This window comes from Rhodococcus sp. NPDC003382, assembly GCF_053589135.1.
In genome coordinates this window covers 1-48,052 of sequence record NZ_JBSFRH010000049.1, presented here as the reverse complement: position 1 = coordinate 48,052, position 48,052 = coordinate 1, and the positions used below count along the sequence as shown (strand labels likewise).

General features: G+C 68.7%; 44 protein-coding genes. 26 read left to right on the top strand and 18 right to left on the bottom strand.

Annotation, left to right across the window (positions count from 1 at the left end; all coding sequences use genetic code 11):
* Positions 1-106: 106 nt before the first annotated feature.
* Complete coding sequence (locus tag ACWDUD_RS25455) at positions 107-529, bottom strand: organic hydroperoxide resistance protein (protein ID WP_450111112.1); 423 nt, start codon at positions 527-529, stop codon at positions 107-109.
* Positions 526-984 (bottom strand): MarR family winged helix-turn-helix transcriptional regulator, encoded by a 459-nt coding sequence (locus tag ACWDUD_RS25450; RefSeq protein WP_307845964.1) that lies wholly within the window; start codon positions 982-984, stop codon positions 526-528. The genes ACWDUD_RS25455 and ACWDUD_RS25450 overlap by 4 nt, the downstream gene beginning before the upstream one ends.
* A 151-nt stretch (positions 985-1,135) precedes the next feature.
* Here ACWDUD_RS25450 and ACWDUD_RS25445 point away from each other — a divergent pair, with 151 nt between their 5' ends.
* Both ACWDUD_RS25445 and ACWDUD_RS25440 read left to right on the top strand, forming a co-directional pair.
* The gene (locus ACWDUD_RS25445; RefSeq protein WP_450111111.1) at positions 1,136-3,550 is read left to right on the top strand and encodes an ATP-dependent Clp protease ATP-binding subunit; all 2,415 of its coding nucleotides are present in this window, start codon (positions 1,136-1,138) and stop codon (positions 3,548-3,550) included.
* 67 nt (positions 3,551-3,617) lie between these two features.
* The gene (locus tag ACWDUD_RS25440; RefSeq protein ID WP_197250067.1) at positions 3,618-4,571 is read left to right on the top strand and encodes an alpha/beta hydrolase; all 954 of its coding nucleotides are present in this window, start codon (positions 3,618-3,620) and stop codon (positions 4,569-4,571) included.
* A gap of 114 nt (positions 4,572-4,685) precedes the next feature.
* Here the strand turns inward: ACWDUD_RS25440 and ACWDUD_RS25435 are convergent, their stop codons facing one another.
* The 3 genes from ACWDUD_RS25435 to ACWDUD_RS25425 form a co-directional block, all read right to left on the bottom strand.
* Positions 4,686-5,747 carry an NAD(P)H-dependent amine dehydrogenase family protein gene (locus ACWDUD_RS25435; protein ID WP_374068481.1) on the bottom strand — a complete coding sequence of 354 codons (1,062 nt, stop codon included), beginning with the start codon at positions 5,745-5,747 and terminating at the stop codon, positions 4,686-4,688.
* 264 nt (positions 5,748-6,011) lie between these two features.
* Entirely contained in the window at positions 6,012-7,325 is a 1,314-nt protein-coding gene (locus tag ACWDUD_RS25430) for a M23 family metallopeptidase (RefSeq protein WP_450111110.1), read from the bottom strand.
* Between the two features lie 254 nt (positions 7,326-7,579).
* Positions 7,580-8,707, bottom strand: a complete 1,128-nt coding sequence (locus ACWDUD_RS25425; protein ID WP_450111109.1) for a cytochrome P450 — start codon at positions 8,705-8,707, stop codon at positions 7,580-7,582.
* Between the two features lie 168 nt (positions 8,708-8,875).
* Here ACWDUD_RS25425 and ACWDUD_RS25420 point away from each other — a divergent pair, with 168 nt between their 5' ends.
* From ACWDUD_RS25420 to ACWDUD_RS25400, 5 genes are all read left to right on the top strand, one after another.
* Positions 8,876-9,406 carry a TetR/AcrR family transcriptional regulator gene (locus ACWDUD_RS25420; protein WP_450111108.1) on the top strand — a complete coding sequence of 177 codons (531 nt, stop codon included), beginning with the start codon at positions 8,876-8,878 and terminating at the stop codon, positions 9,404-9,406.
* Positions 9,407-9,704: 298 nt separating this feature from the next.
* On the top strand, positions 9,705-10,316 hold the full coding sequence (locus tag ACWDUD_RS25415) for an acetate uptake transporter (RefSeq protein WP_450111107.1): 612 nt from the start codon (positions 9,705-9,707) through the stop codon (positions 10,314-10,316).
* A gap of 204 nt (positions 10,317-10,520) precedes the next feature.
* Positions 10,521-11,606: a 3-deoxy-7-phosphoheptulonate synthase gene (locus ACWDUD_RS25410; protein ID WP_450111106.1), complete on the top strand. Its 1,086-nt coding sequence runs from the start codon at positions 10,521-10,523 to the stop codon at positions 11,604-11,606.
* Between the two features lie 75 nt (positions 11,607-11,681).
* Entirely contained in the window at positions 11,682-12,479 is a 798-nt protein-coding gene (locus ACWDUD_RS25405; RefSeq protein ID WP_450111105.1) for a MerR family transcriptional regulator, read from the top strand.
* Positions 12,476-13,321, top strand: a complete 846-nt coding sequence (locus tag ACWDUD_RS25400; protein WP_450111104.1) for a hypothetical protein — start codon at positions 12,476-12,478, stop codon at positions 13,319-13,321. Before ACWDUD_RS25405 ends, ACWDUD_RS25400 begins: the two co-directional genes overlap by 4 nt.
* Positions 13,322-13,391: 70 nt before the next feature.
* Here the strand turns inward: ACWDUD_RS25400 and ACWDUD_RS25395 are convergent, their stop codons facing one another.
* Positions 13,392-14,675, bottom strand: a complete 1,284-nt coding sequence (locus ACWDUD_RS25395) for a competence/damage-inducible protein A (protein ID WP_450111103.1) — start codon at positions 14,673-14,675, stop codon at positions 13,392-13,394.
* Between the two features lie 169 nt (positions 14,676-14,844).
* On the opposite strand from ACWDUD_RS25395, the gene ACWDUD_RS25390 reads away from it, so the two are divergent.
* From ACWDUD_RS25390 to ACWDUD_RS25380, 3 genes are all read left to right on the top strand, one after another.
* Positions 14,845-15,243: a VOC family protein gene (locus ACWDUD_RS25390; protein WP_450111102.1), complete on the top strand. Its 399-nt coding sequence runs from the start codon at positions 14,845-14,847 to the stop codon at positions 15,241-15,243.
* A 177-nt stretch (positions 15,244-15,420) separates the two neighbouring features.
* Positions 15,421-16,464, top strand: coding sequence for a zinc-binding dehydrogenase (locus tag ACWDUD_RS25385; RefSeq protein WP_450111101.1), 1,044 nt, complete (start codon positions 15,421-15,423; stop codon positions 16,462-16,464).
* A 30-nt stretch (positions 16,465-16,494) separates the two neighbouring features.
* The gene (locus tag ACWDUD_RS25380) at positions 16,495-16,920 is read left to right on the top strand and encodes a VOC family protein (protein WP_450111100.1); all 426 of its coding nucleotides are present in this window, start codon (positions 16,495-16,497) and stop codon (positions 16,918-16,920) included.
* Between the two features lie 24 nt (positions 16,921-16,944).
* Here ACWDUD_RS25380 and ACWDUD_RS25375 read toward each other — a convergent pair whose 3' ends face one another.
* Together ACWDUD_RS25375 and ACWDUD_RS25370 are read right to left on the bottom strand one after the other, a co-directional pair.
* Entirely contained in the window at positions 16,945-17,940 is a 996-nt protein-coding gene (locus ACWDUD_RS25375) for an AraC family transcriptional regulator (protein WP_450111099.1), read from the bottom strand.
* A gap of 1 nt (position 17,941) precedes the next feature.
* Positions 17,942-19,135, bottom strand: coding sequence for a pyridoxal phosphate-dependent aminotransferase (locus ACWDUD_RS25370; protein WP_450111098.1), 1,194 nt, complete (start codon positions 19,133-19,135; stop codon positions 17,942-17,944).
* 119 nt (positions 19,136-19,254) lie between these two features.
* Between ACWDUD_RS25370 and ACWDUD_RS25365 the strand changes: the two genes are divergently transcribed.
* Positions 19,255-19,911, top strand: a complete 657-nt coding sequence (locus ACWDUD_RS25365) for a carboxymuconolactone decarboxylase family protein (RefSeq protein ID WP_450111097.1) — start codon at positions 19,255-19,257, stop codon at positions 19,909-19,911.
* Here ACWDUD_RS25365 and ACWDUD_RS25360 read toward each other — a convergent pair.
* Together ACWDUD_RS25360 and ACWDUD_RS25355 are read right to left on the bottom strand one after the other, a co-directional pair.
* Positions 19,833-20,249, bottom strand: a complete 417-nt coding sequence (locus ACWDUD_RS25360) for a VOC family protein (protein ID WP_450111096.1) — start codon at positions 20,247-20,249, stop codon at positions 19,833-19,835. The two genes, ACWDUD_RS25365 and ACWDUD_RS25360, sit on opposite strands and share 79 nt — an antisense overlap.
* A 20-nt stretch (positions 20,250-20,269) precedes the next feature.
* Positions 20,270-21,193, bottom strand: a complete 924-nt coding sequence (locus ACWDUD_RS25355) for a sigma-70 family RNA polymerase sigma factor (RefSeq protein WP_450111095.1) — start codon at positions 21,191-21,193, stop codon at positions 20,270-20,272.
* Between the two features lie 78 nt (positions 21,194-21,271).
* Between ACWDUD_RS25355 and ACWDUD_RS25350 the strand changes: the two genes are divergently transcribed.
* The 3 genes from ACWDUD_RS25350 (at position 21,272) to ACWDUD_RS25340 (ending at position 25,467) form a co-directional block, all read left to right on the top strand.
* The gene (locus tag ACWDUD_RS25350; protein ID WP_450111094.1) at positions 21,272-21,556 is read left to right on the top strand and encodes an ArsR/SmtB family transcription factor; all 285 of its coding nucleotides are present in this window, start codon (positions 21,272-21,274) and stop codon (positions 21,554-21,556) included.
* Positions 21,553-21,939: a VOC family protein gene (locus ACWDUD_RS25345; RefSeq protein WP_197250050.1), complete on the top strand. Its 387-nt coding sequence runs from the start codon at positions 21,553-21,555 to the stop codon at positions 21,937-21,939. The genes ACWDUD_RS25350 and ACWDUD_RS25345 overlap by 4 nt, the downstream gene beginning before the upstream one ends.
* Before the next feature lie 228 nt (positions 21,940-22,167).
* On the top strand, positions 22,168-25,467 hold the full coding sequence (locus ACWDUD_RS25340; protein WP_450111093.1) for a protein kinase domain-containing protein: 3,300 nt from the start codon (positions 22,168-22,170) through the stop codon (positions 25,465-25,467).
* A 644-nt stretch (positions 25,468-26,111) separates the two neighbouring features.
* Here the strand turns inward: ACWDUD_RS25340 and ACWDUD_RS25335 are convergent.
* Both ACWDUD_RS25335 and ACWDUD_RS25330 read right to left on the bottom strand, forming a co-directional pair.
* Entirely contained in the window at positions 26,112-27,884 is a 1,773-nt protein-coding gene (locus ACWDUD_RS25335; RefSeq protein ID WP_450111092.1) for a GMC family oxidoreductase N-terminal domain-containing protein, read from the bottom strand.
* Between the two features lies 1 nt (position 27,885).
* A complete protein-coding gene (locus ACWDUD_RS25330; RefSeq protein ID WP_450111091.1) occupies positions 27,886-28,566 on the bottom strand; it encodes a hypothetical protein in 681 nt (226 codons plus the stop codon).
* 353 nt (positions 28,567-28,919) lie between these two features.
* Here ACWDUD_RS25330 and ACWDUD_RS25325 point away from each other — a divergent pair, with 353 nt between their 5' ends.
* Genes ACWDUD_RS25325 through ACWDUD_RS25300 form a run of 6 tightly spaced genes read left to right on the top strand, consistent with a single transcriptional unit; the run spans position 28,920 to position 35,340 of the window.
* A complete protein-coding gene (locus ACWDUD_RS25325) occupies positions 28,920-30,011 on the top strand; it encodes an ABC transporter substrate-binding protein (protein ID WP_450111090.1) in 1,092 nt (363 codons plus the stop codon).
* Positions 30,008-30,832 carry an ABC transporter ATP-binding protein gene (locus ACWDUD_RS25320; RefSeq protein WP_197250038.1) on the top strand — a complete coding sequence of 275 codons (825 nt, stop codon included), beginning with the start codon at positions 30,008-30,010 and terminating at the stop codon, positions 30,830-30,832. Before ACWDUD_RS25325 ends, ACWDUD_RS25320 begins: the two co-directional genes overlap by 4 nt.
* Entirely contained in the window at positions 30,825-31,697 is an 873-nt protein-coding gene (locus ACWDUD_RS25315) for an ABC transporter permease (protein ID WP_197250037.1), read from the top strand. The genes ACWDUD_RS25320 and ACWDUD_RS25315 overlap by 8 nt, the downstream gene beginning before the upstream one ends.
* A gap of 28 nt (positions 31,698-31,725) precedes the next feature.
* Positions 31,726-33,078: an LLM class flavin-dependent oxidoreductase gene (locus ACWDUD_RS25310; RefSeq protein WP_248676250.1), complete on the top strand. Its 1,353-nt coding sequence runs from the start codon at positions 31,726-31,728 to the stop codon at positions 33,076-33,078.
* Positions 33,075-34,346: an MFS transporter gene (locus ACWDUD_RS25305; RefSeq protein WP_450111089.1), complete on the top strand. Its 1,272-nt coding sequence runs from the start codon at positions 33,075-33,077 to the stop codon at positions 34,344-34,346. The genes ACWDUD_RS25310 and ACWDUD_RS25305 overlap by 4 nt, the downstream gene beginning before the upstream one ends.
* Before the next feature lie 7 nt (positions 34,347-34,353).
* The gene (locus ACWDUD_RS25300) at positions 34,354-35,340 is read left to right on the top strand and encodes an LLM class F420-dependent oxidoreductase (RefSeq protein WP_450111088.1); all 987 of its coding nucleotides are present in this window, start codon (positions 34,354-34,356) and stop codon (positions 35,338-35,340) included.
* A gap of 22 nt (positions 35,341-35,362) precedes the next feature.
* Here the strand turns inward: ACWDUD_RS25300 and ACWDUD_RS25295 are convergent, their stop codons facing one another.
* Positions 35,363-35,926, bottom strand: coding sequence for a GNAT family N-acetyltransferase (locus ACWDUD_RS25295; protein WP_450111087.1), 564 nt, complete (start codon positions 35,924-35,926; stop codon positions 35,363-35,365).
* 1 nt (position 35,927) lies between these two features.
* A complete protein-coding gene (locus ACWDUD_RS25290; RefSeq protein ID WP_197250033.1) occupies positions 35,928-36,596 on the bottom strand; it encodes a DUF3239 domain-containing protein in 669 nt (222 codons plus the stop codon).
* A gap of 272 nt (positions 36,597-36,868) precedes the next feature.
* Here ACWDUD_RS25290 and ACWDUD_RS25285 point away from each other — a divergent pair, with 272 nt between their 5' ends.
* From ACWDUD_RS25285 to ACWDUD_RS25275, 3 genes are read left to right on the top strand one after another with little or no spacing between them, the layout of a single operon-like run.
* Positions 36,869-38,236, top strand: coding sequence for a CitMHS family transporter (locus ACWDUD_RS25285; RefSeq protein ID WP_450111113.1), 1,368 nt, complete (start codon positions 36,869-36,871; stop codon positions 38,234-38,236).
* Between the two features lie 48 nt (positions 38,237-38,284).
* Positions 38,285-39,952, top strand: a complete 1,668-nt coding sequence (locus ACWDUD_RS25280) for an ATP-binding protein (RefSeq protein WP_450111086.1) — start codon at positions 38,285-38,287, stop codon at positions 39,950-39,952.
* Positions 39,934-40,596 carry a response regulator gene (locus tag ACWDUD_RS25275; RefSeq protein WP_450111085.1) on the top strand — a complete coding sequence of 221 codons (663 nt, stop codon included), beginning with the start codon at positions 39,934-39,936 and terminating at the stop codon, positions 40,594-40,596. The genes ACWDUD_RS25280 and ACWDUD_RS25275 overlap by 19 nt, the downstream gene beginning before the upstream one ends.
* A 12-nt stretch (positions 40,597-40,608) precedes the next feature.
* On the opposite strand, the gene ACWDUD_RS25270 is transcribed toward ACWDUD_RS25275, so the two are convergent.
* The 3 genes from ACWDUD_RS25270 to ACWDUD_RS25260 form a co-directional block, all read right to left on the bottom strand.
* Entirely contained in the window at positions 40,609-42,267 is a 1,659-nt protein-coding gene (locus tag ACWDUD_RS25270) for a DNA repair helicase XPB (RefSeq protein WP_197250030.1), read from the bottom strand.
* Positions 42,268-42,393: 126 nt separating this feature from the next.
* Positions 42,394-42,579 carry a hypothetical protein gene (locus ACWDUD_RS25265; RefSeq protein WP_197250094.1) on the bottom strand — a complete coding sequence of 62 codons (186 nt, stop codon included), beginning with the start codon at positions 42,577-42,579 and terminating at the stop codon, positions 42,394-42,396.
* 22 nt (positions 42,580-42,601) lie between these two features.
* Positions 42,602-42,778 carry a hypothetical protein gene (locus ACWDUD_RS25260; RefSeq protein ID WP_197250093.1) on the bottom strand — a complete coding sequence of 59 codons (177 nt, stop codon included), beginning with the start codon at positions 42,776-42,778 and terminating at the stop codon, positions 42,602-42,604.
* Between the two features lie 364 nt (positions 42,779-43,142).
* Here ACWDUD_RS25260 and ACWDUD_RS25255 point away from each other — a divergent pair, with 364 nt between their 5' ends.
* Together ACWDUD_RS25255 and ACWDUD_RS25250 are read left to right on the top strand one after the other, a co-directional pair.
* Positions 43,143-44,729: a GMC oxidoreductase gene (locus tag ACWDUD_RS25255; RefSeq protein ID WP_450111084.1), complete on the top strand. Its 1,587-nt coding sequence runs from the start codon at positions 43,143-43,145 to the stop codon at positions 44,727-44,729.
* Positions 44,726-45,208 (top strand): hypothetical protein, encoded by a 483-nt coding sequence (locus tag ACWDUD_RS25250; RefSeq protein ID WP_248676255.1) that lies wholly within the window; start codon positions 44,726-44,728, stop codon positions 45,206-45,208. Before ACWDUD_RS25255 ends, ACWDUD_RS25250 begins: the two co-directional genes overlap by 4 nt.
* A gap of 183 nt (positions 45,209-45,391) precedes the next feature.
* Here the strand turns inward: ACWDUD_RS25250 and ACWDUD_RS25245 are convergent, their stop codons facing one another.
* The gene (locus tag ACWDUD_RS25245; RefSeq protein WP_450111083.1) at positions 45,392-47,677 is read right to left on the bottom strand and encodes a helicase-associated domain-containing protein; all 2,286 of its coding nucleotides are present in this window, start codon (positions 47,675-47,677) and stop codon (positions 45,392-45,394) included.
* 59 nt (positions 47,678-47,736) lie between these two features.
* Between ACWDUD_RS25245 and ACWDUD_RS25240 the strand changes: the two genes are divergently transcribed.
* Positions 47,737-47,925, top strand: coding sequence for a hypothetical protein (locus tag ACWDUD_RS25240; RefSeq protein ID WP_197252485.1), 189 nt, complete (start codon positions 47,737-47,739; stop codon positions 47,923-47,925).
* Positions 47,926-48,052: the final 127 nt, after the last annotated feature.

Here is a 48,052-nt window from a genome sequence, read left to right as displayed (position 1 = left end):
AACTATTTTAAGACAAACTCAAAACCCCCCCCACCCCCCGGGCCCCGGGCGCCGAGCCCGGACGCCCCGCCCCCCCCCCCCAACACACCCCCACACCGCGGGGAGGTCAGTCCTCCGACACCTCGAGAGCGACCTCGATGTTGCCGCGGGTTGCGTTGGAGTACGGGCACACCTGGTGCGCCTTCTCGGTCAGCGCGAGTGCCTGCTCGCGCGGCACGTTCGGGAGGGTGACCTCGAGCGTGACGGTCAGCTCGAAGCCGCCGTCGTCGTTCGGGCCGATGCCCACGCGCGCTCCCACGGCCGAGTCGGTGATGTCTGCCTTCTCCTGCCGCGCGATGAGCTGCAGCGCCGAGTGGAAGCACGCGGCGTAACCGGCGGCGAAGAGCTGCTCGGGATTGGTGCCGTCGCCGGAGCCGCCCATTTCGGTCGGCATGGCGAGCTGCAGGTCGAGGCGGCCGTCGGCGGTGCGGACGTTGCCGTTGCGGCCGGCGCCGGTGGAGAGGGCTTCGGCGGTGTAGAGGACGTTCATGTCGTGCTCCCTGTCGTTGTCGATGTTGCGGTGTGGAGCGCCGCGGTCATTCGGTGGAGCGTGTCGCGCAGGGCGACCAGTTCGGCGATGTCGAGCCCCGATGCCCGGGCGATGCATTCCGGGATGTCCTGCGCGGCCGAGCGCATCTCGGTGCCGGCGTCGGTCAGGTGCACGACGACGCGGCGTTCGTCGGTGCTCTGCCGGCGTCGTTCGATCAGCCCGGCGGCTTCGAGCCGCTTGAGGAGCGGCGAGAGTGTCCCCGTATCGAGATCGAGCGCATCGCACAGGTCCTGGACCCCGCGACCGTCGCGTTCCCACAGCGCCAGCATCACCAGGTACTGCGGATAGGTGATGCCGAGCCGGTCGAGGTGCGGCCGGTAGACGGCGGTGGTGGCCCGCGAGGCGGTGTAGAGGGCGAAGCAGACCTGCTGGTCGAGAGCGAATGCGTCGGACACGACCATGAATGTAGTGCACGGTTATGTTGTGCACAATATGAATGGGCGCAACCATCTGGGTGATGCAGCTCACGCATCTCCGGGAATTGATCGGGGATCCGGCACGTTAGTTGAGTTCGTAAGACTCAAGTCTCGAAAGAAAGGCTTCGGAATGCCGTCATTCTTCGGGCCTGGTGGCCCTGGCCGCATCGACATCTCCCGCTTCCTCGGCCGCGGCACGCAGGACCTCATGGCCGCTGCGGCACGCTTCGCCACCGAACGCGGCGACGCGGACCTCGATGCGCTGCACATTCTCCGCGTCATGGCGGAGCAGGACCCGGCCCGGACGCTCATGACCCGCGCCGGAGCCGATCCCACCGCGGTCGTCGCCGCCGTCGACGAACGCCTCCCGGCGCCGGGCGCCGGAGACGGTGCGACCGCGCCGGTGCTCAGCGGCACCGTCCGGACCGCGCTGCTCGAGGCGCACCAACTCGCACGCGCGCTCGGCTCGACCTACATCGATCCCGAGCACGTGTTCTTCGCGCTCGCCGCCGACCGCACCCGCGGCCCGGGCCGGCTGCTCGCGTCGCTGGGGGTGACCCCGCAGTCGCTGCAGGCCGCCCTGCAACCGGCCACCGCGCCGCCGCAGGCCGAGTCCACCACCCCGACCCTCGACAAGTTCGGCGTCGACCTGACCGCCCGTGCGCGGGACGGGCAGATCGACCCGGTCATCGGCCGGGCCGACGAGATCGAGCAGACCGTCGAGATCCTGTCCCGGCGCACCAAGAACAACCCGGTGCTCGTCGGTGAGGCCGGTGTCGGCAAGACCGCGATCGTCGAAGGACTCGCCCAGCGCATCGTCGACGGGGACGTGCCGGACAGCCTGCGCGACAAGCGCATCGTCCAGCTCGATCTGACCGCGATGGTCGCCGGGACCCGCTACCGCGGCGACTTCGAGGAACGCCTGACGAACGTGCTCGACGAGATCACCGCGCAGTCCGGTGAGCTGATCGTGTTCATCGACGAGATCCACACCGTCGTCGGTGCGGGCGGCGGCGGCAGCGAAGGCGCCATGGACGCGGGCAACATCCTCAAGCCGAAGCTCGCGCGCGGCGAGCTGCACGTCGTCGGCGCCACGACCCTCGACGAGTACCGCAAGCACATCGAGAAGGACCCTGCTCTCGAACGGCGGTTCCAGCCCGTCACCGTCGGTGAACCCACCCACGCGGATGCCGTCGCGATCCTGCGCGGCCTGCGTGACCGGTACGCCGAGTTCCACGGCGTCGTCTACACCGACGACGCGCTCGACGCCGCGGTGGACCTGTCCGTCCGGTACCTGCCGGACCGGCACCTGCCGGACAAGGCGATCGACCTGATCGACCAGGCCGGTGCCCGGCTGCGGCTGCGTACGCCGCGCGTCGACACCGTCGAGCTGCGGGACCGCCTCGCGGCGCTCGAGGCCGAGAAGGACGAGGCCGTCAAGGCGGAGCAGTACGAGCAGGCGTCGCGTCTGCGCGACGAGATCGCTTCCGTGCAGGCACGTCTCGGTCAGGCGGACCCGACGGCCGAGGCGCCCGAGGTGAACTCCGAGGTGATCGCCGAGATCGTCTCGCGGGCAACCGGAATCCCGGCGACCCGCATGACGCAGGCCGAGAAGGACCGGTTGCGTAATCTCGAGGACGAACTGCACAAGCGCGTCGTCGGGCAGGACGAAGCGGTGCGCGCGGTCGCGCGGGCCGTGCGACGCAGCCGCGCCGGCATGTCGGATCCGCACCGGCCCGTCGGCAGCTTCCTGTTCCTCGGGCCGACCGGCGTCGGCAAGACCGAACTGGCCAAGGCACTGGCCGAGGTGCTGTTCGGCGAGGAGAACAAGATGCTGCGCATCGACATGAGCGAGTTCGGCGAACGGCACACCGTCAGCCGCCTCGTCGGTGCCCCGCCCGGGTACGTCGGCTACGGCGAGGCCGGTCAGCTCACCGAGCAGGTGCGGCGCAACCCGTACTCGGTGGTCCTGCTCGACGAGATCGAGAAGGCACACCCGGACGTGTTCAACACGCTGCTGCAGGTGCTCGACGACGGCCGGCTCACCGACGGCCAGGGTCGCACGGTCGACTTCACCAACACCGTGGTGATCATGACCAGCAACCTGGGCTCGGACATCATCTCCAGCCGCGGCGGGGCGCTCGGCTTCACCACCGGTGACGCCGAAGCCGCCGAGAAGCCGCTGCGGGACCGGGTGATGGGTCGGCTGCGCGAATCGATGCGACCGGAATTCCTCAACCGCATCGACGAGATCGTGCTGTTCCGCAAGCTCGACACCGACCAGCTGCACCGCATCACGGATCTGCTGCTCGACGAGTCGCGGGCACGATTGCAGGCCAAGGGAATCGAGCTCGAGATCGCGGCCGACGCGGTCGACTGGATCGCCGAGCGCGGCCACCAGCCCGAGTTCGGGGCCCGGCCGTTGCGCCGCGCCATCCAGCGCGAGGTCGACGACCGCATCGCCGACCTGCTGCTCGACGACGAACTCGTCGAAGGCAGCGCTGTGACGGTCGCGGTGGAGGACGGCGAACTCGTCGTCCGGTAAGCACGTGGACAGGTGCCCCTCGCCCGAATCGGGCGAGGGGCACTTTCGCACGTTCTATATTCGCGGGATGGAGCAGATCCCCGTCTTGCCGCTGCCCGCCCGCACCCGGCTGTTCGGTGCCGTCCTGCGGGTCCTGGCCCGCGAGCCGTCCGACGGTCCGGAGATGGTCGCGTTGCGGGCACGCCGGGCCCGGCTGATCGCCTCCGCACCGGGACGGCTCGTCGTCGGGACGGACGCGGCGGGGGTGGTCGTGGCGGATCGGCACATCGACGACGGAATCCGGTTGCGCATCCACACCCCGGCCGGCACCGGACCGCGCCCGATCGTGGTGAACTACCACGGCGGCGGCTGGTGCATCGGATCGCCGGAGCAGTCCCGCTGGATGGCGGGCCGGGTCGCCGCGCAGGCCGGGGCGATCGTCGTGTGCCCGACCTACCGCCTCGCCCCCGAACACCCGTATCCGGCGGCGGTCGACGACGCGTGGACGGCATTGCAGTGGGTGCGGGCGAACGCGGCCGAACTGGGCGGGGATCCGGCCCGGATCGCGGTCATGGGCGACAGCGCGGGCGGGAACCTGGCCGCGGTCGCGGCCCTGCACGCCCGCGACACCGACGGCCCCGCGCTGCGTGCCCAGGTGCTCGTGTATCCGGCGGTGGAGATGTACGAGCGGTGGCCGTCCGAGGATGCCCACGCGGACGCGCCGCTGCTCACGTCGAAGCAGATGCGGACGTTCGGGCGGCTCTACCTCGGCGACGGCTACGGCACCGAGGACTGGCGGGCGTCCCCGATCCGCGCCGCCTCGCACGAATCACTGCCGCCGACGCTGATCCTCACCGCCGGGCACGATCCGTTGCGCGACCACGGATTCCGCTACGCGGACGCACTACGGGCGGCGGGGGTGGAGACCGAGCACCACCACTATCCCGACACGATCCACGGTTTCGTCGCCTTGCCCGGCGTCGCGCCCGCGGCGCACACCGCGGCCCGCGACGTCGTGGAGTTCCTGCGCCGAACCCTGTGACCCGTGCGTGTTTTCGGTAGCGGTGACTACCGAAAACGCGCACGGGGTGGGGCGCGCCGAGGGGGTCAGCGTGATTCCCCTCCGCGGTGGGTCAGGCAACCGGTTGTTCCCGTGTCACATCGGTGTGGACTCCGCAGAGTGGTCCAGCCAGATTCCTGCAGGTGCGCAGACCAGACCGATGTCCTTGAGGGTCGAGATCCCTGCCGGGGCGGCCACCACGTCGAAGGCCGCGTTGACTGCGGGCATCGCCGTCATCGTGTCCCATTCGTGGTTGCCCCACGTGTCGGGAGGGACGAACCGGATGCGGGTCTGCACTTCGGGCTCACCCTTGATGATGACGTGATAGTGGTTGTCGTCGAACTGCCAGTCCGTGTTGAGCTCTTTGGTGAGATACCACGCGACGTTGGATTGGACGACCGTCCTGCCTCCGATCGTGCCGTTCCAGCCGGCGCGTATCGCTGCGATGGTGTCCTTGTCGATGCGCAGCCAACCGAGATCGACATCTGTCGACGCCGTGGCGTGTTCGATGAAGAACTCCATGTCGTCCAGTCGGTAGCCCAGAGCGGTGGCCATGCGACGGACCGAGTCGCGGAAGGTGCTCAGCCACAGCTTCGACATTTCCACGGCCTCGGGCGTCGCTTCGGGCAGCGAGAAGCCGAGTGCCTGCCAGGTCTCGGCCGATTCGTAGACCGATACGTCGGCCGACTCGAAGATCGACACCCTTTCCACGTCTCGGCACACCGCGGTCATCGCCGTCACCATCGTGTTGATCCAGCCGGGGTTGACACCGGAGATGTAGAGCGAGCTGTTTCCGCGCTCGCAGGCGGCGGCCAGCTGTTTCTCCGTTTCTCCTTGGATCCCACCGACATTGAGAAACAGATTGGTGCTGATCACGTTGAGGCCGCTCTCCAGCAATCGCACGGCGTGATCGAGGTCGGCCATGAACGGCGTGTAGATCACCACGTCGGGATCCAGGGCGATCAGCGCGTCCACATCGGTCGTGGCGACGACTCCGGTGTCGGGGCGACCGCACAGGGAGCCGGCGTCCACCCCGTTCTTCTCGGGCGAGTAGGCGTAGACCCCGACCAATTCCAGCCGGGGGTCGTCGAGGATTCCGCGCAAACTGAGCTTGCCGACCTTTCCCGTGGTCCATTGGACAACTCGCAGTTTCGTCACTGGTTCCTCCATGCCGGCGCCGCCCCGGCTGGGCGGGTGGGGTGTTCAACGGTCGTGCCGGCCGTCGGTGAGCACCTCCGGCCGCACTGTGAGAACGCAATTCTCCTCACGGGGTGGCCGGACTGTAGCAGGAGAACGGTCATATTCTCAGGGAATCGGGCTCACCCGATGGAACAGGAGACCGGCGACATCACCGTCCATGTGCGGGACGCCTTTCGCACAGGCGGATCCGACGATCGAGGGTGCCCTGAAGGCAGGGCGATATCACCCGGCTTCGGGGAAGTCCACGATCGCCAGGTTCAGCGGCAACTCGTCGGTCCGCGACTCCGGTTCCGGCAGCTTGCCCTGCAGGAACGTGCCGCTCAGGTAGTCGTCCGCATCGGCGATCTGCTGTGGCGCGACCTGCCCGTCGTAGTCGAAGCCCTTGATCTCGTACGGCAGCGAATCCGCCTCGAGCAGGCTCGGACCGTCCATCAACTGGAAATGCAGGTGGGATGCGTTCGCGTTGCCGGTGTTGCCGAGCTTGCCGAGCACCTGGCCCTCGGTGACCTTGTCGCCGGGCTTCACCGTGACCGACCCGGAGATCATGTGGGCGTACATGGCGTACACGCCGTTGCCCAGGTCGAGCACGACGTGGTTGCCGTCGACGTTCTCGACGGTCAATTTCGCCGCCAGTTCCGGATTGCTCGCGGGCAGGACACCCGGGGCATTCGCCTCCATCCCGTCGAGGATCGAGACCACGGTGCCGTCGGCGACGGCGAGGATGTCGGTCCCGTAGTCGACGTAGCTCTCGTTGTTGGTCTTGTCGCCGGTGTAGAACTCGCCCTGCTCATTGGTGCGCTTCCAGTCGATCGCGAAGCGCTGGCTGTTGTTCAGCTTGCCGTTGACCGACATCAGCGAACTGCGGTGCGGGAAACCCGGTTCGCAGCATCCGTTGAGTGCGATCCAGTTGTCGCCACGGACCGGGGGAGCGATGACCGGCACGGTCTGTGTGGAGACGGCGATCGGCGTCGTCAGGTAGTCGATCGGTCCCGGGGTCCCGAATGCCGGTGAGGCAGCGCCGGTTCCGTAGAGGTGGTGCAGCAGGGCCTTCGGTGCCTGGTCGAGGGAGTCCAGGGTGAAGTCGACGAACAGGACCCGGCTTTCCTGCGGCGGGATCGCGTTGCTGTCCACGTAGCCTGCGGGCAGGTCGCGCAGTCGATTGCAGTCGCCGAAGACACAGGCCGGATCGACCAGCGCGGAACCGGAGAAACTGGCGATCACCTTCGTCGGATCCTCGCCGTCGACCACGTCGATCCTGTCCAGGCTCGCCGGCACCTTGGTGGCGTTGGTGAGCTGCAGGTCGTAGACCACGTGGTACTTGCCGTCCGTTCCGCGGAACGGCAGCGGCGGATTCCCGATCGTGTCGAGGGTGAGCGCGGTGAAGGCATCCGGCACGGTCACGCCGGCGACGGAACCGGCCGGAGGCGGCGCGGTGGTCGTCGAACCGGCGTCCGAATCCGACGAACATCCGGCCCCGACGAGTGCGACGGAGGCTGTGAGCGAGACGAGAAGCATGGGGACGCGGCGGATGGTCACGCTGGAACTCCGTTTCTTCGGTTTCGCAAGAAAGTACCAGGACATAACTGGCTTTTCGGACCTTCGGCCGTGGTGCCGCTGTAGCGGTCGAGAACCCGTCCCCGTAGACGCAGTCTTGTTCGCGTGATCAACCGGACGTCCACGCGTTCTCGGCGGGTTCGCTTTCAGGAAGAAGTTTCCGCTTTCAGGAAGAAGTTTCATTGCGTCACCCCGAGCGTCAGGGTTCGAAGACGTCGGACCAGCAGGCTGTGTTCCTATTCGGGTTCCTGGTCGTCGATGTTGAAGTCAGTGGTGGCGCCGAGGAGGTGTTCGAGCGCCATGTTGCCCTCGAGCCGAGCCAAGGCGGCTCCGACGCAATGGTGAATCCCCTTCCCGAAGGCCATGTGAGGGCGGTGAGTTGTCGAGCCGAGGTCGATGGCATTCGGGACGTCGAGGGTCGCATCGTCGCGATTCGCCGCCGCCCACGACAGATAGAGGTGTGAACCTGCGGGCAGCGCGACCCCACCCAGGGTGGTGTCGGAAACGACGTGCCGGTAGTGGCCACGGAAGGGTGACTCGAGTCGCAGTGCTTCTTCGACGAACCGCGGAAGGAGAGCGATATCGGCGCGCACCTCACGTTGGATGTCGGGGTGGGTTCCGAGAAGCCAGGCAGCGTTACCGATCAGGCTCACGGTGGATTCGATGCCCGCGGTGACGAGTTGGATGAGGATCATCACCGCTGTGTCGTGGTCGAGGTCCCCGGCGCCGACCGTGCGGGCGAGGTCTCCCATCACGTTGTGGCCGGGCTCTTCCATGGCTGCGCCGAATGCCTCCGAGAGATACACGCCGAGTTCGCCGACGGCCTGTGTCGCTGCTTCGAGTTGGTCGGCGGTGACCACGCCGTCGAGAAGAACGGTACTGGCCAGGGACCACCGCACGAGGTCGTCGGTGTCGTAGGCGGGAAAGCCCAGCAGTTCGGCGACCACACTGATCGGTAGACGCTGTGCGACCGCGCGAACCCAATCGATACGTCCTTGCTGGAGGCCTGCGGTCCACAGCGCGCTCAGCGTCTCGGAGATGAACGGCTCCAGGCGGCTGATCCGCCGGGCAGTCAGAGACGGCATCACCAGCGCCCGGTGAATGCGGTGCGTAGGTTCGTCGGCGGTGGCAAGTACATGCAGTGGCGACCCGAGTTCGGCGATGGGAAATTCGGTGACTGTGCCGTCGGGGTGCCACACCATCGTCGCAGTGAGGTTCGACGAGAACTCATCGTGTCGACTCACGGCTTCGGCGATCAGGTCCCACGATGTGACCAGAAAAAACGGCGAGTCACCGAGTCGATGGACCGGGTCCCGATCTCGGAGCTGCGCGAGGTAGCCGTACGGATCGTCGAGATCATGCATACGTCGAGGCTGCGTACCGGAGACGTCTGCTGACAACCCCTCGCCACCAAGTCGATACGTCTGGATTCACCGTTCGCGGTACGTGTCTCAACGCGGGCCTGTGACCTGCGCCGATCCGCCGAGAACGATCTGCTGATGTCTCATACTGAGACAGTGGGTTATGACTGGTTGATCGACGGGAAGCGCTCCGACGTCGCCCGAGACCGCCTGATCGCTTGCGCTGCAGAACTGATCGCCAGGCGTGGAGTGGCCGAGTTCGACATCAACGATCTCGCTCGGCACGCACACTGTTCGCGAGCGACCGTCTACCGGCACGCCGGCGGTCGCACGGCCGTCATCGAGTCCGTCCTGATGACCGCATCGGCTCACATCGTCACCGCCGTCCGCACCGCGACCGCAGGCCTTGACGGTCGCAACCGAGCAAGCGTTGCGATCTCGGTGGCACTACGAGAACTCCGACAGGACCGAGTGATTCGGCAGTTCCTACGCTCGGGTCACCTGATCACGATGGCACCCACCGCCATCATCTCGGATACGGTTGCCACGCTTGCAGCCGAACTCATCGGGATCGATCCATCCGACACCACCTCGACCGAATTCGCCGTCAGATCGTTCATGACGCTGCTCCTCTGGCCGGCTGATCCGGTCGAGGAGAATCGCCTCATCGACTCGATAGTGGCCGGGATCGACCGTCACTGAAATTGCCACCGGCGACCGCCACACCCGGATCTGTTTACGGCATCTGCGGATATCGTCCAACTCTGTTGCGCTACAACCGGTCACTCGCTTCGATTGCCCGCCGGCAGCGGATGCTCCGGCATTTCGGATATATGCAGCCGACTCGATCGGTTGCACCCGGGGAGGTTGCCGACAGGAAGTGGCATCCGATTGCCCCGCGCACACCGATGGCCGAGGCGCACACTTGTAGATATTCGAATCATCCGATGTGAGGCCCCGGGAGCCTGTGCCGGGTCCTTTCTCCGAAAGGAGCCGGCGGATGCCGTACACCGAAGACGACCCCAACGAAATCGCCGTCCCCATTCACAGAGGCGCTCACATCGCCGACCCCGGGCCTTTGGGTCTGGCGGCCTTTGCCCTCACCACGTTCATCCTGTCCTGCGCCAACTCCGGATTCATCTCGTCCGATGCGGAAGCTGCCGTCTTCGGGGTGGCGTTGTTCTACGGCGGTCTCACCCAGCTCGCCGCCGGAATGTGGGAATTCCTGAAGGGCAACGTCTTCGGGGCGACGGCCTTCAGCTCGTACGGCGCCTTCTGGCTGAGCTTCTGGTACCTGGTCACCTACGTCACCGAGGACATGGGCGACGAGAGGCACGTGGGGGTGGGAATCTTCCTGCTGGGCTGGACCATCTTCACCCTCTACATGTGGTTTGCCAGCACCCGGATCAGCATTGGCCTCTTCGTCACCTTCTCGGTGCTCCTCGTCGCTTTCGTATTCCTGACACTCGGAGCGCTACTGGAGGTGACCGGCCTGACGAGGGTCGGTGGCTACTTCGGCCTCGCCGCTGCCGTCGGCGCGTGGTACTGCTCCGCTGCCGGGGTACTCAGCACGACATTCGGGCGCGTAGTCCTGCCCACGGGTCCACGTTGACAGGGGTCCGATCCGACGGGTGCGGACGCGTCTGTTACCCTCGTCGTCATGCAGCGCGCATATTTTTGGTTTAGCAGGCCGGCCCGGGGTGGGTCGGTCGGCGTAACCGAGCGCTGACTTCACCACCTACGAGCCGGACAACGGACCGGCTCGCTGGAATCTCATCTTCTCGTGGGTCGGCCTGAGAACAGGAAACCGAACCCCATGAGCACCCAAATCGACCGCATCTCGACCTCGAATCTCGACGAGCAGCGCACCGTGCGGATCAGCCCCCTCGTGGCGCCGTCCGTCGTGCGCGCCGAGCATGCCCCCGACGAGGTCGCCGCCGCGACCGTGCGTTCGGGTCGCGCCGACACCGTCGGCATCCTCGACGGCACCGACGACCGCCTGCTCGTCGTCGTCGGACCGTGCTCCGTGCACGATCCGGCCGCCGCGATGGACTACGCCCGCCGTCTCGCCGCGAAGGCCGACGAACTGCGCGACGACCTGCACATCGTCATGCGCGTCTACTTCGAGAAGCCGCGCACCACGCTGGGCTGGAAGGGCCTGCTCAACGACCCGCACCTCGACGGCACGTACGACATCAACACCGGTCTGCGGATCGGCCGCAAGCTGCTGCTGGATGTGTCGAGCCTGGGTCTGCCCGTCGGCTGCGAGTTCCTCGACCCGATCCTCCCGCAGTACTACGCGGACCTGGTCACCTACGGCGCGATCGGTGCCCGCACCGCCGCCAGCCAGGTGCACCGCCAGCTGTGCTCGGCGCTGTCCATGCCCGTCGGCATCAAGAACTCCACCGAGGGCGACGTCCAGGTCGCGGTCGACGGCACGCGCGCCGCTGCCGCCAGCCACGTGTTCCCCGGCACCGACCTCGACGGCCAGGCCGCGCTGATCCAGACCGTCGGCAACCCCGACTGCCACGTCATCCTGCGCGGCGGCAGCAGCGGACCGAACTACGACGCCGAGACGGTCGCCGACACCCTCGCCCGGCTGCGCAAGGCGGGTCTGCCGGAGCGGGTCGTCGTCGACGCCAGCCACGGCAACAGCAGCAAGAACCACGAGAAGCAGGTCGACGTCGTCACCGACATCGCCGAGCGGATCGTCGCGGGGGAGAAGGGCATCGTCGGACTCATGCTCGAGAGCTTCATCGAGGCGGGTCGTCAGGACCTGACCCTCGGCAAGGCCGACGAGCTCGAGTACGGCAAGTCCATCACCGACGCGTGCATCGACTGGGCGACCACCGCCGACCAGCTCGATCGTCTCGCCGCCGCCGTGCGCGCACGTCGCGCCTGACGGCTCGCTCCACCCCACTCCCATGCCCACCGGGAGATTTGACCCTGACGCAACGTCAGGGTTGATGCTGGGGGCATGAGAATCAGCGAGCTCGCGCAGGCGGCCGAGACCACCGTCCGGACGGTTCGGCACTACCACCGGCTCGGGTTGCTGCCGGAACCGCCGAGGTCCTCCAACGGGTACCGCGTGTATTCGTTGGAGGACCTGGTCCGGCTCATGCGGATCCGCTGGCTCGCCAAATCCGGGGTGCCACTCGGATCCGTCGCCACGGTACTCGGTGCCGCCGACGACACCGACGACCTCGGAGCCGACCTCGAAGCGCTGCTCGCCGCCGTCGAGGAACAGCAGCGAGTCCTGCAGGTCAAACGCGATTCGCTCGCGGCGATGCTGGACCTGCACCGGCGCGGTGAACCGCTCTCGCCGCTGTCCGCGCCGCTCGCGCAGGCGTTCGCCGAACTCGTCGACGGCGAGACCGATCCGCGCGCGCGGGAGTTGTTCGTCCGGGAACGCGCCAGCTGGGAGATCCTCGTGCTGTCCGGGCAGACCCCGCAACCCTTCGTCGACGCCGCAACCGCAGCCCTGACCGACCCGGAACGCCGGCACGAGGTGGTCGCCCTGTATCGCCGGTTCGGTTCGCTCGCCGGCCGCGACCCTGCCACCGTGACCGAGGAGATCGAGGAGGTCGCCGACGCCCTGGCCGCCTTCTTCGACGACCTCGCCGACCTGGACGGGATGTTCGCCCAATGGGCGACGACCGCGGCCGCCGACATGGCCGACAGTCCCCACATGGCCGAGTTCCTGCCCGATCCCGCGCAGCGCGCCGTCGCAGTACGGGTCATCGAGACGATCGCCGCGCGGGCGGTGAAGTCGTGACCGCGCAGCGGATCCACCGCGGCGCGCTGGTGGTGGCGATCCTGACGGCGCTGACGAACGCGGTGCTCGCCGCCGTAGGCGTCCTCGCGCCCGGCGCCGCGTTCGTGCTGTGGCTCGCCGTTGAACTCCCACTGTTCGCCCTCGTCGGCATCCTCACCGTCGTGCGGGTCCGGGCGCTGCGTCGATCCGGTGCCTCATGGAACGCCGTGCTCGACGACCTTGCCGGCCCCGCTGCCGACCTGATCCGCGCGGAACTGCGCGCCTACCGATCGCTGTGGCTGTTCGCCCGGCGACGCCGCGACGGCCTGCACGACGGCGTCGTCGCGATCGACTACACCAAGGGCACGATGGGCATGCCCATCGCCTTCCTGATCGCGTGTGTCGTCGAGACCGTCGCCATCCACCTGCTCGTGCCGTGGCCGTGGTTGCGCACCACCCTGTTGCTCGTCTCGGTGTACGGATTCGTGCCGATGTGCGGCATCCTCGCCTCACGGGTCATACACCCACACCTGCTCGACGACACCCGCTTCACGATCCGCTCGGGTCACCAGGTCGTGGCGACCGTCCGTTCGGAGAACATCCACGGAGCGAGGGTGCACAGAAGGTTCGGCCACACCTCCCCGATCGCGGAGGACGACGTGCTGTATCTGCCGGGCCCGGACGGCACCAATGTCGATGTGCTGCTGCGCGAACCGATCGAGGTGAGATTGCCCCATCTGCTCGAACGCCGGCGCGCCACCGCTCAGGTCGGGCGCGTGGCGTTGCAGGTCGACGACCCCGAAGACCTCCGCGCTGCATTCGCCGCACTGCGGAGCGAAACCGGGATCACCTCGACGGGCTGAAGCCGACGAGTCGCGGTCCCGGCGTCGAGGAAGTTGGCGAGAGCGGTGGGGAGGTGGCTCGGGTGCAGACTCAAAATCGTTTCAGTTGTGCGACAACGAGATGCAGTGCGGCCGTGGTGGTGAGGGTTCGGACCCGTTCGCGGTCCCCGGGGAACTGGCGGGTGACGGTGTAGGTCGGTCGTCCGTCGATCGCGACGCCGAAGCAGACGGTGCCCACCGGTTTGGTGTCGGTGCCGCCGGCGGGGCCGGCGATCCCGGTGGTGGAGACCGCGACGTCGGCTTCGAGACGGCGTCGGGCGCCCTCGGCCATCGCTGCGGCGACCTGTTCGCTGACCGCGCCGTGCGCGGCGATCATCTCGGCCGGTACGTCGATCAGCTCGGACTTGGCGTCGTTGGAGTACGAGACGACGCCGCCCATGACATAGGCCGACGACCCGGGTCGGGCGGTGAGACGCGCAGCGACGAGTCCGCCGGTGCACGACTCCGCGGTCGCGATCGACCGGCCACCGAGGACGGCGACCAGCTGGTCGTCGATGGTGGAGCCGTCGGTCGAGAAGATCTGGCGCCCATGGTGTTCGGTGAGAACACCGAGAAGACGGCGGTAGACGTCCGCGTCGCCGGAGGCGAATCGGGTCACCATGTCGAGTTCACCGCCTCGAAGACATGTGGTGATCTCGAGTCGGTCGAAGGCGGCGATCTCTGCTTCGGCCCGGCGCAGTGTCTCGGCGAGTTGTGCCTCGTGCAATCCGTAGGCGCGCACGGTTTCCTGCTGCAGGTCGTCGGCTCGGGACAGTACCTCGGCGACCGCAGGTGAGGTGACCGCGCTCGGCCACATCGCCTGCAACTCTCCGGGCGGCCCGGGCAGGATCACGAACGTCGGGATCGGCCGGTCACCGCCCACTGCTGGGATTACCACGCCCGGCGCTGTGCCGGTCGGCGGCAAGGCGGTGGCACCGGCGGGAACCTGCGCCTGCTTGCGGATCCCGATACGCGTCGGCCCTGCGTCCAGGTCCGGGGTGTTCGGACGGAAGCGGCCGATGACACCCGCGATGTGTTCTTCGAGTTCGGGGTCGAGCAGCAGCTCACGGTTACAGAAATCGGCGACGGTCGCGACGGTGAGGTCGTCGGCGGTCGGGCCGAGCCCTCCGCTGGTGACGATGAGGTCGACGCCCTGATCGGCGAGGAAGCGCAGTTGTGCGATCAGGTCGGCGGGCCGGTCGCCGCAGATCGTGATGTGGGCGACGTCGACGCCGAGTGTCAGGAGCTGCTGGGACAACCACGGTCCGTTCTGGTCGGCGATCCTCCCGGTCAGTACCTCGGTCCCGGTCACGACTATTCCTGCACGCACGCTCACGGCGTCGAGCCTAGTCGGGAGGCGTCCCAGATCAGCCGTAGGCGTCGGCGACACTCCCGGGACACAACGCGATGCCGTTCGCCGCGGACCGATGAGTTTCGGGGGCGCGGGGAGTCCAGCCCTGTGACGGCGTCCGGTTTCGGATGCCGCGGACCGGAGGAGCCTTTCCATGCACTCGACGATCTTCGTGAACCTGCCTGTCGCCGACATCGATCGCTCGCGGCAGTTCTTCACAGACCTCGGTTACACCTTCGACGAGAAGTTCAGCGACGGCCGCGCGCTGGTGCTCGTACTGGGTGAGAACCAGTTCGCGATGTTGATGGCGCGCGACTCTTTCGACTCTCTCCATCCGGCGCGGACCGCGGACGCCTCCGAGGTGAAGGAATGTGTCATCTGCTTGGGCGCCGACAGCCGTGAGGAGGTGGACGCGCTGGTGGATCGTGCTGTCGCCGCGGGCGGTGCTGCAGGGGACAGCGAGGATCACGGCTTCATGTACGGTCGCAGCTACGACGACCCGGACGGCCACTCCTGGCAGATCTTCTGGATGGACCCGTCCGCACGGGGCTGAGCGTCCCGGACCCTTTGCCGGTGCCGCAACACCTCCGGCGCCGAACTGCGCCTCCGCGCCGCCGGATTCGGCGCCTGCTCGGTCCACCCGGAACCGGAAAACACACATGGCGACCGCGCGGGCCGTCGCGGTAGTAGGGTCGCGAGCGACGAGGGTTGCCGACACGAACGAGGGACGATGGCCGACACCATGCGGGCAGCGAGATTCTATGCCGATTCGAAAACCAATGTCCTGGAAGATGTTCCGATTCCCTCGCCCGGGTCCGGGGAAGTACTGGTGAAGGTCGAGGTCTGCGGGATCTGCCATTCCGATCTGAGCCTGCTCGACGGCACCTTCCCGCCGCTGCTGCCGGTCGTCACGCAGGGGCACGAAGCATCCGGCACCATCGCCGCCCTGGGCGCCGGGGTCACCGGCTGGCAGGTCGGTGATCGGGTGATTCCGTCCGCCGGGCGCCCGTGCTTCCAGTGCCGCAGCTGCCGCCGCGGCGACCTGACCAACTGCGAGAACATCCAGCTGATGGCCTTCGCCTACGACGGCGCGTGGGCGGAGTACACGGTCGCGCAGGCCGGCGGCCTGACCCGCATCCCCGACAACGTCTCGTTCGAGCAGGCGGCGATTCTCGCCGATGCCGTCTCGACCCCCTACGGCGCCGTGGTGCGGACCGGGCAGGTCCGGGTCGGCGAGGCCGTGGGCGTGTGGGGCGTCGGCGGGGTCGGTACGCACATCGTGCAGCTGGCGCGGCTCGTCGGCGCCGTCCCGGTCATCGCCCTCGACATCGATCCCGTCGTCCTCGACCGGGCGCTCGAGCTCGGCGCCGACTACGCCTTCGACACCCGCGACCTCGACCTGCCCGCCAAGATCACCGAGGCGACGAACGGCAAGGGTCTCGACGTCGCGTTCGATTCCGCGGGTCTGAAGGTCACATTCGATCAGGCGCTGGGGGCGGTGCGCCGCGGCGGGCGGGTGGTCGTCGTCGGATTGAGCGGTCAGGAGGCGTCGCTCGGCCCGACCGCGAACTTCGGGTTGTCGCAGAAGCAGGTGCTCGGGCACCTGGGCTACAAGAACGTCGACATCGAAGTCCTCGCCGAGCTCGTCTCCCGCGGCCGGCTCGATCTGTCCCGTTCGATCAGCGAGATCGTGCCGCTCGAGAACGTCGCGGAGGGAATCGAGAAGCTGCACAACCACGTCGGCAACCCGATCAGGATTCTCGTCCGTCCCTGATCTGTCGGTACCCGGTCGTATCGTCGGCACATGGGATACGAATTTCAGGTGACGGTCGATTCGAACAGCCCGCATACGCAGGCGAAATGGTGGGCAGAAGCGCTGGGATGGCGGGTCGAGCCGAGCGACGAGAACTTCATCCGCGGTCTCATCGCCGCCGGACAGGCCCGGGAGGACGATACCGAGATCTTCGAAGGCAAACTGGTGTGGAAGATCGGTGCCGCGATCTCCGATCCGGAAACCCCGGCCCGGCCGCGCGTGTTGTTCCAGCTCGTGCCGGAAGGCAAGACGGTGAAGAACCGGCTGCACTTCGACATCCGCGCCGGCGACGACCGCGACGCGCTCGTCGACAAGCTCGTCGCGGCCGGTGCGACCGTCCTGTACCGAGGAAGCCAGGGCCCGTACGAGTGGGTCACCATGACCGATCCGGAAGGAAACGAATTCTGCGTGGCCTGACCGAGGTCGGGGCCCGCCCGCAGGTCAGCGGAAGCTGCGCGGTGTGGATCCGGTCCAGCGCTTGAACGCGCGCCGGAACGCGCTCGGTTCCGAGAAGCCGAGTCGTGCGGATAGATCGTCCACCGACTCACCGCGGCGCAGGCCGGCGATGGCCGCGTCCCGCAGTACTTCCTCACGGAGGTGGCCGAGCGACGTGCCCTCCTGCCGCAGCAGGCGACGCAGGTGCGGGGCGCTCACCGACAGCATGTCGGCGATGTCCTCCGCGCTGGCCGTGCGTCCCTTGATGCCCGACTCGAAGATGCGACGTACCTGCGCCGACGCGGTCGACTCGTAATCACGTTCCGACAGCATGAGATTCGGTGACTCGCGCAGATATTCTTCGAGGCTGCTCTCGGACTGCACGAGCGGCGACCGCAGCGCGGCATTGTCGATTTCCAGCGCCGCGCGGTCGGCGCCGAACGTGACGGGGACACCGAAGATCGCGTCGTAACTGCGGGCGAGCACCGGATCCGGTTGCGGATAGGGCATTTCCACCGATTCCAGGCGCACCCGCCCGCCGACCAGCCACGCCGCGAAGCGGTGCAGCAGCATCAACAGGAAATCGACGGTGACCCGGGTCTTTTCGGTCACCACGTCGGGGAGCCCGACATCCAGGAAGGTCGTTTCCGGCCCCGGCGTCAGCGTCAGGGTCGGCAGCGTCCGCATGACCCGGTTGACCTCGACCATGCGGGTCAGGGCATGCGACAGGTCGGGGCAGTGGATGAGGGTCAGGCACATCACCCGGAAGGATCCACGCGGAACCGGTCCCGAGCCGAGTCCGAACAGTTCGTCGTCGGTGATCTGCCACGTCACCTGGGTGAACCGGCTGACCTGCTCGGGTGTGAGGCGCGCGTGCGGCTGCGCCAGTACCGCCCGGCTGATCCGCGCCGCATCCAGCGCCGGCGCCAGATCGACTCCTTCGGCGGCAGCGAGCTGGACCGCCCGGCTCACGAAATCGGACGGAATGGTGGGAGCCGACACGTCAGTGCGCCTCCCGCAGGGTCCGCAGCCGTCGCACACCTTCGGTGAGAATCTCGTCGCGTTTGCAGAACGCGAACCGCACCAGATGATTCCACCGTTCGGGATGATCGACGAACGCGCTCACCGGCACCGCGGCGACACCGATCCGCCGGGGCAGGCTGCGACAGAACTCGACAGCGTCGGTGACGCCGATCGGGGTGACGTCCGCGCACACGAAATATGTTCCGGCCGAATCGAGTACACCGAATCCCGCGTCGGCCAGTGCCGTGGACAGCAGATCGCGCCGGCGTTGCAGGTCGTCGCGCTGTGCGGCGACCCAGGCCTGCTCGTGCTTCAGCGCGTACGCGACCGCCGGCTGGAACGGTGCCCCGGCGACGAACGACATGAACTGCTTGGCGGCGCGCACGCCGTCGATCAGCTCGCGCGGCCCGAGCGCCCAGCCGATCTTCCAGCCGGTCACGTTGAACATCTTCGCCGCGCTCGACACGGTGACGGTGCGTTCGGCCATGCCGGGCAACGACGCGAGCGGGGTGTGCCGGCGACCGTCGAACACCAGATGTTCGTACACCTCGTCCGACAGCACCAGCAGATCTCGTTCGCACGCGAGTTCGGCGACCGCGGTCAGCGTCGCGTCGTCGTACACGGTGCCCGTCGGATTGTGCGGGGTGTTGACGACCAGCATGGTGGTGCGGTCGGTGACCGCGGCGCGCAGCGCGTCGACGTCGAGCACGAAACCGGATCCGGAGCGTTCCAGGGGGACCGCGCGCCGGGTCGCTCCGGCCAGCGCCACCGACGCGGCGTACGAGTCGTAGTACGGCTCGGTGAGCAGCACCTCGTCACCGGGTTCGACGAGCCCGAGGATCGCGGCGCTGATCGCCTCGGTCGCGCCGACGGTGACCAGTACCTCGCCGTCGGGGTCGTATTCGAGTCCGTACCGGGCGGCGCGATCGTCGGTGATCGCGCGGCGCAACTCCGGCATGCCCGGGCCGGGCGGGTACTGGTTCACGCCGTCGGAGATGGCCTGACGGGCCACCTCGAGCATCGCCGCAGGACCGTCCGTGTCGGGGAAACCCTGCCCCAGGTTCACCGCGTCGTGCTGGATGGCCAGGGAGGTCATCTCGGCGAAGATCGTGGACGCGAACGGTCGGAGCCGGTTGACCGTGCGGACCGGTCGCGGTGACGTCATCTCAGCCATTTTGCCAGCGTAGCGGGGGTGCGGTCGGTTCGATCGGGCAGTAGTGTCACATTCGGGAAGGCTACCTCGTCCAAGAAGATGAACGGCCCATACGGGGCCGGTGACGAACGGAGACGATCATGGCTCGCATTCCCGTGGTGACCCCCGACCAGGCCGGCCCTGCGACCAAGGTCGCGTACAAGATGGCCGCGCGGATGTTCGGGGAGGTGCCCGAGCCGTTCACGGTGCTCGCCCACCACCCGGGCCTGATGCGCAGCAACGCCGTGCACGAAATGCTCGCGCAGCGGGCGTCGAAGGTGTTGCCGAAGAACGTGCGGGAGATCGCGGTGTACCGCACGGCCTGGAACATCGGATGCTCGTGGTGCGTCGACTTCGGGACGATGCTGCAGCGCCTCGACGGACTCGACACCGAGCGACTGGAGCACATCGCCGACTACAAGACCTCGGACCTGTACAGCGACGACGAACGCGCCGCGATCGAGTACGCCGATGCGATGACCGGCAACGTTCGCGAGGACGTCACCGACGAGCAGGTCGCCGACCTCGAACGCCGCTTCGGGCAGGCCGGGCTCGTGGAACTGACCTACAACATCGCGCTGGAGAACATGCGGGCCCGCATGAACTCGGCGCTGGGCATCCACGACCAGGGCTTCAGCACCGACGCCTGCCGCGTGCCGTGGGCGGACCAGTCGGCCGCTCAGGGCAGCACGAGTTCGCCGACCGGCCCCGGATTCCAGGCGACCTCCCAGCGGAAGCCGTCGGGATCGGAGAAGTAGCCGGTGTAACCGCCCCATTCGCGGTCCGTGCCGCCGGTGACGGTTCCGGCGCCTGCGGCACGGGCCGTGGCGAGCACGCTGTCCACCTCGTCGCGGGATGCGACGTTGTGCGCGAGTGTGACCGGAGGGATGCCGTCGCGGGACGTGGTTCCGCCGACCTCGGCCTCGAAGTGCGCACGATCCCAGAGGGACAGGACGATGTGCGCACCGACCTGGATCATGAGGACCTCGCCCGGAGCATCGACGGTCGCCGTCCAGCCCAGCCCGTCGACGTAGAACGCGCGGCTGCGGGCGACGTCGTCGACGGCCAGGGTCACGAAGCTCAGGCGCTGTTCCATGCGGGTGCTCCCAGCTCTTGTCAGTCGGTCCAGGGGGACGGCACCTTGACGCGCCGCAGCTTCTCGGGGTTCGCGATGTCGTAGGCCGCCCAGACCTGTCCGTCGACGACCGTGCACGCCATGATGCGGCCCGGGAAGCCCTGGTGGGTCGCGTCACCGGGGGATCCGCTGTTGACGAAACCGAGCTGCCCGTTGACCAGGGCGGGTGTGAAGCCGAGCAGGGACTGTTCGCCGTACTTCTGGACGAGGCCGAGGAAGAACCGGGCGGCCTTCTCCGGTCCGACGATGACGTTGACGGCGGTGCGGGTGGTGCCGTTCGCATCGCCGATCATGCGGGCGTCGGGGTGGAGTGCCGCGACGACCGCCTCGAGATCGCCGGTGGCGATCGCCTCCATGAGCCGCTGCACGGCGGCGTTGTGCTCGTCGTCGCTCACCGGTGGGGGTGCGGCGCCCGCGACGCGGCGCGCGCGGGACGCGAGTTGCCGGGCGGCGGCGGGTTCCACCCCGAGGATGTCGGCGATCTCGCCGAACGGTACGGCGAACGCGTCGTGCAGGACGAACGCGACCCGTTGCGCGGGGGTGAGGGTGTCGAGCACGACGAGCGCGGCGAGGCGGTTGTCCTCGAGTTGCACGACTCGTTCGAGCGGATCCGGGGGTGTGGCGCCGGTCAGCGGGGTGACGATCGGTTCGGGCAGCCACTGGCCGATGTACTTTTCGCGCCGGACCGTCGCGGAGCGCAGGCGGTCCAGGCACAACCGGCCGACGACGGTGGTCAGCCATGCCCGCAGGTCCTCGATGCCGTCGGAATCCGCGCCGTCCAGGCGTAGCCAGGCATCCTGGACGGCGTCTTCGGCGTCGGCGACGCTGCCGGTGAGCCGGTACGCGACCGACAACAGGTGGGGCCGGTGTTCCTCGAACGAATCGACGAGCGACGCAGCGCGCATGGGTCCGATGGTACGACGCCCGGTCGTGGGTCGGGCGGCCCTTGATAGGCAAGTGGTTACTTGCCTATAGTGGGGCTCGTGGCCGACGTCTTCCACGCGCTCGACGATCGGACGCGCCGCATCATCCTCGACGAACTCGCGGCCGGCGACGGCCGCACGCTGTTCGAGATCTGTTCCGTGCTCGCGATGCGTCACGGACTCGGTCTCACGCGCCAGGCGATCTCGCAGCATCTCGCGGTGCTCGAGGCCGCCGGGCTGGTCGTCACGGAGCGACGCGGACGATCCAAGTTCCACTACTTCGACCCCGCACCGCTCGCGCAGATCACCGAGCGGTGGCCCACTCGCGAAAGGACAGACCGATGAGGATCAACCTGACGAGCGTGTTCGTCGACGACCAGCGAGCGGCCCTCGCCTTCTACACCGACGTGCTCGGTTTCGTGAAGCACCACGACATTCCGATCGGTGACGCCTCGTGGCTCACCGTCGTCTCGCCCGATGCTCCGGACGGACCGCAGCTGCTGCTCGAACCCGCGGGGCACCCGGCGGTCAAGCCGTATCGTGACGCACTGCGGGAGGACGGAATCCCGTTGGCGCAGTTCGCCGTCGACGACGTGGAGGCCGAGCATGCCCGGCTCACCGCCAAGGGCGTCGAGTTCACGATGCCGCCCACGGACATCGGCACCGCGGTCGTCGCCGTCTTCGACGACACGTGCGGCAATCTCATCCAGATCGTCGCCGAGAAATAGTTGCGAGTCGCAACATCTGTTGTGTCCAGATGTAGTTCGCGTCAGGTGCTCCTTCGCGACGCAACGGCGTCCTCGGTCGACCCCAATTCGGCGTGATCCCCGGACGACACGCGGCGATATCCTTGAGGAGACGCCCACGAGGTGGGGCGTACGGAGGAACTTGCGCCGGTCGTGCCGTCGGGACCGGTGCGTGCGAACTACGAGTCGACGGAGTGAGTAGCTCGTCCGATGAGCGCAGCGGATCCGCTCGACACGCAGACATACCCACCCGACCCGGCCGGGGAGTTGACCGCTGCCGGTTTCGAAGGGGTCGAGCAGATCGGCCACGGCGGGTTCGGAGTGGTCTACCGCTGCACCCAGACGGACCTGCATCGCACGGTCGCGGTCAAGGTGCTCACCGTCGATCTCGACGAGGAGAACCGGGCGCGGTTCTTCCGGGAGCAACAGGCGATGGGCCGGCTGACCGGGCACCCGAACATCGTTCACATCCTGCAGGTCGGCACCACCGGCAGCGGCCGTCCCTACCTCGTGATGCCGTACCACCGGCGGGGGTCTCTCGATGCGCGGATCCGCAGCCTCGGTCCGCTGCCGCTGGATCAGGCCCTGCGGCTCGGGGTGAAGATGGCCGGTGCGATCGAGTCGGCGCACCGCCTCGGCATCGTGCACCGCGACATCAAACCGGCGAACATTCTGCTCACCGACTACGACGAACCCCAGCTGGCCGACTTCGGTGTCGCGCAGATCGCCGGTGGTTTCCGAACCGCCACCGGTGCGGTGACCGGGTCGCCGGCCTACACCGCGCCGGAGGTGCTGGCCGGGGACCCGCCGAGTCCGGCGGCCGACGTCTACGGTCTCGGTGCCACCGTGTTCAGTGCGCTGACCGGCCATGCCGCGTTCGAGCGCCGCAGCGGGGAGCAGGTGGTCGCACAGTTCCTGCGGATCACCACGCAACCGGTACCGGAGCTGCGGGAGCACGGAATCCCCGAGGACGTGTCGGAGGCGATCGCGCGGGCAATGGTCCGGACTCCGGCGGAGCGCCCGGCCACCGCCGCCGAGTTCGGCGAGGAGCTGCGGCTGCTGCAGCGCCACCACGGTTTCCCGGTCGACGAGATGGCCCTGCCCACCGAGAACGAGGGAGGGGTCGCGTCTGTCGGGTCCGGAGTCGTCGCGGAGACCGGGGACTCGGAACCGGGGCCACGCGAGCGACGTCGGACCACGGCTGCCGCCGCGGCGGGCGTGACCGGTGATCTGCCGCTGGACCTGACCAGTTTCGTCGGCCGCCGGCAGGAACTGACCGAGGCGAAGAATCTGCTGACCGGGTCGCGGCTGGTGACGTTGACCGGGATCGGCGGGGTGGGCAAGACGCGCCTCGCGGTGCACGTCGCGGCCGCAGTGCAGCGCGACTACGCCGACGGCGTGCGGCTGGTCGAGCTCGGTGCGCTGCACGACGGGTCGTTGCTGCTCGACGCGGTGTCCACCGCCGTGGGGCTTCGGGACCATTCGGCGCGGCCGGTGCAGGAGGCGCTGCTCGAGTTTCTCGCCCCGCAGCAGATGCTGCTGGTCCTCGACAACTGCGAGCACGTGATCGACGCGGCAGCCGAGCTGGTCGAGGTGCTGCTGCGACGGTGTCCGGGGGTGCGAGTCCTGGCCACCAGCCGCGAACCGTTGGGGCTCGGCGGGGAGACGGTGCTGCGGGTTCCGCCGCTGGGCGTTCCGGATCCGGAGCGGTCACTCTCGTTGCGGGGGCTGCCCCGCTTCGATGCGGTGAAGTTGTTCGTCGACCGGGCTGCGGTCGCCGTGCCGGGTTTTGCGCTGACCGAGGAGAATGCGGCGGCGGTGGCCGGGATCTGTCACCGGCTCGACGGGTTGCCGCTGCCGATCGAGCTGGCCGCGGCCCGGTTGCGGGCCCTGTCGCCCGAGCAGATCCTGGAGCGATTGACCGACCGTTACGCCCTGTTGACCCGCGGCAGCCGGGGTGCGCCGACGCGGCAGCAGACCCTGCGGTGGTGCATCGACTGGAGTTTCGAATTGTGCACTGCCACCGAACAACTCGTGTGGGGTCGGGTGGCGGTGTTCGCGGGCAGTTTCGATCTCGACGCGGCCGAGCACGTGTGCGGGGAAGGGCTGGCGGTGGGGGAGTTGCTCGACATGTTGACCTCCCTGGTGGACAAGTCGATTCTGATCCGGGAGGAGGCCGGGTCGGTGGTGCGATTCCGGATGCTCGAGACGCTGCGCGACTACGGCGTCGAGAAGCTCGAGCAGTCCGGCGAGGATCTCGCATTGCGTCGCCGGCACCGGGACTGGTACGAGGCGTTGGCAATCGCCGCGCGGGCCGAATGGTTCAGCGAGCGTCAGCTCGACTGGATCGCCCGCCTCAAGCGGGAACTGCCGAACCTGCGCGAGGCCCTCGAATTCAGCCTCGAGGACGACCCCGCCGCCGGGCTGCGCATCGCCGGCGAGCTCTATCTCTTCTGGGCCTCCCAAGGCTTCTACAACGAGGGGGGACGCTGGTACGAGCGGTTGCTCGCCCGCCAGAGCGGGCCACCCACGGTCGAGTGGGTCGAAACGCTCTACCGTGCCACCGTGATGGCCAGTGTGCAGGGCGGCCTGCAGGCGGCAGCCGGGTTCCTGGAGACCGGGCGCAGGCTGACCGCGCAGACCGACGATCCCCTGATGCGCGCTCTGGTCGATGCCGCCGACGGCTCGCTGGCGCTCCACAGTGGCGACCTCCCGCACGCTGTTTCCCACCTCGAGGCCGCCCTCGCCCATTTCCGTGGACGTGCGGAACCCACCCGCGAGGTAGGCATGCTGTATTCGCTGGGGTTGGCCCTCGGGCTGTCCGACCGGATACCGGAGGCCGTCGAATGCCACGAACGTGTGCTGGCAATGACCGAAAGACACGGCGACAGGATGTATCGGTCACTGTCGCTGTGGGCCTTGGCCGTCGACGTGTGGCGACAGGGAGAACCGGATCGTGCGGTGCAGCTCCTGGAGGAATCGTTGAATCTGGCCCGGCAGGTGCGGTACCCACGCGTGGTCACGTCGTGCCTCGAGGCGCTGGCCTGGATCACCGCTGACCTGGGCGACCTGAAGCGGGCAGCGGTCCTGATGGGGGCGGCGGAAGGATTGGCGCGGTCGATCGGCAGTGCTGCGGTGATACATTCCAATCTGCTTGTCTACCATCGGGAATCCGAGCGGAAGGCCCGTCAGCACCTCGGCCGCGAAGCATTCGCCGCGGCATTCGGCCGAGGTGAACAACTCGGCTTCGACGCGGCCATCGCCTACGCGCTCCACGAGCAACCGCCGGCCGACTCCACGCGTGAGACCGAGGCGTCGGTGCGACTGACCAAGCGGGAACGTCAGGTTGCCGACCTCATCGGGGAAGGCCTGACGAACCAGGCCATCGCCCGTCGGTTGGTGATCTCACCGCGCACCGCGCAAGGGCATGTGGAGCACATCCTGGCGAAACTCGGCTTCACCTCCCGGGCGCAGGTCGCGGCCTGGGTGGCGGAGCAGACGCACGACTAGGTCCCGGCGTCGATCCCCGCCATGCGCTGAGGAGCTCGTCGCGGAGAGCGGACTTGGTGGCGCGCAGTCGTACGGAGTCGGTCGGTCTCGTCATCATCGCCGCCTGCAGCAGATGCAGGAACCTGGTCCGCCCCACGCCGAAGGTGATGAACAGTTCCTCGGCGCCGGCCCCGCCGAAGGGCGCCCATTCGACGGCGAAGGCGACCAGCTTCCGGTCTCCGGGATCCAGTGACTGTACGCTGGCAAGGAAGTCGCAGGTCATGAGGGAACGCCGGACCCAGTCGACGTCACGCGACGGCGCCGCCGCATTCGGCTGGACGTGGTACCTGCGGGCGCCGCGGTCCGCGATGCGGGTGGGGGAGTGGGGGCGGCGACCTCGCAGGGGTATCGGTGCAGCATGTTCGCTCACCGCAGCGGGTGACAGCGTGGCCGGTGTTTCGGGCATGAGTGCCTCCCGGTGGAAGGAGCGTTTCGGGGTCCTTCGAGGATCGTGCGCTCGCGGGATTCCGGGAACGGCCGACCGACGGGGTGAGGTACCTGTTTTCGACCCGTGGCCCGGGCATCGAGTGTGCACGTCTTGTCGAAAATGCCGGAAATGTCGACAACAAGTGCACGCTCGGCGGGCCGATCCGGCGCCGCCGTCGTCACAAACCCTGCGCGATCACCGCCGCGGTGACGCGGTCGTCGACGGACGACACCGGGTCCTCCCGCCCGACCCACGCGTCGCCGCCGAAGTAGGTGCGGAAGATCGCCTCGGACGTGCGGGTCGCGAGCGCCTGCGTCGTCAACGTCGGATTGGGACCACCCAGCGAATTCGCGAGCGCCGAATTGTCCGCAACGAAAAGCCTTTTCACCCACCGCGCCTCGCCGGTGGCGTCGAGCACCGAGTCGTTCTCACTCGTCCCCATCCGCATGCTCGACTGGGCGTGCAGGATCAGCGGCGGCCAGTCGCAGCGGTGCACGGATCGCGCGCCCGCGGCCCGCATCAGCTCGACGGCCTTGCGGGTGCAGTACTCCCGGTTCCGCCGCGTCCGCTCGGACCGCTGCCGGTGCCGCATCGTCACCTTCGGTGCGAGCCCGCCCTCGTCCGGAAGCAGCATCGTCGAGCGGGTGACCCGATTGCCGGGTTCGACGTCGTCGTCGGTGATCACCAGTGCCGCCAGGGTCCGGTTCGCGTCGTCGAGGGTGGCGAGCAGATCCCGGCCCACCAACCGGCCGAGACTGTCGGCCCCGGCCTCGTCGACGACGCCACCGGCCCGGCCGTAGCCGTGGATGCCGGAGTCGCTGAACGCCAGCGAATACGCCTGCAGCGCCGGCGGCATCCCGACCTGTTCGATGCCGCCGTATCCGGGCAGGTCGACGCGCGCATTCGAGCCGGCGCCCCGGGTCTGGCCGGTGTCCTCGTCGAACACCCCGAACACCGCATCCATGTGGTGGTCCGTCAGGCCTCGGCCGACCCAGTCGTTCGGGTTCGGCAGGTCCGACGCCAGCCACAAGCGCGGTGATTCGATCGCGCCCGCGGCGAGCACCACGACCTGTGCATGCTCCTCGTGTTCCTCGCCGTCGAGGGTGCGGAACCGCACCCCGCGCGCGGTCGTCTCTCCGTGTACGTCCTCGGTCAGTACCTGCGTGACCGTCGCGTCGGTCACCAGCGTCGCGGCCCGCCCGTGCGGCGACCACGCCTCCGCGGTGAGCATCATCGGCACGTACGAGTTGTCCGTCGACCGTTTCGCCTTGAGGTTGCGGGGCGCACCCGCCGGCAGGTAGCAGCCCTGGTAGCAGTGCCCGCACATCGTGCAGCCGCGCGCCTCGGGGTGACGCAGTCGCTGCGGGTCGCGGGTGCGCCCGGCGGTCCCGCCCGGCTGCAGGATCGCGTTCTGCTGCGCGCGGTGCGAGGCAACGGTCGTGTCGTGCGTCGTCTGATGCGGCAGGCCGAGCGCGGCCGCACCGCGCAGGAAGATCCGTTCCTTCGTGCCCATGGGGGCGGTCTGCACCGGCAGGGTTGCCTCGACCCATTCGTAGTAACGGCGCAGTTCGTCGTATCCGAACGGGAACAGGTGGTCCGTGTCGTACATGTTCCGGTCCGCGCCGTCGTAGCCGACGAACACGCCCGGCACCGCGCGCGGCGAGTTGCCGAAGTAGTGCAGCGTGGTTCCGCCGACCCCCGCGACCTGCCACACGTACGAATTCTGCGGCAGGTCGCGCAGCCACGGGGTGCGCGACCGGTCGCCGGGACCCTGCCGGAAGAAGCCGGTGAGGGGATTGTTCGCGTCGTCCTCGAAATGCGTCCACTCGTTCTCCGGATCCGCGAAGCGCGGCCCGGCCTCGACGACGAGGACGTCCAGTCCGCGTGCCGCGAGTTCTTTCGCGACGACCGGCCCGCCACCGCCGGACCCGATCACGATCACGTCCCGCACGTCACTCCTCGATCCGGTCGACGCCGCGGTAGTAGCCCGCGAACTCGTCCCACCCGTCGGCGACACCGTCGTAGCGGGCCAGTTCCCAGCCAACGGGCCGGCCGGTGAGGACCCGGCGGTCGGGGTCGAACGCGGACACCTCCGAATACGCGGCGAACGCGGCGAGCGTGGGAATCGCGTTGACCACGTAGGTGAGCATCGTCCCGTCGAACTGCGGTTCGGTGTCGAGCAATTCGAAGACACGGGCTTTCGCGGCGTGGTTCAGATTCGCGAACGGTGCCGCGAAGGGACCGACGAGCGACCCCGCGTCGACGGTGACCGCATACATGTTGACCAGCGCGGCGACGGCGGCCGCCCCGGGGAGGTTCCCGCCGGCCCGGTCCAGCAGCGGCACCGGCGACGCGTGGTCGAAGGTGTGCTCGAGCGAGGCCGCGGCGTCCTCGGTGGCGCCACCGACCCGATCGGTGGACACACCCTGGTGCCGCGAATAGGGGTCGTTGCCGGGGACGACGAACGCGAGGATGCCGCAGATCGTGTCGCGGACCGGCGGGGCAGCGGCGGCCGGGCGTGCGATCGCCTCGGCCGAGAACAGAGCGGTGATCCCCATCAGGGCCGCCGCGGTCCCGGCCATGCCGGCCAGGAACCGCCGCCGAGTCCACACCGGGTCGTCGTCTCCGCCCACCTGCGCTCCCGTCCTCGTCGATCGTCGATCGAGCTTAGGGGCTGGAGTCGCGAGTTCCGATCAGGCTGCGCAGAACCGTTGAGCGCGTCGCCCCCGGACGGCACTCTTGCTGAAGTCATATCGCCGCACAGGGGGATTGCCGTGTACGAGTGTTCGGAGTGTTGTCGCTGACCCAGCGACCGCCGACGTGCAGGTCCGACGACCGCGCGTTGCAGAGATCTTCCGGCTGTATCGCACCGCACTCGTTATCTGCGCTCCGTCGCATGCGTATCGACGATTGCTGCCCGCGGTAACGCCACCCGCCCGGCCCGAGTCCGTAGGGCCTTCTTCCAACGCAAGGAACAGCTTTCACGATGTCGCACTCCACGCTGCGCGCCCGACTCACCCGGTCGGTCGCCGTCGTCGCAGCACTGCTCACCGTCACGTCCGTCGCGGCCGCGTGCTCGTCCGGGTCGGATGTCACCACCACCGAGGACGGCCGAACCGTGCTCCGGTACGAGGGGACGGCCTCACAGGTCACCTATCCCGAACTCGCCGAAGCGTTCGGGTTCTACGAGAAGGTGAAGCTCGACTGGATCGGGGACAACACCAGCGGTCCGCAGTCCATCCAGAACGCCGCAACCGGACAGACCGATTTCGGTGGCGCGTTCAACGGCGCGGTCATCAAACTCCAGGCCGCGAACTCGCCGATCACGTCGGTGATCGGCTACTACGGTTCCGACAAGCAGTCGTACAACGGCTACTACGTTCTCGAGGACAGCCCGATCCGCACCGCGCGGGACCTGATCGGCAAGAAGGTCGGGATGAACACCCTCGGTGCACACCACGAGTTCCTGGTGCGGGAATGGCTTGCGCAGCAAGGACTCACGCCGGACGAGATCAAGCAGGTCGAGCTGATCGTGGTTCCGCCGGTGAACACCGAGCAGGCACTGCGCGAAGGACAGATCGACGTCGGCACGCTCGGCAGCGTGTTCCGGGAGACCGCCGTCGAACGGGGCGGCATCCGGCCGCTGTTCACCGACGAATCGCTGTTCGGCGCCTTCACCTACGGAACGTACGTCTTCCGCGACGAGTTCATCGCCGAGAACCGTGATGCGGTAGCCGATTTCGTGCAGGGCACCGCGCGGGCGATCCGGTGGGCGCAGACCACCCCGCGCGACGAAGTGGTCGCCAAGTTCAAGGAGATCATCAACGCCCGCGGCCGCAACGAGAACACCGATCTCGTCGAGTACTGGAAGAGCCCCGGTGTCGCCGGCCCCGGCGGTGTCATCACCGATCAGGAGATCCAGACCTGGTTGGACTGGCTGACCCGCAACGGTGAGCTCGAGGACGGCAAGTTCACCACCTCGGACATCTACACCAACGAATTCAACCCCTACGCCAACGGCACCTACGACCCGAGCGCCGGGCCCTACGGTGAACCCGTCGAGGAGGCGGCGAAGTGAGCACCACCCCGAAGCTCCGCCTGGAGCATGTGACCAAGCAGTTCGCGGTGCGCGGCAGCAACGACACGTTCACCGCACTCGACGACGTCAGCATCGATCTCGCCGCCGGGGAATTCCTGGTCCTGGTCGGCCCCAGCGGTTGCGGAAAGTCCACCCTGCTCGATCTGCTCGGCGGTCTGAGCGAACCGACCTCGGGCCGGATCCTGCTGGACGGCCGCCCGATTTCCGGGCCCGGCCTGGACCGCGGCATCGTCTTCCAGCAGTACGCACTCCTGCCCTGGCGCACGGCACGGGCCAACATCGAGTTCGGCCTGGAAGCCAAGGGCCTGCCGAAGAAGCAGCGCCGCGCACTCGCCGACGACTACCTCGACCTCGTGGGTCTGGCCGGCTTCGGCGACCGCTACCCGCACGAATTGTCCGGCGGCATGAAGCAGCGGGTCGCGATCGCCCGCAGCCTCGCGTTCGATCCCGAGGTTCTGCTCATGGACGAGCCGTTCGCCGCGCTCGACGCCCAGACCCGCGAATCCCTGCAGGACGAACTGCTGCGGATCTGGAAGGAAACCGGCAAGACCATCCTGTTCATCACCCACGGCATCGACGAGGCGATCTACCTGGGGCAGCGCGTCGCCGTGCTCACCTCCCGCCCCGGGCGGATCAAGACGATCGTCGACGTCGACATCGACCGGAACGTCGACGACGTGCGCTCCGGCGAGGCGTTCCGGCACTACCGGCACGAGATCTGGTCACTGCTGCACTCCGAGGTCGAGCGTGCCCGCGACCTCGAACTCGGCACCGCAACGGAAGAGGTGGAGCATGTCTAGTCCGACCGCAACCCTGACCCGGCCCGTCGACACCGAACCGGCCGTCGTCGAACAAACCGTCGTCGCAACGGATCCGACGAAATTACGACGCGCAGGCCGCCGGGCCGGTGCGCTGGCGTGGAAGGGAATCAAACCGGCGGTCGCGATCGTCGTGTTCCTCGCCGTGTGGGAGACCGCGCCGCGGCTCGGTCTCGTCGACGAAGTGTTCCTGCCGCCGCTGTCGACCGTGCTCGGATCGCTGGCCGATCTGATCACGAGCGGACAGTTGGCAGACCATCTGGGCGCCAGCCTCTCCCGGGCTCTCATCGGGTTCTCGATCGCGCTGCTCGTCGCCGTCCCGCTCGGCGTCGCGATCGGCTGGTACCGGCCCGTCGCCGAGTTGCTCAACCCGATCCTCGAGCTGTTCCGCAACACCGCGGCTCTCGCGCTGCTGCCGGTGTTCGTGCTCGTCCTCGGGATCGGGGAGACCTCCAAGATCGCCCTGGTGATCTACGCGAGCACCTTCCCGATCCTGCTCAACACCATTTCGGGTGTGCGCACGGTGGATCCGCTGCTGGTCAAGTCCGCCCGGTCGCTGGGGCTGCCGTCCTACCGGCTGTTTCAGAAGGTGATCCTCCCGGCAGCGGTCCCCACGATCTTCACCGGTATCCGCATGGCCGCGGCGTCGTCGGTGCTCGTGCTCATCGCCGCCGAGATGGTCGGTGCGAAGGCAGGACTCGGCTACCTGATCACGGCCTCGCAGCTCAACTTCCAGATCCCCGCCATGTACGCCGGCATCATCGCGATCTCGCTCGTCGGGCTGACGTTCAACGGCATCCTCGTCACGATCGAACGTCGACTCTCCCGCTGGCGTCCCGAACACTGACCCACCCGAAGCACACAGGATCAGAAGAATGTCACAGTCACGCAAGCAGTTTCATCTCAACGCCTTCCTCATGGGTGTCGGCCACCACGAGGCGGCCTGGCGTCACCCCCGCACCGAAGCACACCGCGTCCTCGATGTGAAGCACTTCCAGGAACTCGCGCAGATCGCCGAACGCGGCAAGCTCGATTCGGTGTTCTTCGCCGACGGACTCGCGGTCGGCCCCCGCGTCGAGCACAACACGCAGGCGATCTTCGAACCGGTCACCCTGCTGTCCGCGATGGCCGTGGTGACCGAGCACGTCGGCCTCATCGCGACCGCGTCGACCGGCTACAACGAGCCGTTCAACCTGGCCCGCAAGTTCGCCTCGCTCGACCACATCAGCGGTGGCCGCGCCGGCTGGAACATCGTCACCTCCGGCGGCGCCGACGAGGCCCGCAACTTCGGCTACGACGACACCCCGGACCACGCCGGCCGCTACGACCGCGCGGCCGAGTTCGTCGACGTCGCGGTGTCGCTGTGGGACAGCTGGGAAGACGACGCGATCGAATTGGACGAGGAGTCCGGGCGGTTCGCCGATCCGGCCAAGGTGCACACCGTCGACCACGACGGCGCACGGTTCAAGGTGCGCGGCCCGCTGAACTCGCCGCGCAGCCCCCAGGGCCGCCCCGTGCTCGTCCAGGCCGGATCGTCCGAGAGCGGAAAGAATTTCGCGGCGCGCTACGCCGAGGCCGTGTTCACCGCGCAGCGCACCCTCGCCGAGGGACAGGCCTTCTACCGCGATCTGAAGGCCCGCGTCGTCAAGGCCGGACGCGACCCGCAGTCGCTGAAGGTGCTGCCGGGCATCGTGCCGTTCATCGGGGAGACCGAGGAGGAGGCCAAGGCGCTCGAGCAGGAGTTCACCGACCTGATCTCGCCGGCCTACTCGCTGCGGCAGCTCTCGAACATGCTCGGCGTCGATCTGACCGAGCATGCCCTCGACGCAGCACTGCCGCCGCTGCCCCCGATCGAGCAGATCCAGGGCAACAAGAGCCGCTACCAGCTCGTCAAGGACCTCGCCGAGAACGAGGGCCTGACGGTGCGTCAGCTCATCGGCAAGCTCGGCGGCGGTCGCGGGCACCGCACCTTCGCGGGCACCCCCGAGCAGATCGCCGACGAACTGCAGCTGTGGTTCGAGCAGGAAGCCGCCGACGGCTTCAACGTCATGCCGCCCTACCTGCCGGGCGGGCTCGAGGACTTCACCGCCAAGGTGGTGCCGATCCTGCAGGAGCGCGGTCTGTTCCGCACCGAGTACACCGCCACCACCCTGCGCGGGCACTACGGGCTGGACCGGCCGGTGAGCCGCTACGCCGCGGTCGCCGAGTCGGACGCCGCCACTGCATGAGACCGGCCTTCGACCTGAAACCTCTCGTCACCACGGTCTTTCTGCCCTCCGCGATCTTCGGGATCGGGCAGGGCGCCGGGGCCCCGGTGCTCGCGCTGCTCGCGCGGGAACTCGGGGCCCCGTTGCCGGTGGCCGGGCTGATCGTCGCGCTCGTGGCGTTCGGCGCGGTCCTCGGTGACCTGCCCGCCGGGAGCATCGTCGCGCGCCTGGGGGAGAGGCGCGCGATCATCGGCGGCAGCGTGCTCGGCGCCCTCGGCATCGGGGTCTCGATCGCCGCCTGGACTCCGGTGGTGCTCGCCGTCGGTGCCTTGCTGACCGGATTCGCGAACGCGGTGTGGGGGCTGGCGCGGCAGAGCTATCTCGCCGAGGCGGTGCCTATCGAAGCCCGGGCGCGGGCCATGGCGATGTTCGCCACGATGTGGCGGCTCGGCAATTTCCTCGGGCCGTTCATCGGCGCCGGTGCGATCCACCTCATGGGGGTGCGCGGTGGCCTCGTCGTCCAGGTGACCGGTGTCGTGCTCGCGGGCATCCTCATGGCACGGGCACCGGAGACCCCGCGTTCGTCGTCGTCGACCGGCCCGGTCGCTGCCGTGGGGCTGGGAACGATCCTGAGCTGGCACCGGGTGCTGCTGTGCACCCTCGGAACCGGATCGCTGCTCATGGGCGCGGCGCGCGCGTCCCGGGAAGCGGTACTTCCGCTGTGGGCCACCCACATCGGGCTCGACGCGGTGACCGTGTCGATCGTGTTCGGTATCGGCGGCGCCGTCGACCTGCTGTTCTCGTATCCGGCCGGGATCCTGATGGACCGGTACGGTCGCCGGGTCGTCGCGGTGCCGTCGCTGGTGATCATCGCTGTCGCGTTCCTGATGTTGCCGTTCGCCGACGACGTCGTCTCGCTCACCGTCGTCGCGGTGGTCCTCGGTATCGGGAACGGGCTCGGCAACGGCGTGATCATGACCCTCGGGGCGGACACCGCCCCACCGGATACCCGGGCCGAGTTCCTCGCCGCGTGGCGCCTCACGCACGACAGCGGCATGTTCGTCGGCCCGTTCCTGGTGGGGGCGGTCGCGGCCGTGTCGCTCGCGGCCGGTGCCGTCACGATCGGCGGTCTCGCGGTGGCCGGTGCGGCCTGCATGTTCCGCTACGTTCCGCGATACTCACCGTGGCCACGCCGGACGCTCCAGCCGGTACCGTCGGCCGCGACGACCGAACCGGCCCCGGACCCGGGGGCGGATCTCGTCGATACGGTCACCAACCGATCGAGATAGGACATCAATGCGATTCGGACTCTTCGTACCCCAGGGCTGGCGGCTCGACCTTGTGGGCATCGATCCCGCCGACCAGTGGCGGGTGATGCGCGACCTCGCCGTCCGCGCCGACAACGGCCCGTGGGAATCGATCTGGGTGTACGACCACTTCCACACTGTCCCCGCGGCCACGGACGAGGCGACCCACGAGGCGTGGTCGCTCGTCTCCGCGTTCGCGGCCGTCACCGAGCGGGTACGCATCGGCCAGATGTGCACCGCGATGAGCTATCGCAATCCCGCCTACCTGGCGAAGGTCGCCGCGACCGCCGACATCATCTCCGGCGGGCGCATCGAGATGGGTATCGGCGGCGGCTGGTACGAACACGAGTGGCGCGCCTACGGATACGGATTCCCTTCCGCCGGTGAGCGACTTGCCCGCCTCGACGAGGGGGTACAGATCTTCCGGCAGGCGTGGACCACGGGGTCGGCGACCCTGCAGGGCAAGCACTACCAGGTCGACGGTGCGATCGTCCGTCCGCTTCCGTTGCAGGAGGGCGGTATTCCGCTGTGGATCGCCGGCGGTGGCGAGAAGGTCACGCTGAAGATCGCCGCGAAGTACGCGCAGTACACCAACTTCGACGGCACCCCCGAGGGATTCGCGCACAAGTCGAACGTGCTGCGCGAGCATTGTGCGGCCGTCGGCACCGACTTCGATGCGATCGTCCGCTCCGCGAACTACAACGTCGCCATCGGCCGCACCGAAGCGGAGGTGCAGGACCGCCTCGAGAACCTCCGCGCCCGGCTCGAACCGCTGGTCGGAGCCGCCGCCGCCGACGCCTCCCTCAACGCGTTCCGCGGGATGCCCGCGGTCGGCACCCCGGAGCAGATCGTCGAGAACCTCACGGCCCTGAAGAAGAAGGGCCTCGGCTACGCGATCTTCTACTTCCCGGAAGCGGCCTACGACACGTCGGGGATCGAACTGCTCGAGAACGAGGTGCTGCCGCACCTGGCTTGACGGTATGCGCCTGGCGGCAGCGTCAGATCGGCCAGCCGTCCGCGGGTACACGTGGATCGTCGGACAGCAGACCGGCGATCCACGTGTCGCGCGGGACCCCGCGATGCAGGGTGCCGCGGCGCAGCGTCCCCTCGAACCGGAAGCCGACGTGCCGCGCGACCGCCGCCGAGGCCAGATTGCCGGCGAATGCCCGCCACTCGATCCGAGTGGTCGCGAGCCCGTCCGGGTCGAACGCGAAATCGCACGCCAGATTCACTGCGGCGGTGGCCAAACCGCGACCGCGAGCATCCGCCGCGATCCAGTAGCCGATCTCCGGGGCGGTGCGTTCGTGATGCAGGAACCCGACGACGCCGAGCAACACACCGTCCGGAGAGGTGCGGATCGCCCAGTTCGGGGCGCTCGCGGCCCAGCCCCGCGGCACGATGTCGCCGACGAAACGCACCGCGTCGGCGCGGGTGTACGGATCGGGCACCGTCGTCCAGTCCGCGATCTCCCGGTCCTGGCACGCTGTGGTGATCGTGTCGACGTCGTGTGGGACGGGGACGGTCAGATGAACCCGTCCGTCCGACAGCGACGTCACCTGCATGTCAGCGCAATTCGCCGGGGAGATCGTCGCGATCGAGCACCAGCCGGTGGTCCTCGGTCAAGCTGACCTTCTCGGACAGATCGACCTTGCTCTTCAGCAGTTTCCATTCGGCGTCGTCGATCGCGTCGGTCGCCTCGCGCAGCACCTTTGCGTCCCGGGTTCCCCACGCGATCGGCATCGGGCTGACCATCTGCCACGACCCGGTCGTGTTGCGGGTCGTGCGATCGGACAGCACCGCCACGCACGGCACCTGTTCGCCGACGCGCTTCTGATGCCCCGGGACCGCCTGCACGTTGCGGGTGACCAGCGCGAATCGGCGGTCGGCGGTGCCGGGCTTTGCGATGTCGACCAGCGCCAGCAACGTCAGACCACGCGGCCGGATCTCGGAGACCACGGCGGGCACCAGCGGGCTCTCGTGGTACAGGTCCTGCACCGAACCCACCTTCCGCGGCGCCCACAACGCCACCCACGCCGACGTGACGGCCGCGACGACCAGCACCGCACCGACGATGTAGGCCCAGGGCTTGCCGAGGGTGAACAGCCACGCCGCTCCGGCCGCGCACAACAGCGCGACGACGATGCCGGAGATCCGCAGGCTGCGCACTTCCGCGAGGGTCTGGTTCACGGACTTGGCGTGGGGAAGGTCGACGGGGAATTCGAATCGGCGCACGTCGTCCAGCATATGGGAACCGTTCCGGCGGTCCGATCGCGATGGGCTCGAGCAGAATGCGCAGAACGGCACTATCGCGCTCAACGGTGACTCCGCGCGGGGCGCGGACACACACTCTGATGTAGCAGAGATCACACCGCTTCGGCGGCAGCAGAGATCACACCCCGGACGGCTTTCGGTGCCGGATTCCCACACCGACCCCAGGTCGCGGCAGCGGCCGTGGCCGACGTGTGCCCGGTCCGGCCCGACCCAGTCAGAAAGTGGGCAGCGCCATGCTCGTCATCCTCGGCTTCCTGATGGTCGCCACGTTCATGTATCTGATCATGTCGAAACGTGCCACCCCGGTCGTCGGCCTGATCCTGGTCCCCGTCGCGTTCGGACTGATCGCCGGGGCCGGCACCGGCATCGGCGACATGATCGTCGACGGCGTCGAAAGTCTCGCCCCCACTGCGGCACTGTTGTTCTTCGCGATCATCTTCTTCGGGATCATGATCGACGTCGGCCTGTTCGACCCGCTGGTGCGGCTCATCCTGCGGCTCGTGCGCGACGACCCGGCCCGGCTCGTGGTGGGCACCGCGGTGCTGGCGATGGTGGTGTCCCTCGACGGTGACGGGTCCACGACGTTCATCATCACCACGTCCGCGCTGTTGCCGCTCTACCTGAAACTGAAGGTCAGCCCGGTCGTCCTCACCGTCGTCGCGGGTCTGGCGAACGCCACGATGAACATCATCCCGTGGGGTGGGCCGACTGTGCGTGCGGCCAGCGCGCTCGGGCTGTCGCCGTCCGAGGTGTTCGTCCCGATGATCCCGTCGCTCGTCGTCGGACTCCTGATCGTCCTCGGCTTCGCCGTGCACCTGGGCATCTTCGAACGTCGCCGCATCGGGCGGCTCGTGTGGAAGCCCGAGATGATGCCGCTCGGCGCCGGTCCCTCGGGAGTGGGTACGACGACCGGTGACTCGGACACGACCGACGCGGAGGTCGGGCAGTTCGCCGCGGGTCTCGACCCCGACCGCCCGACCCTGCGCCCGCGACTGCTGCCCTTCAACGCGCTCCTCACGGTGGCGCTGCTCGTCGTCCTCGTCCTCGACATCCTGCCGATCCCCGTGCTGTTCATGATCGCCGCGGGACTCGCACTGGCCGTGAACTTCCCGCGGGTCGTCGACCAGTCCGCCGCGATCGCACGGCACTCGTCGAGCATCGTGTCGGTCGTCGCGATGGTGTTCGCCGCGGCGGTCCTGACCGGCGTGTTCCAGGGCACCGGGATGGTCGAGTCCATGGCACTGTGGCTGACCGGGGTGGTCCCCGATTCGCTCGGCCCGTTCCTCGCGGTCATCACGGGCGTGCTCAGCATCCCGTTCACGTTCTTCATGACCAACGACGCCTTCTACTTCGGGGTGTTGCCCGTCCTGGCGGAGACGGCGGCGCAGTACGGCATCGAACCGGTCGAGATGGCGCGTGCGTCGATCACCGGACAGCCGGTGCACATGCAGAGCCCGCTGGTCCCGGCGATCCTGCTGCTGGTGACCCTCGCCGGGGTGCCACTGGCCGACCACCACCGCAAGGTGCTGTGGCGCGCCGGGGTGGTGTCGATCGCGATGCTGGTGGTCGGCGTGCTCCTCGGGCAGATTCCGCTCGGCTGAGATCCGCCCGGGCCACACTGGGCAGGTGGGACGAACGGGGACGACGCGGTGAAACTTCGCACCCAGGTACTGCTGTTCCAGTCCGCGGTGGTGGCGGTGGCGCTCGGCATCGGATTCACGGTGTTCGCCACCACCACCGAGGACCGCGTCACCGACGAACACGGTCAGCGGGCGCTCGCGATCGCCCGGGCCGTGTCCGCGGACGTGACCGTCCGCGACGAGGTCGCACGCTACGCGGCCGCCGACGACGGGGTGGTCTCGCCGGACAACCCCGCACTCGCGTCCGGTGCGGTGCAGGAGGCCGCAGAGGCCGTCCGCACCGCTACCGGGGCGTTGTTCGTCGTGGTCACCGACGATCAGGGGCTCCGGCTCGCCCACCCCGATCCGGAACAGCTCGGGCGCAGGGTGAGCACCGATCCGGCCGAGGCCCTCGCCGGACGCGAGGTCGTGACCAGCGAGCGGGGCACGCTCGGTGATTCGGTGCGGGCCAAGGTTCCGGTGACGGACCCGTCGTCGGGCAGGGTCGTGGGGGAGGTGAGCGTGGGCATCTCCACCGACAGGGTGCGCGCCGATCTGCGCAGCGACCTCGCCGACGCCGTCCTGATCGCACTCGCAGCGCTCGTGTGCGGTGCCGTCGGGTCGCTGCTGCTCGCCAACCGATGGAAGCGGCTCACCTTGGGGCTCGAACCCGAGCAGCTCACCGAACTGGTCCGGGAGCAGGAGGTCGTGCTGCACGGGATCTCCGAGGGGGTCGTCGGTACCGACACCCGCGGCATCGTCACCGTCGTCAACGCCGAGGCGCGTCGCCTGCTCGATCTCGACGACGGGATCGGCCGCAGCGTCGACACGCTCGGGATGACCCCGCGCCTGCTCGACGTGCTGCGCAGCGCGGACGGCACGCCGGTCGCCGCCACCACGGGCGATCGGGTCGTTGTCGCCGTCTCGCGACGGGTCGTGCGCGACGGCCGCGACCTCGGCACGGTGATGTCGGTGCGCGACCGCACCGACATCGAGACGCTCACGCGCGAACTCGGCGCCGTCAAGTCGATGAGCACCGCGCTGCGGGCGCAGCGGCACGAATTCGCCAACCGGCTGCACCTGATCGACGGCCTGCTCCGCCAAGGGCGGGCGGAGCAGGCCGTCGAATACATCGAGCAGGTCCTCGGCTCGGGTCCGCTCGGTGAGCTCGAGGGCGCCGACGCGCTCGCCGACCCGTATCTGCACGCCTTCCTCGCCGCGAAGGCGGCGCACGCGCGTGAGCAGGGCGTGACCCTCGTGCTCGGTGAGAACACGTGGGTGCACGCCACCGTGAAGGTGCCCGTCGACGTCACCACCGTGCTCGGCAACCTGCTCGACAACGCGATCGAGGCGGCCCGCGTGAGCGGGCGCAGTCCCGCCGAAGTCGAGGTCGAGCTGGTGGAGGACGGCACCGACCTGCACGTGAGTGTCGCGGACACGGGTGACGGCGTCGATGCCGAGCTGCCCGACGTCTTCGCCGAGGGCGCGACGACCCGCGTCGACTCGTCCGTGCCGGGCGGCCGGGGGATGGGGCTGGCGCTGGCACGACGCGTGGCGCGGATGCACGGCGGCGACGTCGTGCTCGCGGACCGCGGCGGCCGGCGCACCCCGGACAATCCGACCGGGGGCGCGGTGTTCCTGGCGACGCTGACCGGGGTGCTCGACGAGGGAGATGCGGGATGGGCGGAACGGATCTGAGGGTGCTCGTCGTCGACGACGACTTCCGGGTCGCGGATCTGCACGCGTCCGTGGTGTCGGGTGTGCCGGGGTTCGAGGTCGCGGCGGTCGCGGGGAGCGTCGCGGCGGCCCGGGACGCGGTCCGGGCCGGTCCCGTCGACCTCGCGCTCGTGGACGTGTACCTGCCGGACGGGTCCGGGGTCGACCTGATCCGGAGTCTCGAGTGCGACAGTTTCGTGCTCGGTGCCGCCGGTGAGGGTGCCACGGTGCGTGCGGCGCTCGCCGCGGGTGCGCTGGTGTATCTGGTCAAGCCGTTCGCGAGCACCGAACTGGCCCGGCGTCTGGCGGCCTACGCGCAGTACCGCCGGGTCGTCGCGGGGGAGGAGCTCACCCAGGCCGAGATCGACACGGCGCTGGCGGCGTTGCGGCCGGTGTTGCCGGCCGCCCGCGAAGCGCCCCCACGTTCGGTCACCAAAGAACTTGTACTGCAAGCACTTCGGGAATCGGGAGAGCCGTTGTCCGCCGGGGAGGTCGCGGTGACCATCGGGGTGTCACGCGCGACCGCCCAGCGTTATCTCGCGGCCCTCGTCGCCAAGGGCCACCTGCGAATGCAGTTGCGGTACGGCACCACCGGCCGTCCCGAGCAGGAATACCGTCCCGTGTGACCGGGATTCGCGTCAGCCGATCTGCGGCCCGAGCAGGTCGTCGGCGTCGGTGATGCGGTACGCGTAACCCTGTTCGGCGAGGAACCGCTGCCGGTGGGCGGCGTACTCGGCGTCGAGGGTGTCGCGGGAGACCACCGAGTAGAAGTGCGCCTGCCCGCCGTCCTGCTTGGGCCGCAGCAGCCGGCCGAGGCGCTGCGCCTCCTCCTGGCGGGACCCGAACGTGCCGGACACCTGCACCGCCACCGACGCCTCCGGCAGATCGATGGAGAAGTTGGCGACCTTCGAGACCACCAGAACCTTCAGCTCCCCGTTGCGGAACCGGTCGAACAGCGCCTCGCGTTCCTTCGTGCGCGTCGAGCCCTTGATCACCGGGGCGTCGAGCGCTTCCCCGAGCTCGTCGAGCTGATCGATGTAGGCGCCGATGATCAGCGTGGGGGCGTCGCCGTGCTTGGCGAGGATCGACTCGACCACCGGAATCTTGGTGCGCGCGGTCGAGCACAGCTTGTACCGTTCCTCCGGCTCGGCGACCGCGTACGCCATCCGTTCGGCGTCGGTGAGTGTGACCCGCACCTCGATGCAGTCGGCCGGGGCGATCCAGCCCTGCGCCTCGATGTCCTTCCACGGCGCGTCGTACCGCTTCGGGCCGATCAGCGAGAACACGTCGCCTTCCCGGCCGTCCTCACGGACGAGGGTCGCGGTGAGGCCGAGCCGGCGCCGCGACTGCAGATCGGCGGTCATGCGGAACACCGGTGCCGGCAGCAGGTGCACCTCGTCGTAGATCATCAGACCCCAGTCGCGGGAGTCGAACAGCTCGAGGTTGCGGTACTCGCCCTTCGACTTGCGGGTGATCACCTGGTAGGTCGCGATGGTGACCGGCCGGATCTCCTTCTTCTCGCCCGAGTACTCGCCGATCTCGTCCTCGGTCAGCGAGGTGCGGGCGATCAGCTCGCGCTTCCACTGGCGACCGGCGACAGTGTTGGTCACCAGGATCAGCGTGGTCGCGCCGGCCTTCGCCATCGCGGCGGCACCGACCATCGTCTTGCCCGCGCCGCACGGCAGCACCACCACGCCCGAGCCGCCCGCCCAGAAGGACTCGGCGGCCATCTCCTGGTAGTCGCGCAGGTGCCAGGGGTCGGACTCGAAGTCGAGGGTGATCGGGTGCGCCTCGCCGTCGACGTAGCCGGCGAGGTCCTCCGCCGGCCAGCCGATCTTGAGCAGCATCTGCTTGAGCCGGCCGCGCTCGCTCGGATGCACCACCACCGTGTCGTCGTCGATGCGTGCACCGAGCATCGGGGCGATCTTCTTGTTGCGCAGCACCTCCTCGAGCACCGCGCGGTCCAGGCTCACCAGCGTCAGCCCGTGGGCGGGGTTCTTCGTCAGCTGCAGGCGCCCGTAGCGAGCCATCGTGTCGACGACGTCGACCAGCAGCGGCTGCGGCACCGCGAACCGTGAATAGGTGACGAGTGCGTCGACGACCTGCTCGGCGTCGTGCCCGGCGGCGCGGGCGTTCCACAGCGCCAGCGGCGTCACCCGGTAGGTGTGGACGTGTTCGGGGGCGCGTTCGAGTTCGGCGAAGGGCGCGATCGCCTGACGTGCCGCGTCGGCAAGCTCGTGATCGACCTCGAGGAGCAAGGTCTTGTCGGACTGGACGATCAACGGTCCGTCGGGCACGGACGCCTCCTAGCGCGGGAACAGCGGAACTCTCCCATTCTCCAGACACCGGAGGCGGCGCGCTACCCGCGCGCCGCCTCCGGCTCGGTCCCCCTGCGATCCCCCTGCAATCCCCCTACGGTCTCGTCAGTTCGTGAGCGAGCGGCGCATCTCCATCACGCACACCAGCGCTTCGGAAATTCCGGACCGATAGCCCGCATCTTTTTCCGACACCGGGGGCCGGGAATCCAATTCGTTTTCGAGTCTGTCCTGAATTTTGTCCAGGGCCGACAGTGCTCTTTTCACGTGTGTTTCCTGTTTTTCGTCGTTCACCGATTCGATGGATTTTTCCGGATCACACCGTCACGGTGCATTCGGCGGCCTGCTGATCGAGGACGAACAGGCGGGCGCGAGCCAGGGCGGCTCGGCGGCTGTGGAGGAACGCGGACTGCGGGCCGCCGGCCGTCTGATCGGACATGGTTGTGAACTGCTCGTACAGGCTGTCGAGGAGTTCCTGAGCTGAGATGGTCACGGCGTCTCCCGGCGGTTCAGTTCGACTTGCGCCTCGTCACGAATTCGCCCTCGTTCGCCTGCTTGCGACGCTTTTCCGCGCGACGCTCCTTGATGGACAGCGCCGGTTTCTTGAGTGCCTTACCCTTGTCGGCCATTTTTCTCCTCTCGAAAAAGGGGTTGAACAACCCGACAGGACCCGACCATAGCCCATTTGCAGAAAAAAGCCAGTCGCCGTGAAATTCGAGTGCGACGAAAATCGGCTTCGGAGGGCGGTGTTCCGGGAATCGCGGACGTCGACGCCCTGTTCGGACGGGGTGGCCCCGACCGATCCGCTCACCGGGCGTTTGTCCGGTTCGTCACGTACCGGGATCTATGCTGTGCCCGTGGAAGCCGAGGGCAATCCGGAATTCGCTGCCGATGTGATCGTGGTCGGCAGCGGATTCGGCGGTTCGGTCACCGCTCTGCGGCTGGCGGAGCAGGGACGTCGTGTGCTGGTGCTCGAGCAGGGCAGGCGGCATTCGCGGGCAGACTTCGCGGCCGCGCGCCGTGACCCGCGCCGATACCTGTGGCTGCCCGAACTCGGGCTGCGCGGGTTCTTCTGGCAGCGGGTGTTCGCGCACGTCGGCATCATCGGAGGCGCCGGCGTCGGCGGCGGCAGCATCGTCTGGGCCGGTGTGCTCCTCGAACCGGAGCAGGCGTTCTTCAACGATCCGTCCTGGCCGACTTCCGAAAAGGGCTGGCGCGCAGAGCTGTCCGATCACTACGCGACCGCCGCTCGGATGCTGGGCCGCACCCGTGCGCCGTTCAGCGGCCCGATGGACGAGCATCTGCGGGTCGTCGCGGGAAAGCTCGGTGCCGAGGACACCTACGGGCCCACCCCGATGGCCATCTGGTTCGGCGAGGAAGGCGTCACGGTGCCCGATCCGTTCTTCGGCGGCGACGGGCCCGACCGCACCGGCTGCCGGCTGTGCGGTGGGTGCCTGATCGGATGCCCGTACGGCAGCAAGAACACCCTGGACCTGAACTATCTGTGGCTCGCCGAGCGGCGCGGCGTCGAAATCCGTCCCGAGCAGCAGGTCACGTCGGTGACCGCGCTCGACGACGGGTACGAGGTGCACCTGGCGAGCGGTGAACGGCTGCGCGCACCCGAGGTGGTGCTCGCCGCCGGGGTGCTCGGCACCGTGGAACTGCTGTTCCGCTCCCGCGAGAACGGTGGCCTCCCGAACGTCTCCGTGCGGCTCGGTGAGCGTGTGCGCACCAACTCGGAGGCGATCACCGCGGTCCTCGCCGACGACGTCGACGCCGATCTCACTCGCGGACCGACCATTTCGAGCGAGTTCTACCCCGACGAACGCACCCACGTGACGCAGAACCGATACGTCGGCGGCTGGCACATGCGGTTCCAGGTCGGGCCGCTCGTCGACGGCGCCGATCCGCGCCGCCGCCGACGGGACGCCACGGCGATCCTGCTGCGCCATCCCCTGCGGCAGCTGCGAACCATGTTCGCGCGCAACTTCATCGAACGACTCAGCGTGTTCACGGTGATGCAGGATGTGGAGAGCGAGATCCGGCTCGACTACGCCCGGTCGCCGATCCGGCCGTGGCGGAAGGTACTTCGCTCCCGTGGTGCCGAGGGCCCGCAGGCGCCGAGCTATCTGCCTCAGGCCAATGCGGTCGCCCGCGCGTTCGCCGAATCGATCGGTGGTCGTCCCCTGAACCTCCTGCTCGAGAGCATCGGCGGCAAATCCATCACCGCGCACATCCTCGGCGGCGCGGCGATCGGCGCCGACGTGTCGCAGGGGGTCGTCGACACCGATCACGAGGTGTTCGGGCATCCGGGCCTGTACGTAGTGGACGGCTCGGCGATCCCCGCGAACGTCGGGGTGAACCCGAGCCTGACGATCGCCGCGATGGCCGAACGGTTCGCCGAGCGGTACGCGGTCCGCAAGAAGATCGAGGAGACGGCGTGAACACAGGGGAGACCGACGCAATCCGGAGTCTGCCCGGGTCGATTCGCGGACTGCGCGAACGGTTCCGGTCGCTGCCGTCGGACGTGACGATGGCGCCGGGAACCTACCGCGCCGTCTTCGTCGGACCGGCCCTGCTGCGCTTTGCGGCACCGCGCGCGATCGCTCTCGGCGGCATGCCGCGTTGGTACGGCAAGCGCGTCGCCGCCGACGGCACCGCGGCCAATCTGCTCGTCACCGACGACGGGACGCTCCGTGAGGACCTGCCCATCCGGGTTGCGACCGAGCCGTCCTGGCTCGACGGCCGGCCCGCGGTGGTGGTCTCCTACGGCTCCGACGGCCCGATTCCGTGGCGGTGGGTGCGCGACGAATTCCGTGCCCTCGACGAGCGGACGATGCTCGGGCTGACGTTCGCCGTGGCACCGTGGTCCCGTGTGGCGGCGTCGCCGTTCGTGCTCGTCCGGGACGACTCCCGGTCCTGAGTCCACGATCCCTGCCCGCCCGCCCCCGTCCTTTCCGAGCGAATGTATCGCTCGTCTCCTTCAATCGATCGAATGTACCGTTCGCTCGGACAAGGGGAGGGGTGGACGGAAGGGGCGGGGTGGCGGACCCGGCAGGGCGGCTCCGCAGAGTGCGGGTGCCGGGGGCCGTGTAGTCGGTGCCCGTCAGTCGACGAGCGCCACCGAGGTGACCCGGTGCAGCACGAAACTGCGCACCGTGCCGGCGGCCGGATCGAACGCTTCGAGCGTGCCGCCGCTCACCGCGACCGGGTCGACGATGCGCCGGGTCGCGACGCCCTGCGCGTCGACGTACCCCAGGTTGACGCTGCGCTTGCTGCGCACCGCGAGCTGCAGCAGCGCCATCGTGGCGGCACCGCCGGACCGGCTTCCGTCCGCCTGCACCGACTTCGACGCCGACGTGGTCGCGGCCCGGTCACCGGCGCGCAGGGTACGGACCAGCGTGTCGAGCTGCTCGGCGGTCGGGGGGACCGGGCCGGTGTAGCGGGGGCGCGTGCGCGGCACCGCCAGCCGGGCACCGGGCGGGCGCAGATCGAGGACCGCGCCCGACGAATCCTCCCCGGCGGGAGCGAAACCCGCCGCCCGCAGTTCCTGCAGCACCTCGGCCAGCGGAGCCTGGGAGATCGCGACGGTCGGTGCCAGTGCGCGCAGCGCCAGGGTGGCGGCGACCGGCGCGGCGAGGACCTCGGCGAGCAGCGCCGGATCGTCGGACCGCACGAACGACGACGCGATGCCGGTGCGCAGCCGTCCGTGCCGCCGCGCGACGTCGTCGATGAGATAGGTCAGGGACTGCGGCACCGGGGTCCGCGAATGCGTCGCGAACAGCGCGTGCAGGTCTCCGGCCCCGGTGCCGGCATCCAGCGCCCGCCGCACGCTGCCCTCGCTGATGCGGTACACCGTGGCCGCGCCGGCCGATTCCACGTCGGCGACGAGCGCGATGCGCGCGGCGAGATCGGGCACCAGCGGCCCGGGTGCGACCACGGTCAGGTCCGCCTGCACGAGGACGTAGTCCACCGGCTCCGGTAGCGCGGCTTCCATCTCGGCTTCGGCGTCGCCGCCGTGCAGCAGTGCCTTGCCCGGGGATGCGATCGACCCGTGCGCGACGACGGCGAGCGCGGTGGCCTCCCGCAGCGTTTCGGCGACCGCGTCGCCCCCGAGCCGCCCCGCCCACCGCGGCCGACGCCAGGCGAGAGCCGCGCGGATCTGCCCGACGTCGGGCGCCGATCCGGGGGTCTCCGCGAGGTATTCGAGCAGGAGCCGCCGGTCGCGAACTGCGGGCGGGGACTGCACCTCGTCGGACAGCGCGGCGATCGGCTTGTCGTTCTGGTCGCGGCGGCCGACGAGCCACGGCCGCCGCGGCGAGTCGAGCCACGCGCCGGCGAGCACCGCCCACCGGTGTCCGGCGGGAGCCTTCATCCAGCCGTCGGCGGAGGTCGTCGGAGCCCAGTAGTCGTCGACGTCGGTGGGTGGCGGCGGGTCCGGCAGGCCCCGCGCGATCAGCCCGGCCGCGGCGAGCACCTCGACGAGCAGCGCCGCGTGGGTTTCGTCGATGCCGACGGTCTTCGCGAGCCTGCGCACCTCGCGGACCCCGAGGCCCCCGGATTTGAGCGCGGGGGCGGGGGCGGTACCGAGTGCGTCGATCAGTTCCTCGGCGTGCCGCAGCAGCTCGAGGGCGGCACCCGCGGCGGTCGAGTTGATGTCGGCGACGGTGTGCGTGGCCGGCGCCGCGGGCGGCGGCGCGAGCGCGGCCGGATCGAACGGTGCCTCACCCCGGAGATACTGGCCCACCCGATGGGGGAGTTCTACGGTCTCGTCGTCGAGGCGGATCAGCAGCCCGGACGCGATCAGCTGCTGCACCGGCCGGTCGGCGGGCGTGTCCGGGGCGGCGTCCTTGGTCCGGCCGACGGGGGAGGTGCGGGCCAGGGTGTCGAGGATGCCGCGGCGGGCGTCGTCGAGGTCGTCGATCATCGCCGCGAGCTCGGCGCCGTCCGGAAGATCCGACGCGGTGCTGCGGGCGATGCGCCAGGGCACGGTGTCGGCGCCCGCGGGAACCAGCGACAGTTCGTCGGCGGAACCCCACACGAGCAGCAGGGTGCGCAGACGGTCCAGGGTGCGGTCGACGTTCTTCGCGGTGGTGCGACCGGCGAGCCGGTCGAGCAGCGCGCGGCGCGTGACGGGCTTCTCTGCGGCCCCGAGCCGGGCGAGCGCCTCGATGACCCCGAAGTCGCCGGTGGTCAGTTCGTCGGCGGCCCGGAACACCGACGCCCGCTGCTGGGCGCGGTTCGCCAGCACGGTCATCGTGGCCGGGGGAGGCACCACCAGATCCGGCCGGGCGCGCAGCAGCGCGGCGAGGTCGGAGTCGCGACGTCCGGTCAGCCACCGGGCGAGGGTGGGGGGCCCAGCGTCGGGCCCGGACGAGGTGGTCGGGGTCATTCGTCCCAGATTAGAGACCTGAGGTGGCCCACTGCGAACTCACCTGCCAAAATGAGCGCATGGCGAACAATTCGAAGAACACGTACGTTGATCGCGGGTGGCCGGAACTTGTCGATGGCGATCTCGCCGTCACCGAGTTGTCCTCCACGCGTTCGGGTCCGCTCTCTCCGTACGGTGAGGAGACCGAGTTCCCGCTTCCGGTCGAGTCCCTCCCGTACACGCACCCGCAGACCGTCATCAACCGCTGATTCTCCGAACCCCAGGCTCTCGAACGCAGAGCTTCCGAACACAGAGAAGGGGCGCGCCCCCCCCGCCCCGGGGGGGCGCGCGGAAGGACGAAAGATACAACACAAAAAATAACAAATAAAAAAGTAA

Bases quoted from the DNA above. Each gene is read 5' to 3' on its own strand.
- ACWDUD_RS25455 (WP_450111112.1), bottom strand. From the start codon at position 529: ATGAACGTCCTCTACACCGCCGAAGCCCTCTCCACCGGCGCCGGCCGC.
- ACWDUD_RS25445 (WP_450111111.1), top strand. From the start codon at position 1,136: ATGCCGTCATTCTTCGGGCCTGGTGGCCCTGGCCGCATCGACATCTCC.
- ACWDUD_RS25440 (WP_197250067.1), top strand. From the start codon at position 3,618: ATGGAGCAGATCCCCGTCTTGCCGCTGCCCGCCCGCACCCGGCTGTTC.
- ACWDUD_RS25425 (WP_450111109.1), bottom strand. From the start codon at position 8,707: ATGCATGATCTCGACGATCCGTACGGCTACCTCGCGCAGCTCCGAGAT.
- ACWDUD_RS25415 (WP_450111107.1), top strand. From the start codon at position 9,705: ATGCCGTACACCGAAGACGACCCCAACGAAATCGCCGTCCCCATTCAC.
- ACWDUD_RS25410 (WP_450111106.1), top strand. From the start codon at position 10,521: ATGAGCACCCAAATCGACCGCATCTCGACCTCGAATCTCGACGAGCAG.
- ACWDUD_RS25405 (WP_450111105.1), top strand. From the start codon at position 11,682: ATGAGAATCAGCGAGCTCGCGCAGGCGGCCGAGACCACCGTCCGGACG.
- ACWDUD_RS25390 (WP_450111102.1), top strand. From the start codon at position 14,845: ATGCACTCGACGATCTTCGTGAACCTGCCTGTCGCCGACATCGATCGC.
- ACWDUD_RS25385 (WP_450111101.1), top strand. From the start codon at position 15,421: ATGGCCGACACCATGCGGGCAGCGAGATTCTATGCCGATTCGAAAACC.
- ACWDUD_RS25380 (WP_450111100.1), top strand. From the start codon at position 16,495: ATGGGATACGAATTTCAGGTGACGGTCGATTCGAACAGCCCGCATACG.
- ACWDUD_RS25370 (WP_450111098.1), bottom strand. From the start codon at position 19,135: ATGGCTGAGATGACGTCACCGCGACCGGTCCGCACGGTCAACCGGCTC.
- ACWDUD_RS25365 (WP_450111097.1), top strand. From the start codon at position 19,255: ATGGCTCGCATTCCCGTGGTGACCCCCGACCAGGCCGGCCCTGCGACC.
- ACWDUD_RS25360 (WP_450111096.1), bottom strand. From the start codon at position 20,249: ATGGAACAGCGCCTGAGCTTCGTGACCCTGGCCGTCGACGACGTCGCC.
- ACWDUD_RS25355 (WP_450111095.1), bottom strand. From the start codon at position 21,193: ATGCGCGCTGCGTCGCTCGTCGATTCGTTCGAGGAACACCGGCCCCAC.
- ACWDUD_RS25345 (WP_197250050.1), top strand. From the start codon at position 21,553: ATGAGGATCAACCTGACGAGCGTGTTCGTCGACGACCAGCGAGCGGCC.
- ACWDUD_RS25340 (WP_450111093.1), top strand. From the start codon at position 22,168: ATGAGCGCAGCGGATCCGCTCGACACGCAGACATACCCACCCGACCCG.
- ACWDUD_RS25325 (WP_450111090.1), top strand. From the start codon at position 28,920: ATGTCGCACTCCACGCTGCGCGCCCGACTCACCCGGTCGGTCGCCGTC.
- ACWDUD_RS25315 (WP_197250037.1), top strand. From the start codon at position 30,825: ATGTCTAGTCCGACCGCAACCCTGACCCGGCCCGTCGACACCGAACCG.
- ACWDUD_RS25310 (WP_248676250.1), top strand. From the start codon at position 31,726: ATGTCACAGTCACGCAAGCAGTTTCATCTCAACGCCTTCCTCATGGGT.
- ACWDUD_RS25305 (WP_450111089.1), top strand. From the start codon at position 33,075: ATGAGACCGGCCTTCGACCTGAAACCTCTCGTCACCACGGTCTTTCTG.
- ACWDUD_RS25300 (WP_450111088.1), top strand. From the start codon at position 34,354: ATGCGATTCGGACTCTTCGTACCCCAGGGCTGGCGGCTCGACCTTGTG.
- ACWDUD_RS25295 (WP_450111087.1), bottom strand. From the start codon at position 35,926: ATGCAGGTGACGTCGCTGTCGGACGGACGGGTTCATCTGACCGTCCCC.
- ACWDUD_RS25285 (WP_450111113.1), top strand. From the start codon at position 36,869: ATGCTCGTCATCCTCGGCTTCCTGATGGTCGCCACGTTCATGTATCTG.
- ACWDUD_RS25275 (WP_450111085.1), top strand. From the start codon at position 39,934: ATGGGCGGAACGGATCTGAGGGTGCTCGTCGTCGACGACGACTTCCGG.
- ACWDUD_RS25245 (WP_450111083.1), bottom strand. From the start codon at position 47,677: ATGACCCCGACCACCTCGTCCGGGCCCGACGCTGGGCCCCCCACCCTC.
- ACWDUD_RS25240 (WP_197252485.1), top strand. From the start codon at position 47,737: ATGGCGAACAATTCGAAGAACACGTACGTTGATCGCGGGTGGCCGGAA.